The sequence below is a fragment of the Streptomyces sp. NPDC002324 genome (assembly GCF_053593335.1).
In genome coordinates this window covers 280653-337498 of sequence record NZ_JBSFCF010000002.1, presented here as the reverse complement: position 1 = coordinate 337498, position 56846 = coordinate 280653, and the positions used below count along the sequence as shown (strand labels likewise).

The 56846-nt window shown below is 69.7% G+C and carries 51 protein-coding genes and 1 pseudogene (2 of these 52 cut by a window edge); 21 read left to right on the top strand and 31 right to left on the bottom strand.

All coding sequences use genetic code 11. From position 1 onward, the window contains the following. The 3 genes in view from ACWCRJ_RS04515 to ACWCRJ_RS04505 are tightly spaced (at most 21 nt apart) and all read right to left on the bottom strand, a layout consistent with a single transcriptional unit that may run on beyond the window. Positions 1 to 149, bottom strand: the 5' end (the start) of a protein-coding gene (locus ACWCRJ_RS04515) for a Dabb family protein (protein WP_450937868.1). Its footprint begins 1063 nt before the window's first position; 149 of the gene's 1212 nt are visible here — the first part of the coding sequence; the start codon lies at positions 147 to 149; its stop codon lies off the left edge, out of view. Positions 150 to 170: 21 nt separating this feature from the next. Next, positions 171 to 698, bottom strand: a complete 528-nt coding sequence (locus ACWCRJ_RS04510) for an aromatic-ring-hydroxylating dioxygenase subunit beta (RefSeq protein WP_450937867.1) — start codon at positions 696 to 698, stop codon at positions 171 to 173. After that, a complete protein-coding gene (locus tag ACWCRJ_RS04505) occupies positions 695 to 2014 on the bottom strand; it encodes an aromatic ring-hydroxylating oxygenase subunit alpha (RefSeq protein WP_450937866.1) in 1320 nt (439 codons plus the stop codon). Before ACWCRJ_RS04505 ends, ACWCRJ_RS04510 begins: the two co-directional genes overlap by 4 nt. A 207-nt stretch (positions 2015 to 2221) precedes the next feature. Here ACWCRJ_RS04505 and fdxA point away from each other — a divergent pair, with 207 nt between their 5' ends. The 3 genes from fdxA (at position 2222) to ACWCRJ_RS04490 (ending at position 4561) form a co-directional block, all read left to right on the top strand. Next, a complete protein-coding gene (gene fdxA / locus ACWCRJ_RS04500) occupies positions 2222 to 2569 on the top strand; it encodes a ferredoxin (RefSeq protein WP_450937865.1) in 348 nt (115 codons plus the stop codon). Next, the gene (locus ACWCRJ_RS04495; protein ID WP_450937864.1) at positions 2566 to 3564 is read left to right on the top strand and encodes an NAD(P)/FAD-dependent oxidoreductase; all 999 of its coding nucleotides are present in this window, start codon (positions 2566 to 2568) and stop codon (positions 3562 to 3564) included. The genes fdxA and ACWCRJ_RS04495 overlap by 4 nt, the downstream gene beginning before the upstream one ends. 199 nt (positions 3565 to 3763) lie before the next feature. Then, a complete protein-coding gene (locus ACWCRJ_RS04490) occupies positions 3764 to 4561 on the top strand; it encodes an IclR family transcriptional regulator (RefSeq protein WP_450937863.1) in 798 nt (265 codons plus the stop codon). A 123-nt stretch (positions 4562 to 4684) separates the two neighbouring features. On the opposite strand, the gene ACWCRJ_RS04485 is transcribed toward ACWCRJ_RS04490, so the two are convergent. From ACWCRJ_RS04485 to ACWCRJ_RS04470, 4 genes are read right to left on the bottom strand one after another with little or no spacing between them, the layout of a single operon-like run. Next, positions 4685 to 5041, bottom strand: a complete 357-nt coding sequence (locus ACWCRJ_RS04485; protein ID WP_450937862.1) for a cupin domain-containing protein — start codon at positions 5039 to 5041, stop codon at positions 4685 to 4687. Further along, positions 5038 to 5811, bottom strand: coding sequence for an HpcH/HpaI aldolase family protein (locus tag ACWCRJ_RS04480; protein ID WP_450937861.1), 774 nt, complete (start codon positions 5809 to 5811; stop codon positions 5038 to 5040). Before ACWCRJ_RS04480 ends, ACWCRJ_RS04485 begins: the two co-directional genes overlap by 4 nt. A gap of 27 nt (positions 5812 to 5838) precedes the next feature. Next, positions 5839 to 7002: an amidohydrolase family protein gene (locus ACWCRJ_RS04475; protein WP_450937860.1), complete on the bottom strand. Its 1164-nt coding sequence runs from the start codon at positions 7000 to 7002 to the stop codon at positions 5839 to 5841. A gap of 27 nt (positions 7003 to 7029) precedes the next feature. Further along, a complete protein-coding gene (locus tag ACWCRJ_RS04470; protein ID WP_450937859.1) occupies positions 7030 to 7890 on the bottom strand; it encodes a fumarylacetoacetate hydrolase family protein in 861 nt (286 codons plus the stop codon). Between the two features lie 300 nt (positions 7891 to 8190). On the opposite strand from ACWCRJ_RS04470, the gene ACWCRJ_RS04465 reads away from it, so the two are divergent. The 3 genes from ACWCRJ_RS04465 (at position 8191) to ACWCRJ_RS04455 (ending at position 11339) form a co-directional block, all read left to right on the top strand. Then, positions 8191 to 9300: a sugar ABC transporter substrate-binding protein gene (locus ACWCRJ_RS04465; protein WP_450937858.1), complete on the top strand. Its 1110-nt coding sequence runs from the start codon at positions 8191 to 8193 to the stop codon at positions 9298 to 9300. Between the two features lie 540 nt (positions 9301 to 9840). After that, positions 9841 to 10506, top strand: a complete 666-nt coding sequence (locus ACWCRJ_RS04460) for a nicotinamide mononucleotide transporter family protein (protein WP_450937857.1) — start codon at positions 9841 to 9843, stop codon at positions 10504 to 10506. 287 nt (positions 10507 to 10793) lie between these two features. After that, the gene (locus tag ACWCRJ_RS04455; RefSeq protein WP_450937856.1) at positions 10794 to 11339 is read left to right on the top strand and encodes a flavin reductase family protein; all 546 of its coding nucleotides are present in this window, start codon (positions 10794 to 10796) and stop codon (positions 11337 to 11339) included. A gap of 248 nt (positions 11340 to 11587) precedes the next feature. Here the strand turns inward: ACWCRJ_RS04455 and ACWCRJ_RS04450 are convergent, their stop codons facing one another. Both ACWCRJ_RS04450 and ACWCRJ_RS04445 read right to left on the bottom strand, forming a co-directional pair. Beyond that, positions 11588 to 11983, bottom strand: a complete 396-nt coding sequence (locus ACWCRJ_RS04450; RefSeq protein ID WP_450937855.1) for a nuclear transport factor 2 family protein — start codon at positions 11981 to 11983, stop codon at positions 11588 to 11590. Beyond that, positions 11968 to 12420, bottom strand: a complete 453-nt coding sequence (locus ACWCRJ_RS04445; protein ID WP_220645032.1) for a VOC family protein — start codon at positions 12418 to 12420, stop codon at positions 11968 to 11970. The genes ACWCRJ_RS04450 and ACWCRJ_RS04445 overlap by 16 nt, the downstream gene beginning before the upstream one ends. Before the next feature lie 186 nt (positions 12421 to 12606). Here ACWCRJ_RS04445 and ACWCRJ_RS04440 point away from each other — a divergent pair, with 186 nt between their 5' ends. Then, on the top strand, positions 12607 to 13641 hold the full coding sequence (locus ACWCRJ_RS04440; RefSeq protein ID WP_450937854.1) for an aldo/keto reductase: 1035 nt from the start codon (positions 12607 to 12609) through the stop codon (positions 13639 to 13641). Between the two features lie 143 nt (positions 13642 to 13784). Here ACWCRJ_RS04440 and ACWCRJ_RS04435 read toward each other — a convergent pair whose 3' ends face one another. The 8 genes from ACWCRJ_RS04435 to ACWCRJ_RS04400 form a co-directional block, all read right to left on the bottom strand. Continuing rightward, complete coding sequence (locus ACWCRJ_RS04435) at positions 13785 to 14699, bottom strand: ABC transporter permease (protein WP_450937853.1); 915 nt, start codon at positions 14697 to 14699, stop codon at positions 13785 to 13787. Next, on the bottom strand, positions 14696 to 15877 hold the full coding sequence (locus tag ACWCRJ_RS04430; protein ID WP_450937852.1) for an ABC transporter permease: 1182 nt from the start codon (positions 15875 to 15877) through the stop codon (positions 14696 to 14698). The genes ACWCRJ_RS04435 and ACWCRJ_RS04430 overlap by 4 nt, the downstream gene beginning before the upstream one ends. Further along, positions 15874 to 17430 carry an ABC transporter ATP-binding protein gene (locus ACWCRJ_RS04425; protein WP_450937851.1) on the bottom strand — a complete coding sequence of 519 codons (1557 nt, stop codon included), beginning with the start codon at positions 17428 to 17430 and terminating at the stop codon, positions 15874 to 15876. Before ACWCRJ_RS04425 ends, ACWCRJ_RS04430 begins: the two co-directional genes overlap by 4 nt. Before the next feature lie 28 nt (positions 17431 to 17458). Beyond that, complete coding sequence (locus tag ACWCRJ_RS04420) at positions 17459 to 18547, bottom strand: BMP family ABC transporter substrate-binding protein (RefSeq protein ID WP_450937850.1); 1089 nt, start codon at positions 18545 to 18547, stop codon at positions 17459 to 17461. Between the two features lie 733 nt (positions 18548 to 19280). Beyond that, positions 19281 to 20660: an amidohydrolase family protein gene (locus ACWCRJ_RS04415; protein WP_450937849.1), complete on the bottom strand. Its 1380-nt coding sequence runs from the start codon at positions 20658 to 20660 to the stop codon at positions 19281 to 19283. After that, positions 20657 to 21679: a quinone oxidoreductase family protein gene (locus ACWCRJ_RS04410; RefSeq protein WP_450937848.1), complete on the bottom strand. Its 1023-nt coding sequence runs from the start codon at positions 21677 to 21679 to the stop codon at positions 20657 to 20659. The genes ACWCRJ_RS04415 and ACWCRJ_RS04410 overlap by 4 nt, the downstream gene beginning before the upstream one ends. Positions 21680 to 21932: 253 nt before the next feature. After that, positions 21933 to 23135: a PucR family transcriptional regulator gene (locus ACWCRJ_RS04405; protein ID WP_450937847.1), complete on the bottom strand. Its 1203-nt coding sequence runs from the start codon at positions 23133 to 23135 to the stop codon at positions 21933 to 21935. Positions 23136 to 23146: 11 nt separating this feature from the next. Continuing rightward, positions 23147 to 24595 carry an aldehyde dehydrogenase family protein gene (locus tag ACWCRJ_RS04400; protein WP_450937846.1) on the bottom strand — a complete coding sequence of 483 codons (1449 nt, stop codon included), beginning with the start codon at positions 24593 to 24595 and terminating at the stop codon, positions 23147 to 23149. A gap of 73 nt (positions 24596 to 24668) precedes the next feature. Here ACWCRJ_RS04400 and ACWCRJ_RS04395 point away from each other — a divergent pair, with 73 nt between their 5' ends. Both ACWCRJ_RS04395 and ACWCRJ_RS04390 read left to right on the top strand, forming a co-directional pair. Further along, positions 24669 to 25751 (top strand): NAD(P)-dependent alcohol dehydrogenase, encoded by a 1083-nt coding sequence (locus tag ACWCRJ_RS04395; protein ID WP_450937845.1) that lies wholly within the window; start codon positions 24669 to 24671, stop codon positions 25749 to 25751. A 132-nt stretch (positions 25752 to 25883) separates the two neighbouring features. Further along, positions 25884 to 28091, top strand: coding sequence for a cytochrome P450/oxidoreductase (locus ACWCRJ_RS04390; RefSeq protein ID WP_450937844.1), 2208 nt, complete (start codon positions 25884 to 25886; stop codon positions 28089 to 28091). Between the two features lie 187 nt (positions 28092 to 28278). On the opposite strand, the gene ACWCRJ_RS04385 is transcribed toward ACWCRJ_RS04390, so the two are convergent. Continuing rightward, positions 28279 to 29025, bottom strand: a complete 747-nt coding sequence (locus ACWCRJ_RS04385; RefSeq protein ID WP_450937843.1) for a sulfite exporter TauE/SafE family protein — start codon at positions 29023 to 29025, stop codon at positions 28279 to 28281. 139 nt (positions 29026 to 29164) lie between these two features. Between ACWCRJ_RS04385 and ACWCRJ_RS04380 the strand changes: the two genes are divergently transcribed. Further along, positions 29165 to 30307: an acetamidase/formamidase family protein gene (locus tag ACWCRJ_RS04380; protein WP_450937842.1), complete on the top strand. Its 1143-nt coding sequence runs from the start codon at positions 29165 to 29167 to the stop codon at positions 30305 to 30307. 56 nt (positions 30308 to 30363) lie between these two features. On the opposite strand, the gene ACWCRJ_RS04375 is transcribed toward ACWCRJ_RS04380, so the two are convergent. The 5 genes from ACWCRJ_RS04375 to ACWCRJ_RS04355 all read right to left on the bottom strand — a co-directional run bounded on the left by ACWCRJ_RS04375 (position 30364) and on the right by ACWCRJ_RS04355 (position 37418). Then, positions 30364 to 30987: a GOLPH3/VPS74 family protein gene (locus tag ACWCRJ_RS04375; RefSeq protein ID WP_450937841.1), complete on the bottom strand. Its 624-nt coding sequence runs from the start codon at positions 30985 to 30987 to the stop codon at positions 30364 to 30366. Positions 30988 to 31834: 847 nt separating this feature from the next. Beyond that, positions 31835 to 33103, bottom strand: coding sequence for an MFS transporter (locus ACWCRJ_RS04370; RefSeq protein WP_450937840.1), 1269 nt, complete (start codon positions 33101 to 33103; stop codon positions 31835 to 31837). Positions 33104 to 33651: 548 nt separating this feature from the next. Further along, positions 33652 to 34170 (bottom strand): DUF5825 family protein, encoded by a 519-nt coding sequence (locus ACWCRJ_RS04365; RefSeq protein ID WP_450937839.1) that lies wholly within the window; start codon positions 34168 to 34170, stop codon positions 33652 to 33654. A 50-nt stretch (positions 34171 to 34220) separates the two neighbouring features. Continuing rightward, positions 34221 to 36146: a RiPP maturation radical SAM C-methyltransferase gene (locus ACWCRJ_RS04360; protein ID WP_450937838.1), complete on the bottom strand. Its 1926-nt coding sequence runs from the start codon at positions 36144 to 36146 to the stop codon at positions 34221 to 34223. Between the two features lie 33 nt (positions 36147 to 36179). After that, complete coding sequence (locus ACWCRJ_RS04355; protein WP_450937837.1) at positions 36180 to 37418, bottom strand: cytochrome P450; 1239 nt, start codon at positions 37416 to 37418, stop codon at positions 36180 to 36182. A gap of 965 nt (positions 37419 to 38383) precedes the next feature. On the opposite strand from ACWCRJ_RS04355, the gene ACWCRJ_RS04350 reads away from it, so the two are divergent. The 5 genes from ACWCRJ_RS04350 (at position 38384) to ACWCRJ_RS04330 (ending at position 43378) form a co-directional block, all read left to right on the top strand. Next, positions 38384 to 38545, top strand: a complete 162-nt coding sequence (locus tag ACWCRJ_RS04350; protein ID WP_450937836.1) for a hypothetical protein — start codon at positions 38384 to 38386, stop codon at positions 38543 to 38545. Positions 38546 to 38635: 90 nt separating this feature from the next. Continuing rightward, on the top strand, positions 38636 to 40597 hold the full coding sequence (locus ACWCRJ_RS04345) for a B12-binding domain-containing radical SAM protein (RefSeq protein ID WP_450937835.1): 1962 nt from the start codon (positions 38636 to 38638) through the stop codon (positions 40595 to 40597). Continuing rightward, positions 40594 to 41838 (top strand): hypothetical protein, encoded by a 1245-nt coding sequence (locus ACWCRJ_RS04340; protein ID WP_450937834.1) that lies wholly within the window; start codon positions 40594 to 40596, stop codon positions 41836 to 41838. The genes ACWCRJ_RS04345 and ACWCRJ_RS04340 overlap by 4 nt, the downstream gene beginning before the upstream one ends. Positions 41839 to 41879: 41 nt before the next feature. After that, a complete protein-coding gene (locus ACWCRJ_RS04335; protein ID WP_450937833.1) occupies positions 41880 to 42830 on the top strand; it encodes a ThiF family adenylyltransferase in 951 nt (316 codons plus the stop codon). Positions 42831 to 43012: 182 nt separating this feature from the next. After that, a complete protein-coding gene (locus tag ACWCRJ_RS04330; protein ID WP_450938153.1) occupies positions 43013 to 43378 on the top strand; it encodes an IclR family transcriptional regulator domain-containing protein in 366 nt (121 codons plus the stop codon). 2 nt (positions 43379 to 43380) lie between these two features. On the opposite strand, the gene ACWCRJ_RS04325 is transcribed toward ACWCRJ_RS04330, so the two are convergent. Further along, positions 43381 to 44184, bottom strand: coding sequence for a GntR family transcriptional regulator (locus ACWCRJ_RS04325; protein WP_450937832.1), 804 nt, complete (start codon positions 44182 to 44184; stop codon positions 43381 to 43383). 595 nt (positions 44185 to 44779) lie between these two features. Here ACWCRJ_RS04325 and ACWCRJ_RS04320 point away from each other — a divergent pair. Next, positions 44780 to 44911: a hypothetical protein gene (locus ACWCRJ_RS04320; protein ID WP_450937831.1), complete on the top strand. Its 132-nt coding sequence runs from the start codon at positions 44780 to 44782 to the stop codon at positions 44909 to 44911. A gap of 70 nt (positions 44912 to 44981) precedes the next feature. Here the strand turns inward: ACWCRJ_RS04320 and ACWCRJ_RS04315 are convergent, their stop codons facing one another. Continuing rightward, positions 44982 to 45866, bottom strand: coding sequence for an ABC transporter substrate-binding protein (locus ACWCRJ_RS04315; RefSeq protein WP_450937830.1), 885 nt, complete (start codon positions 45864 to 45866; stop codon positions 44982 to 44984). Positions 45867 to 45938: 72 nt separating this feature from the next. Further along, a complete protein-coding gene (locus ACWCRJ_RS04310) occupies positions 45939 to 46856 on the bottom strand; it encodes a VOC family protein (RefSeq protein ID WP_450937829.1) in 918 nt (305 codons plus the stop codon). A 246-nt stretch (positions 46857 to 47102) separates the two neighbouring features. Between ACWCRJ_RS04310 and ACWCRJ_RS04305 the strand changes: the two genes are divergently transcribed. Next, positions 47103 to 47999, top strand: coding sequence for a fumarylacetoacetate hydrolase family protein (locus ACWCRJ_RS04305; RefSeq protein ID WP_450937828.1), 897 nt, complete (start codon positions 47103 to 47105; stop codon positions 47997 to 47999). Next, positions 47996 to 49111 (top strand): alcohol dehydrogenase catalytic domain-containing protein, encoded by a 1116-nt coding sequence (locus tag ACWCRJ_RS04300; protein WP_450937827.1) that lies wholly within the window; start codon positions 47996 to 47998, stop codon positions 49109 to 49111. The genes ACWCRJ_RS04305 and ACWCRJ_RS04300 overlap by 4 nt, the downstream gene beginning before the upstream one ends. A 91-nt stretch (positions 49112 to 49202) precedes the next feature. On the opposite strand, the gene ACWCRJ_RS04295 is transcribed toward ACWCRJ_RS04300, so the two are convergent. Further along, on the bottom strand, positions 49203 to 49820 hold the full coding sequence (locus tag ACWCRJ_RS04295; protein WP_450937826.1) for a nuclear transport factor 2 family protein: 618 nt from the start codon (positions 49818 to 49820) through the stop codon (positions 49203 to 49205). A 149-nt stretch (positions 49821 to 49969) separates the two neighbouring features. Between ACWCRJ_RS04295 and ACWCRJ_RS04290 the strand changes: the two genes are divergently transcribed. Beyond that, complete coding sequence (locus ACWCRJ_RS04290) at positions 49970 to 50893, top strand: LysR family transcriptional regulator (RefSeq protein WP_450937825.1); 924 nt, start codon at positions 49970 to 49972, stop codon at positions 50891 to 50893. 73 nt (positions 50894 to 50966) lie between these two features. Here the strand turns inward: ACWCRJ_RS04290 and ACWCRJ_RS04285 are convergent. From ACWCRJ_RS04285 to ACWCRJ_RS04270, 4 genes and pseudogenes are all read right to left on the bottom strand, one after another. After that, a pseudogene (locus tag ACWCRJ_RS04285) lies at positions 50967 to 51191 on the bottom strand (ATP-binding protein); the annotation flags it as partial. Positions 51192 to 51520: 329 nt separating this feature from the next. Beyond that, a complete protein-coding gene (locus tag ACWCRJ_RS04280) occupies positions 51521 to 52741 on the bottom strand; it encodes an FAD-dependent monooxygenase (RefSeq protein WP_450937824.1) in 1221 nt (406 codons plus the stop codon). Continuing rightward, on the bottom strand, positions 52741 to 53622 hold the full coding sequence (locus tag ACWCRJ_RS04275) for a dioxygenase family protein (RefSeq protein ID WP_450938152.1): 882 nt from the start codon (positions 53620 to 53622) through the stop codon (positions 52741 to 52743). Before ACWCRJ_RS04275 ends, ACWCRJ_RS04280 begins: the two co-directional genes overlap by 1 nt. Before the next feature lie 131 nt (positions 53623 to 53753). Then, the gene (locus ACWCRJ_RS04270) at positions 53754 to 54881 is read right to left on the bottom strand and encodes a maleylacetate reductase (RefSeq protein WP_450938151.1); all 1128 of its coding nucleotides are present in this window, start codon (positions 54879 to 54881) and stop codon (positions 53754 to 53756) included. Positions 54882 to 55131: 250 nt separating this feature from the next. Here ACWCRJ_RS04270 and ACWCRJ_RS04265 point away from each other — a divergent pair, with 250 nt between their 5' ends. Both ACWCRJ_RS04265 and ACWCRJ_RS04260 read left to right on the top strand, forming a co-directional pair. After that, positions 55132 to 55980 (top strand): IclR family transcriptional regulator, encoded by an 849-nt coding sequence (locus tag ACWCRJ_RS04265; protein ID WP_450938150.1) that lies wholly within the window; start codon positions 55132 to 55134, stop codon positions 55978 to 55980. A gap of 289 nt (positions 55981 to 56269) precedes the next feature. Next, a protein-coding gene (locus tag ACWCRJ_RS04260; protein ID WP_450937823.1) for an MFS transporter crosses the window boundary here: on the top strand, positions 56270 to 56846 show its start. It continues 809 nt past the right edge of the window; the window shows 577 of its 1386 coding nt (coding positions 1-577); the start codon lies at positions 56270 to 56272; its stop codon lies beyond the right edge, outside the window.

Genomic DNA, 56846 nt, shown 5'->3' with positions numbered 1-56846 from the left:
TGGTCGCGGGTGCTGATGTTCTCGCCGAGGACGAAGCCGCGCATGTCCGGGTACCGGTCCGGGAAGGTACGCAGCTCGGCCAGCACGGACTCCCGCGTGGCCTCGTCCACTCCGTCGGCGAAACGGAAGGACAGGGTGTGTCGGATCATCGGATCGCCTTCCGTCGCCGGCTAGAGGATGAAGCTGAGCCGGGCGCCCGCCGCCAGCGACTCGTGGCCGAGGATCGAGCGCCGCAACCGGAAACGCAGTCCGTCCTCGGTCGGCACCAGCAGATGGTCGTACCACCCGACGTAGGCGTCGAAGTGACCGTCACGGGCGCGGTGGACCACGAAGGACGCCGCCACCCGGAAGGAGTCGTCCGTGTCTCCCGCGGACAGCCGCACATTGGACACCAGCCGGTGCGTGCGCGAGTGCGGGTTCTCGGCGTGTGCCTTGCGGGACTTCAGGCGCTTGACCCTGGCCCGGAGCAGGTCGAAGTCGTCGTCGACGAACGATCCGGTCTCATGCGGCGACCAGCCGGGGCGGTAGTCGGTGGTCGGGATCTCGTAGCGGGCGCCGTCCTCGAAGAGGGTCAGCCAGCTGTCGTAGTCCCAGTGGTCGAGGATGTCCGCCTCGGCGTAGAGGAAGTCCTCGACCTCCTGGCGGGTGACGGTGCGCCCGGCGCACAGCACCAGGCCACGGTTGCTGATCGCGGTCATCGCACGTCCCTCCCGACCAGGAAGGACGCCGGCCGCTCTCCGTGGATCTCGAGGCCGTCGTCGAGCCCGACGGCTTCGACCCATTGCCGCCAGAAGCCGCGCATCGCGCCTTCGTCGATCGATCTGCCCTGCACACCCTTGACCTCGTCGGCCATGCCGCGCGACATGTCGCTGTAGTCCAGCTCGGGCTGGGCGGTGCCCGCCGTGGCCTGGATGCCGCGCTGGACCGCCTCGTACGCCTCGATGTCGTCCGGCGTGGCGAGCCCGCCCGGGCCGACGAAGCTGACGACCGTCTTCATGCGCAGGGCGCGTGTGTCCGGGTCCTCGTTGCGTGGGACCAGCTGCCAGGCACGTACGTCGGTCTGGTCGGGCGCCACCGGCTCCAGCTGGCGGATCGACAGACCCTCGATGTCGAAGAGCAGCAGGTTGGGGAACACGAACAGGATGTGGCTCTCGTCGGCCACGTGGTGCGCCCGCTTCTCCCCCAGCCGCTGTGTCATCTCGGCACGGTGGGCCTCGGTGCGGACCTTCTCGTCCTCACCGAAGCGCGGTTCCCACAGCATGCTGATCCGTCCACCGTGCCCGGTCAGGACCAGCAGCCCGTGGCCGTTGCCCAGGTTGTACGCGTACTGGTTGTCGTCGGTGACGGCGTAGCCGCTCTCGCGCAGGTAGCCCACGAAGGTGTTGTGCGTCGGCGCGAAGTGGTAGCCGTCCATGGCGTTCTCGACGGCGAGTTTCCAGTTGCCGCGCACGCTGTAGAGCTGTGTGCCGGGCAGCGTGGTCATGCCGCCGACGTGCTGCTGCTGGATCATGGTCATGTAGTCGGCCGCATCGCCGAGGTAGTCCAGCAGCGGCGGCACATCGGGGTCGAAGGAGACGAAGACGAATCCCTCGTGGATCTCCAGGCGCGGCACGCCGCGCAGCCCCATCGATGCCCCGAACGCGTCGCCCGACTCATAGGCGCCGACATCGGGGATCGCGGCGAGCTCACCGTTGTTGCGGAAGGTCCAGGCGTGGTAGAAGCACTGGAAGAGCCTGGTCGAGCCCTCGTTCTCACGGCACAGCACGGTGCCGCGGTGCGGACACGAGTTCAGGAACGCGTGGACCTCGCCGGCGCTGTCCCGGCAGAAGATCAGCGGCCGGCCGCCGAGGGCGCGGACCTTGAAGTCGTTGGGGTTGGGGATCTCGGTCTCGTGCCCGAGGTAGAGCCAGGTGTGCATCCACACCCAGCCGCGTTCCCGGGCAAAGATCTCCGCGTTGCGATAGGCCTCGCGGTTGACCCGGAAGGTGAGCTGGTCCCAGTCCTCAACGATCATCGGGGCTGGAACAGTCCGGGGATTGCTTCCCATGGGGAGTTTTGCCTCTCACAAGTCCCGACCCGAGCGGCGTTTTATGAGACGCCATCTCGTATGTCGCATTAGCGTCCCCTAGCACACCGCGCACTGTCAAGCATTCGCCGGACGGTTGACACCTTGACCCGACGCCGCCATCATCCTGTTCCACATTGAAATACACCGTCTCGCATGCTGTGCGACCGTGTGAAGGGCAACAAGCTCGTGCCGTACGTCATCACTCAGGCCTGCGTCGACATCATGGACAAGTCGTGCATGGAGGAGTGCCCGGCCGACTGCATCTACGAGGGCGACCGGATGCTCTACATCCAGCCCGACGAATGTGTCGAGTGCGGGCGCTGTGAACCCGTCTGTCCGCAGATCTCGATCTTCCACCACGAGGACCTGCCGGAGGAGAGCAAGCACTTCGAGCGCATCAACGCCGAGTTCTTCACCCTCGGCACCCCACCGCTGGGCTCGCCCGGCGGCGCCCGCAAGGTCGGCCAGGTCGGCCACGACCACCCGGAGGTGGGCGCGTGACCGGCCACGCGCCCACGGGCGCCGGCCCCGAGGTCTCCGTCGACCTGCTCATCATCGGAGCCGGCCCGACCGGGTTGTACGGCGCGTACTACGCCGGCTTCCGAGGCTTGAGCGTGGCGGTCGTCGACGCTCTGCCCGAGGTGGGCGGCCAGATCGCCGCGCTGTACCCCGAGAAGTTCATCTACGACGTGGCCGGCTTTCCCGCCGTCCGCGGTCAGGACCTGGTGGACCGCTTGGCCGAGCAGGCCTGGCGATGGAACCCCACCTACCTGCTCGGGCACGGGGTCACCCAGCTGGACGACACGGGCGAAGGCATCGTCGCCACCACCGACGCCGGCGCGCGGGTCACCGCGGGCGCGGTGCTCGTCTGCGGCGGCATCGGCAACTTCATCCCCCGCGAGCTGCCGGTGGGCTCCGAGTACCTGGGCCGGGGGCTGCGCTACTTCGTGCCGCGGTTGAACGAGCTCGCCGGACAGGACGTCGTGGTGGTCGGCGGCGGGGACTCCGCGCTGGACTGGGCGCTGTCGCTGGAGCCGATCGCCACGTCGGTGACGCTGGTGCACCGGCGTACGCGGTTCCGGGCCCACGAACGCAGTGTCGAGCAGGTGCGCGCGTCCTCGGTGCGGGTGCTGACGCCGTACGAGGTCGAGAAGGTCTCCGGCGAGGGGGCCGTGTCGGAGGTCGTGGTCGCGTGCTCCGACGGCGACCGGATCACCCTGCCCGCCCAGTCCGTCGTGGCCGCGCTCGGTTTCATCGCCGATCTCGGCCCGATCGAGCGGTGGGGACTCGATCTACGGCGTCGGCGTATCCTCGTCGACCGCACGATGCGCACGAACCGGGAGCGCGTCTTCGCGGCCGGCGACATCGCCGACCACGACGGTAAGGTCAGCCTCATCTCGATCGGCTTCGGTGAGGCGGCCTTGGCCGTCAACCACATCGCCGCCCTGCTCGACCCGGCACGCTCGATCACACCGGGGCACTCCTCGGACGCGTGAGGTGCCGTGCCGAGCGGCGCGGTGAACGGGAGCCTGACGCCGGACCGTCAGGCTCCCGTTCACCGCCGTGACTCACGTGGATGCGCGTCCCGGCGCTCTTTCACCCACCATGGCACGGCCCTTACCATTGCTTTATTCAAGACGGCGTTTCATTTGACGTCCCCATCATTGACTGTGCACGGACAGGAGCGAGAATTCCATGGCCACGAAGGCGCAGGGCGGCACCGGCGAGCAGGGCGGTCCGGACAGGACAGCGCCGACGATCCAGACGGTGCAGCGTGCGGCGCTGATCCTCGGCTCGTTCACGGTCGGCAAGCCGCACATGAGCCTCAACGAGATCACCGCGCGTCTCGGTGCGAGCAAAGCGACCGCGCACCGGTACACCAAGGCACTGCGGGCGGCGAACCTGCTGCGGTACGACGAGCGCACTTCGCTGTACTCCCTCGGGCCCCAGGTGCTCACGCTCGCCACGGCGGCGCGGGCCGGCCTGCCGATCGTCGCCGCCGCCGAGCCGTACATGGAGGAGCTGGTCCGGCGTATCGACGAGACGATCGTGTTGTCGGTCTGGGACGGTGAGTCGGCGACCGTGGTGCGCTCGGTGGACAACACCGACCACATGGTGCGCATCAGCGTCCGGGTCGGCTCGCGACTGAATCTCACGGCCTCGGCGCAGGGCCGCGTCTTCCTCGCGTTCCTGCCCCCGGAGCAGGTACCGGCGCTGCCGCGCTCGGTGCGCAAGTCGGCCGAGCTCACCGAGGAGCTCGATGCCATCCGGCAGCACGGACTGTCGGTCAACTCCCCCATCGTCAACGGGGTCCGCACCGTCGCGGCGCCGATCTTCGAGGGCGACAAGATCAGCGGAACGCTCGCCATCGTCGGCACGACGGCGACCGTTCCCGACGACGTCAAGTCGCCGATGGCCCAGGCACTGCTGGAGACCGCCCGCGCGCTGTCGCAGCGGCTGGGCACCTCCGAAGACGCGCCCAACGGCGGCTGACCTGACTGCGACGACACCGGAGGGCCCACCGCTGAGGCGGTGGGCCCTCTTTCGTTCCTGCACCTGATCGGCTTCTTCCACGTGAGTGGCGGACGCGCATGCCCCAGCGCGCCCGTGCGCCGCTCAGGGAAGCAGGTCGGCCCGCGGCGGGACGAAGAAGTCGATGTTCACGCAGGGCGCCTCTGTCGGCTCCACGTAGTGCTCGCTGCCACGGGGCACCAGCAGGAAGGATCCGGCACGCATGTCGTGTGCGACACCGTCCACGTAGTAGTTCGCGCGCCCCTCGGCGACATGGACCAACTGGTCGAAGTCCTCGTGCCGGTGCGGGTTCAAGGTCATGCCGATCTCGAGCTCGTGGTGGCAGATCATCACCTCGTCCGTCGCGTAGACGCGACGGCGAACCCCCGGCCGTACCTGGGTCACGGGCAGTTCGTCCCAGTTGACGACGGTGTGGAACAGGGCCGCGTTGCGTGTGCTCACTGGTTCTCCTCTCCGGCGGCCGCCCGCAGGCCGGCCGCCAACATCTGCAGGTCCGATCCGACGACCAGGTAGTCGGCGTCACCGAGTCCCAGGTCCGAAGCGGCGTTCCGGCTCGGCGCCCATCCGCCGAACGCCACCCCGGCGGAGCGGGCGGCCTCCCTCACCCGGCCCACCGCGGCGCCCAGCACCGCCGGGTCCGCCGGCAGGCCGAGGTCGACCGCGAGGTCGGTGCTGCCGACGAAGCACACGTCGAGGGCGGCGACCAGTTCCGGCAGCGGATCCGTCCGCGCCGTCTCGATCTGGCCCACCAGCACCGGCGGGTCGTCCCGCTCGGCGCGCAGGAACCCGGCCAGCGGGGCCGCGCCGAACCCGGCGGCCCTGTTGGCCAGGCTCACGGACCGCCTGCCGGTCGGAGCGAACCGGATCGCCGCCAGGAGTGCCTCGGCCTGGGCGAGGCGGGTGAGCATGGAGAGCTGGATTCCCGCCGCCCCGGCCTCCAGGAGCCGGTTGACCGCGGCGGCGTCCACCTCGGGCACGCGGACCAGGGCCGGCAGCCCGCATGCGTCGGCGTGGCGCACCAGGTCGACGGCGTCTCGCTCGGTGAGGGTGGAGTGTTCGAGGTCGACGACCACGAACGCGAACCCGGCCGCCTCGGCCAGTTCCACCACGTCGGGCGAGGCCAGTTTGACGAACGTGCCGACAGCGGGTCGCCCCGCCGTCAGCGCCATGCGCAGCCGGCGCCGCTGTAGATGGACGTCACCGACACTCATGGAGTCCTCCTGGGATGTGCGGGCGTGTCACGCCGACTTCAGACCCCGCCACGGCACGATGTCGACCTCCTTGCCGCCGTGCAGCACCACGGTCGGCTCCAGACGCGGCGCGACGATCGTGTTGCCGGCGGCGTCGGGCAGGGTGACCTCGTCGGTCCAGTCGACGACCGTGACGTCGGCCCGCCCGCCGACCTCCAGGCGCCCGTAGCCCTCGGTGTCGAGCCCGAGCAGCTGGGCCGGCGCCACGGTGGCCCGCCGGACGCACTCCTCCAGCGGCGCGCCGAGCGCGACCAGCTTGGAGATGCTGGTGAGCAGGTCGAACACCGGGCCGCGCCAGTTGCGGGCGCTGGTGTCGGAGCTGAGGATGTCGGGCAGGAATCCGTCGGCGATCGCCCTGCGTGCCACCTCGAAGCTGAGGTTGCTCTTGCCGTGGGCGGAGTCGAACAGCACGCCGCGCTCGCGGGCCGCCATGACCGCGGGGTGCACCTGGTCGCCGTCGAGGATGCCGTTCGGCTTGCCGGTGTAGCAGTGCGCCACGATGTCGCCGGGGCGCAGGTGGTCGAGGACGACGGGCACCGGCTCCTCGGTCTCGCCGATGTGCACCATCAGCGGGAGACGGGCCTGTTCGGCCAGCGCCACGGACTTCTTCAGCAGCGACTCCCAGTTCTCGCCGACGACGTCCTCGGAGAGACGGATCTTGAAGCCGCGGACGATGTCGGGGTGGGCTTCTGCAGTCGCGAGCGCGTCCTCGGGGACCAGAGTGTCGGGGTTCAGCAGCTCGCCGAACCTGAAGTCGATCAGGCCGAGCACCGAGACGTTGAGGAAGTTGACGATGCGCAGCGGGTTCGCCTCGACCACCAGCTTGCGGAAGGCCGCGAACGTCGAGGCGCCGGCCGTTCCGGCATCCGCCGCGGCGACCACGCCGCGACGCAGATGGGCTTCCTCGGCGGGGGCTCCGACGGCGGAGACGTACTGGAAGATGTGGGTGTGGCCCTCGACGAGGCCCGGCAGCACGGTGGAGCCGGTGACGTCGATCGTGCGGGCCGCGTTCTCTGACAGGCCCTCCCCGATGGCGGCGATGCGGTCACCGGTGACCGCCACGTCGAGCCGGGCGTGGGTGTCCGTCGCCGGGTCGATGACGGTGCCGCCGGCCAGGACGAGGTCGTACGACGACAGGGGGGAGATGGACATCGAAGTGTGCTCCAGGGTGGGGAACGGTCAGCTGACCGGTTCGGTCAGCCGGTGGTCGTGCTGTGCGGCGTCCGTGGGACGCACGATGTGGGTGACGAGGGGCAGCACGCCGTCCACCTCGACGCGTACCTCGTCGCCGTCGGCGAGAAAGCACGCGCGGTCCTGGCCGGTGCCGGCCGGGGTTCCGGTGAGGACGACGTCGCCGGGTTCGAGCGCGGTGAACCACGACAGCCTGCTGAGCAGATCGGGAACCGGAAAGATCATCCCGTCGCTCGTGTCGTCCTGCACGAGCTCGCCGTTGACCCGGGTCCGTAGGCGGATCGCGTCACGGTCGGTGAAATCCTCGGGAGTGCAGACCGACGGGCCGAGCGGCGTGAAGCCCGGGTGGCTCTTGGCGAGAGCGGGGGTGCCCGTGGCGCGCATGATGTCGCGCGCCGTCATGTCGTTGGCCGCGGTGACACCGGCGATCGCGGGCCAGACCTCGGACTCGGCCGCCCGGTACAGCCGGCGCCCGACGACCACCGCGATCTCGCCCTCGTAGTCGGGTTCGGTCGCGGACTGCGGGATCACCACCCGCGCGCCGGGTGCCGTCACACCGGACGAGGCGGCCAGGTAGAGGATCGGCTGCTCGGGCAGTCCGCGTCCGGTGCGGGCCGATTTCGACACGTAGTTGAGCCCGACGCCCCATACCGCGCGGGGGCGCCCCAGTGGGGCCACGAGCGTGGCCTCTTCGAGGGGTATGCGCCGGCGTACCGCGCACGACGCCAGGCACCGCAGCGAACCCTCCTGTTCGAGGACCGCGCCGACGTGCGGAAAAGCAGTGTCCAGCAGGGCGACAGCCCCGTCCTCGATCCGGCCCAGGCCGGCGTCCGTCGTCACTACTCGCATGGCGGGCATCTTTCAATGCGAGATGGCATCGTGTCAAGCGATACGGAGGTGAGGGTTACGGGCAGGTCGACACTCCTCCCGGACAGGAGCCGGCGGATGGCTGGACACGTCGAGACAGAGGCGCCTGCGGGTCGCCACCCCACCGACGCCGCGGCACAGTCATGCGCATATTGCGAGATGACATCTCTTATCCCGTAGAGTGACGCCGCTCGACGCCGAGCGTGCCTCCGTGTCGGCCGTCAGTCAGGTGGGCCGCGACGAAAGCGCCCACGCCCGGATCACACCTGAAGTGAGCTCCCGATGCGTCGTATCGCCCTGGCCATAGCCACCACCACGCTCACCGTTCCCCTCGCCGGCTGCGGCGGGCTCGACACGACGGGGAACAGCGGCGACGCGAGCCCGACGAGAGGCGACGACATCACGGTGGGGCTACTGCTGCCGGAGAAGTCGAACCCCCAGTACGAGCAGTTCCACTACCCGATCATCAAGGCGAAGGTCGAGTCCCTCACCGGCGGCAAGGGTCGGGTCGAGTACGCCAACGCCGAGGCCGACGCGGGCGAGCAGGCACGACAACTGCGACAGATGATCAACGACCGGGTCGACGTGATCCTGCTCGACCCCGTCGACACGCACGCCATCGCCGGCGGAGTGAAAGAAGCCAGGGAAGCCGGTATCGCGGTCATCGCGTACGACCGGCTGGCCGAGGGCCCGATCGACGCGTACATCACCTTCGACAACGGGCTCGTCGGCGAGGCGCAGGGCCGCTCCCTGCTGCAGGCCCTGGGCGAGGACGGAGACGTCTCCGACAAGATCGTCATGATGAACGGCTCGCCCACCGACCCGAACGCCCAGCAGTTCAAGGCGGGCGCGCTCCTCGTGCTCGACGGGAAGGTGACGATCGCCAGGTCGTTCGACACCAAGGACTGGAAGCCGCAGAACGCCGAGAAGAACATGACCGAGGCGATCGACGAACTCGGCCAGAACGACATCAAGGCCGTCTACGCCGCCAACGACGGTCTGGCGGGCGGCGTCGTCAAAGCGCTCAAGGCCGCGGGCGTCACCGACCTTCCGCCGATCACGGGCCAGGACGCCGAGCTCTCGGCGGTGCGGCGGATCGTCACCGGCGAGCAGTACATGAGCGTGTACAAGCCGTATGCGCAGGAAGCCGAGACCGCCGCGGAGATGGCCGTGGCGAAGGCCCTGAGCAGAGACATAGAGTTCGACGCCCTCACGGGCGACAGGGTCGACGGCCCCACCCGCAAGGGCATCCCCGCGCATCTCGTGCCGGTGGTCGCCCTGACGAAGGACAACATCGCGGAGACGGTCATCAGGGACGGCATGTACGAACCGTCCGACATATGCACGCCCCGACTCGCGGCCGAGTGCACGGCGGCAGGCCTGACGCAGTAGGTCCTGGGAGGGTGTCCGCGGCCGCCGGCCGACACTGGACACACGGTGCCGATCAGCACACGCGTGGGCACATGCCCGGATTCAGAACTTTCTGGCAGACAGTCGACGCACCGCCGGACTCGCGCCTCGTGCAGACCCGCTGGACCCCCGCGCCGGACGGCATCCGTCGGCGGCCCTGGTCCGGGAGATCAACACGGAGTTCCTGCCGGTCCAGCAGGGCGCGCTGCGCATGAGGGGCAGCGCCCCCGAGGCCGTGGAGCCGATGGGCCCCGAGGTCCTCGGCGCGCTCCCCGGACAGCATCGGACGGTGTACTGGGCCACCTGACCCGCCGACGCGCCGACGCGCCCGGCCGACCGCGTCACCGGCCTGCGGCACCACACCCGTTTCTTTGCTTTCGGTCTCATTGGGTTTGAGCCTAGACAATACGGGCACGCAGGCCCGAAGCTGTGCCGCATGGACCGCTACCGGAATCCCATATTCGACGACCTGCCGGACGGCGGGCTCGCGCGCCACTCGTCGCCCACCGGCCCGGTCGTCCGGTGAACGGGCTGAACTCCGAGGCGTTCGTCCTGTTCGGCCAGCACATTCTGTGGTCGGACATGATCGGCAACATCCTCGGCCTGGCCGCCCTCGCCCTCGGCTGGCGCCGCTCCCTGTGGACCTGGCCGGTCCAGTTCCTGTCCGGCCTCATCCTCTTCGGGGCTTTCTTCGGCCATCTGACCGGCAGCGCCGGCAAGCAGGCCGTCGTCATGACCGTGGCCCTGTACGGCTGGTGGCGGTGGAACAGCGACAAGGGCCGGTCCGAACACGGCCAGATCACCCCGCGGTTCGCCACCTGGCGCGAGCGGGCGGCGATGCTCGTCGCCGTCGCCGTAGGCACGGTCGCGGTGGCCCTGTTGTTCAAGGCCTATCCGACCCTGTCCTGGGACCCCTGGCCGGACGCCTACATCTTCGTCGGCACGGTGGTCGCGATGTACGCCCAGGCGCGCGGCATGGTCGAGTTCTGGATCGCCTGGCTGCTGGTCGACATGGTCGGCGTCCCGCTGACCTTCGCCAACGGCTACGCCTTCTCCGGCTTCGTCTACGTCATCTACGGGGCACTCGTCCTGTGGGGCATGCGCGACTGGTGGCTGCGCTCCCGCGGCGGACCGCGGCCCGCTCCGGAACTGCCCGGCGCGCACGCTTCCGAGGGGGCGTCGCGGTAGCCGAGCAGCGCACGTCTCCCACTGGTTCACCTCTCACGGCCCGCCACACAGGCGGGCCGTGCCGCGTTCCGGGACGACCGAGGGAAGACCCTGACCGTCGTCGACGGATCGCGGTGACGTCCGGGCCCAGCTATTGCGAGATGGCATATTGACATACGAGATGAGGCGTCTTAGCGTCGGAGGAACCCTCAACAAAAGGCAAGACATGATGAGATGCGCCATTTTCCCGTCGACCTCCCTGCTCGATCCGGCGACGGACGCGGCCCCCGAGACGGCGGAGGTCTGACATGACCGTCCCTACGAGGGATCAGGCCGGCACTCGAAGCCCTGGCACCGGCTACGACCCGCAGGCGTACCGCGACGGACTGTCCTCGATGGTCACGTCCGTGTGTGTGGTCACCACCGAAGTGGACGGGACGCGGTACGGCTTCACCGCCAACTCGGTGACCAGCGTGTCGATGGACCCGCCCCTGATGTCGGTCTGTCTGGCCGACACCGCCGACGTCCACTCCGCCTTCAGTCGAGCCGAGTCCGTGGCCGTCAACGTCCTGGCGGCCGACCAGCTCCAGGTGGCGCAGGCGTTCGCGACGCCCGGCGTCGACAGGTTCGCCACGGCGCCCTTCAGCCCGGGTGAACTCGGTGCGCCCCTGCTCGACGGCGCCACCCTGTCGCTCGAAGGGGCGGTGCACCGGCGCCTCACGGCCGGCGACCACACGATCATCCTGATCGAGGTGGCCGGTGTGGTGGTCGGCGGAGGGGAGCCGCTCACCTACCAGGGACGCCGGTTCCACACGCTGAACCCGCTGCAGCCGGCCGGGAACAACCCGGCATGACCACCCGGGACGGGTTCGACACCGTCGACCGTCCCGGGCCCGTCGACGACCTCACGACACGTTCGTCGACCTGACCCATGGGGCGACAGCCCCATGGGTCACCGTCCTGCCGCGCGGCCGGGGGCGTCCTGCTCACGGGCATCCCGGTACGGCAAGACGAGAACACCCCGTCCGCGCGAAGGCGGGCGGGGTGTCAGAGGTGCGGGCTTCCTGGTCAGGGCACCGGTTCGGGCGCTTCGGCCGGGGCGTCACGCGAGTTGCCGCTGCACCTCGCCGCTGTCCCAGTAGTCCGTTCGTCGTGTGATGAGACCGTCGGCGACGGTGAACACGAAGATCCCTCGGATGCGTACGGGGCGGTCGCCCGCCGAGCGCATGCCGAACGTCATGACGTACGGCACCGCGGCCGACTCGCCGTCGACGAGGAAGCCCTCAGGCACGTAGCGCAGGTCGACGAACTCCTCCAGGAACCCGGTCAGCGCGGCACGGTACTCGGCGCGGCCCCTGCGGCTCCGCCCCATCGACGAGGTGTGGTCGTTGACGAAGTCCTCGGCCACGCAGGCGGCCACGGCGTCGGCGTCATGTGCGTTCAACGCCGCGAGGTATCTCTCGATCGCGGCGCGGGTTTCCTTCAGGACGAACCCCACTTCTGCCGGACCGTGTCGAAGACACGCTGGTCGTGGGAGATCTCGACGACGTTGCCGTCGGGGTCCTTCAGAGCGCAGATGTAGCCGATGGGGTCGGGCATCTGCCGGGGCTCCCAGTGCAGGCAGCCCAGTTCGCGGGCCCTGTCCGCGAGCGCGTCGACGTCCCCGCGCTCCGGCACCTCGATGCCGATGTGCGCGAACGGGTGCAGCAGTCCCTGCTGGGTGCCCTTGTCCTTGTTGAACGACACCAGGACGAGCACGAACGGCGTCTCGGCCTGCTTGTCGTTCGAGAGCCAGACGCTCTCGCCGTCGGCGTCCTTGAACCGCTCGACGACGACCAGGGGAGTCAGCGAGGTGTAGAACTCGATCGCCTTGTCGAGATCGCCGGTCGGCAGCGCGACATGAGTCCAGCGGGCCGAGATGAGGCCGGTGGCCACGGTACCTCCAGTGAGTGGTGCGTTTTCCTCGAGCCTAGGTCTGCGCGCACCCGGAGGTCGATGTGCTGCGGACACAACGTTCGAGCCCGGAACGCTGACCCCGCGCGACATCGGTGCCGCGCCCGTCGCGGTGGGAGCCTGCGGCATGACGGCGCCGGATGTCGCCGGCGAGGACGAGGAGAAGACGTGCGCTACCGGATTCTGGGTGGGACGGGCATCGAGGTGAGCGAGCTCTGCCTCGGGTCGATGATGTTCGGGGCCTGGGGCAACACCGACGAGGCGCAGTGCCGTCGCATCGTTTCGACGGCGCTGGACGCCGGGGTCAACGTCGTCGACACGGCCGACGTGTACGCCTTCGGCCAGTCGGAGGAGATCCTCGGCCGCGCGCTGAAGGGACGCCGCGACGACGTCGTGGTCGTGTCGAAATTCCACAACGAGATGCCCGGAAGGCCACTCGACCGCAACCGGCACGGCAACTCCCGGCTCTGGATCAGGCGTGCCCTGGAGGACAGCCTGCGACGGCTGCGGACGGACCACATCGACGTGTACCTCGTCCACCGTCCCGATCCCCGGACCGACATCGAGGAGACGCTCGGCGCGCTCAGCGACCTGGTGCGGGCGGGCAAGGTGCGGGCGATCGGGACCTCCAGCTTCCCGGCCGAGGAGATCGTGGAGTCCCAGTGGGCGGCCCGACGCGCCGGCCGCGAGCGGTTCACCGTGGAACAGCTGTCGTACTCGGTGCTGGCCCGGCACGCTGAGGCCGCCGCGCTGCCCACGGCTCAGCGGCATCGTATGGGGGTCATGGTGTGGAGCCCGCTGAACGGCGGCTGGCTGACGGGCAAGTACCGGACCGGCGCCGAACCGGCGCGGGACGCACGCGCGCGGACCCACGGCGACCACTTCGACTACGCCGACGAGCGGATACGCGAGCGCAAGCTGGCGGTCGTCGAGGAACTCGTGCGCCTCGCCGCCGACGAGGGCTGCACTCTCGTCGAGCTGGCGCTGCGGTTCGTACTGGCCCACCCCGGCGTCACCTCGGCGCTCATGGGCCCGCGCACCCACGAGCAGCTCCTGACGCAGCTCACCGCGGTGGACCGGCCCCTGTCGGCAGAGGCGCTGGACCGGATCGACGAACTCGTCCCTCCGGGCAGCGTGCTCAACCCGCGTGACGTCGGCCATACGCCTCCGGCGCTGGAGACCGCGGCGCTGCGGCGCCGCTGACCCCGGTGCCCCACCGGTGCGCCATGGCGGATGCCGGCCCCGCGACAACGCGGGGCCGGCATCCGCCATCCGGTGTGTTCGAAGGGTCCGGGTGCATCCGAGGGATCGGGTGCGCCCGGAGGGAATCGGTTCGGAACCTGCCGTCAGGCCGACCCTCGCTCGAAGGGCCGGCCGAGCGCCCCCGGTTCTCGGTGCTGGGTGGTGAACAGCAGCATGGCGAGGAGCGCGAGCAGATACGGGGCCGCGACGAGCAGTTGTGCGTTGAGGGTGACACCGAGCGCGGGGAGCGCCAGACGCATCGCGTCGGAGAGGCCGAACACCAGGCAGCCCAGCATGGTCCGACCCAGCCGCCAGGCCCCGAAGATCACCGCGGCGATGACGAGGTAGCCGCGTCCGGCGGTCATGTTCTGGTTGAACGATCCGACCTCGCCGACCGCGAGGTACGCGCCGCCCAGGCCGGCCAGCGCGCCGCACCACAGCAGGGCCTGCCGGCGACGCGCGTTCACCTTGATGCCCGTGACGTCGGCGGCCTGCGGGTTCTCCCCCACCGCCCGGAGTTCCAGGCCCCAGCGGCTGCGCTCCACCAACCACCAGGTCAGCGGCACCAGCAGAATCAGCAGGTAAGCGGGCCAGCGTTCGGAGAACAGCGGCTTGCCGATGAGCGGGATGTCCTCGAGCAGTGGGATCGACAGCACCCCGACCTGGTGCGAGGCGAACTGCTCGGTCGTGATCAGGTAGCTCGTCAGCCCGAGCACCAGCGCGTTCAGCACGAGGCCGACGACGAAGGTGTTGATCTGGGCCCGGTGGGAGAGGTTGCCGTGCACGAAACCGACGACGAGGCCGGTCAGGACACCGACCGCGAGGCCGACGGTGGCGCTGCCGGTCGCACTGGCGGTGGCGACCGAGGTGAACGCGGCGCTCAGCATCATCGCCTCGACGGAGATGTTCATCGCGCCGGCGCGCTCGGCCAGGTACTCACCGCAGGCGGCGAAGGCCAACGGCATGGTCAGCCGGACACCGCTCGCGAGAATGGTCGTGGTGCTGTCCAGAACGCTCACGCGGCCACCTCCGTCTTGGTCGGGACAACGGAAACGGCGGACGCCGCCCGCAGTGTGGCACCGCGACGCCCGTGGAAGAGGTCGACGAGGACGGGCGGTGCGACGAAGGCGAGGACGAGCAACGCCTTGACGATGTCGACGAGGTACGACGGCACGCCGGTGGCCGAGAGGAAATCGCCGCCCGCGCGCAGTACGGCGAACACGAACGACACCGGGATCGCGGCCATGGGCCGGTTGCGGGCGACGAGCGCGACGAGCAGGCCGTCCCAGCCGACGTTGTCGGAGAGTCCGGCCTGCAGCCGGTTGGTGCTGACCGGGCTGGCCAGCAGCAGTCCTCCGGCCAGTCCGGCGAAGGCGCCCGACAGGGCCAGGGTGAATCCGCCGAGCGCACCCACCCGGACACCGGCGTGCTTGGCCGTCAGCGGGTTCAGTCCGACCATGCGGACCCTGAAGCCCCACCGACTGCGGGTCAGGACGAGGGCGACGCCGACCGCGGCGACGAGCGCGATGAACAGGCCCGTGTTCAGCTGGAGCGAAGGGTACTGCCCGAAGCTCGCGAGCTGGGCGTTCGCCGGCAGGGGGTTGGACTGGGCGTCGGCGATGCCCGAGGAGCCCTGCACACTCTCCTGCAGGCCCCAGGGTGCGCTGACCGCGAACGTGACGAGCTGGATGGCGAGGAACGTCATCAGCAGGGTGCTCACCGGAACGTTGACGCCGCGGAAGCGGAGCATCAGAGCGCTGAGCGCGGCCCAGACGCCACCGCCGACCGCAGCGGCGATCAGCACCACGACGATCAGCATGGGGCCGGGCATGGCCAGCCGCAGCCCGACCCAGGCTCCGGCCAGGCCGCCGATGAGCACCTGCCCCTCCTGGCCGATGTTGAACGTGCCGGCGGACGAGCAGATGCACGCGCCGACCGCGACCAGCAGCAGCGGCGCCATGTTGAGCAGCGTCATCGTCCATCCGGTGGCGTTGGCCACCGACCCGGTCCATATCGCGGACAGGGAGGCGCTCGGCGAGGCACCGGTCAGCATGAGCAGCAGCGCGGACGCGCCCAGGGCGACGGCGACGAATGCGACGGTGAGGCCGGCTGTCACCCCACCGTCGCGGCCTGGCCGGAGCCGGGCGAGGAAGCGCCGGGCGAGGTCTTCCGGCTTCATCAGTGAGGCGGCACTCATGCGGCCTCACCGCCGACCAGCATGCCGAGCCGCTCGGAGGTCGCCTCCGAGGCGGCGAGTACTCCGGTGATCCGCCCGGAGGAGATCACCGCGATCCGGGTCGCAAGGGCCATGACTTCCTCGAATTCGGTGGAGATGAGCAGCACTCCGACGCCTTCGGCGGCCGCCTTGCGCAGCCGGGAATACATGTCCTCGATGGCACCGACGTCCAGCCCGTGAGTGGGCTGCGCGGCCACCAGGACGCGGGTGTCACCGGACAGTTCCCGGGCGAGTACGACCCGCTGTTGGTTGCCGCCGGACAGGCTGCGTACCGGCGCGTCCAGCGACGGTGTGATGATGTTGAACTCGTCCGCGAGGCGACGGGCCTCGGCGAGCATCACGCCCCGCCGCAGCAGGAACCGGCCGCTGACCTTGTCGAGCGACTTCATCGTCAGGTTCTCGGCGACGCTCATGTCGAGGACGACGCCGCTTTGGTGCCGGTCCTCGGGCACGATGCCGAGACCGGCCCGGGTGAGCGCGCCGGGCCGGGTCACGTCGACCCTGCTCCCGGCGACCTCGACGGTGCCGGCGTTCGGCGCGACCAGCCCGGCGAGGACATCGCCCAGCGTCGCCTGGCCGTTGCCCTCGACGCCGTAGAGGGCAACGATCTCACCCGCGCCCACGGTCAGATCGACTCCTTCGAGAACCCTGACGCCACGTTGCTCGACGCTCAGGCCGGCGAGGCGCAGGAGGGGCTGCTGCCCGTCCTGCGCCCCGCTCCCGCCGGTGCGTGCCTTCCGCACCGGCAGCAGGCCGAGGGCCGCGCCCTCCTCGCCCAGCGACACCTCACGGCCCACCATCTGCTGGGCCAGGAGCTGCGGAGTGGTCTCGGAGGTGACCGCCCGGAAGGCGACACGGCCCTTGCGCAGGACCGTCACCCGGTCCGTGGCCTGGGCGATCTCGGAGAGCTTGTGACTGATGAGGATGACAGCGCGCCCCTCCTCCTGCACCACGCGGCCGAGCACGGCGAACAACTCCTCCGACTCGGCCTGGGTCAGCACCGAGGTGGGCTCGTCCAGGATCAGGATCTGAGGGTTGCGCCGCAGGCACTTGACCACCTCGACCCGCTGCCGCTCGCCGGCCGAGAGCGCGTCGACGCGGGCCTCGGGGTCGATCGGCAGCCCGTACCGCGCGGAGACCTCGGCGATGCCGGCGCAGATGGCGTGCTTGTTCACCTTGCCGGTGTCGCCGAGCGCCACGTTCTCCCACACGGTCAGCCCGTTGATGAGGCTGAAGTGCTGGTGCACCATGCCGATGCCCAGTTCGGCCGCTTCCTGCGGGCTGTCCAGCGCGACCTCCTCGCCGCGCACCAGGACGCTGCCGGCGTCACGCCGGACCAGCCCGAGCAGGACCTTCATGAGGCTGGACTTGCCCGCCCCGTTCTCACCAAGGAGTCCGTGGATCTCGCCGGCGTCGACCCTGAGGTCCACGGCGTCGCAGGCCGTGACCGATCCGTAGGACTTTGTGATGCCGCGCAGCTCGAGAAACGGAACCGCTGAGGCCGTCGATGTCATTGCTGATCTTCCTCGTCGGTCTCGGCAGTCAGCCGAGGCGCTTGACCTCGGCCGCCGTGTCGATCTTCTTGCTGCCGATCTTGTTCAGGAACTGCGCCAACTGCTTGCTCTCGTCCCCCTTGGGGTCGCAGATCTTGACGGTCGGGTAGGGGTCGACGCCCAACTGCCACACGCGCGTCGTGCCCATCTTCAGGTTGTCCTTGGCGAACTCCTCCAGCGCGGCGCGGAAGTAGTCACCCGGGTCGAAGATCACCGAGAAGTCGAACTTCGGGCTGGCCGAGTCACACCGGTCGGTGCCGGGGGTGAGGGTGAGCACGCCGTTGGCGTTCGCGAGCTTCGCCGACGCGTCGGTCGCGCCGCCGAGATAGGGGTAGATGACCTTGGCGCCCTGGCTGATCTGTGCCTGAGTGGCTTCCTTGGCCTTCGCCGAGTCGTTGAAGTCGCCGGTGTAGGTGCTCGTCAGCTTGGCCTTCGGGACGACCTCCCGGATCCCGGCCAGGAAGGCCTTGGCGGCGGCGACACTGAAGTCGGCCTTGGCGCCCGTGATGAATCCGGCCTTGGTGTAGCCGGCCGCCTTCATCTTCAGGCCCGCGGCGTAACCGGCGGCGAACATCCCCTGGTTGGGGTCGTCGGTGGACAGCAGGACCCGCGGGACCGGGGCGGAGCCCGCCTGCCCCGGCATGTACCAGGCGGTCTTGGCGCAGACCGGGTCCTGGGAGGCGGGTATGGCGGTCTTGAGCTCACTCGCGGCGAGCGCGACCATGTCGACGTGCTGCTGACACAGCGCGCGTGCCGCGTTGAGCGCGTCGTTCGCGGGCACGCTGCCACGCTTGACGACTGTCCAGCCCTTCTCCTTGGCGAAGGCGTCCGCCGAGTCGACGAAGCTCTGGTAGTAGCCGTGGTCGTTGATGTCGCCGGGGCTGAGGACGCCGATGACGACCTTGCCGTCGCCGTTGACATCGGGCTCCTTGAGCCCCGAGCCGCTGCCGCCGCTCGCCTGGGCGGTCGCCTTGGGCGCCGTCGCCGCGTTGCCGGCACAGCCGGAGAGCGCGAGGGCGCCTGCGAGGGCGAGGCCGACCGCGGCCCGAGGACGACGGAGCGTGCTTTTCGCAGTCATGTGCGTGGTTCCATTCGCTGAGTGGCACTGCCCCGTCGGGGCGGTGGCGTGGCGTCGGGGGGATCAGTGGGCGGGGCTGACGGCCCGGTCGAGTTCGGCGCGGGAGACACGGTCCTGGTGGGAGCGGGGCTCCTCACCCGCGGCGACGAACCACGGGAGACCGTCCGCCCGACCGCTCGGACCCGGGTGGGGTCGATGCGGCCAGGGGCGGACGTGGCCGAAGGTCGGTGGTGATGCTGACGGCCTCCGCGAGCGCGATGTGCGCGTCCGGGAAGCGGGGGCTGTGGTCGCCGCGGTCTTCGCGCCGTGCACGCGGCACTCCCCAGCGGGGATGTAGGCCGGCGACGGCGTGTCGGCGATCTGCGAGGGCGGTTCGCCGGTCGGCGATGGCCGTGCTGACGCAGGTGGGTGTGCGAGGGCGAGGGCCTCGATGTGCTCGGGAATCTCGCCGGTCGTGACGTTCGGTACGAACGCGGCGGTGTGCTCGGTGTCGACCAGGCGTCCTTCGGCTCCGGGTTGTCCGGCCGCCGGGCGCCGATGAAAGGACCGTGATCCACGGCGGCCCTCGCTGGCCTGTGTGCAGCGGCCGTACGGCATGGCGTCGGCCCCTGTGCAGGAGTTGCGTCGGACGGGTCGTGTCGGCCGGGCCGACGATCATCGGTCGCGACAGCGGGCCCTGCTTCTTCGCCGGCGGAAACCCGGACTTGTCGATGACGTTCAACAGCGGGTCTCCTTACCGGTCGGCCGCCCGCTCCGCGGGCCAGGTGGGGCGGGGCGTGATGCCGGCGCGCCTGAGGAGGGCGGCGGATCGTTCGGCGGCGGCCGCGGCGACGGTCGCGAGGTCGACGCCGGTGGGTCGCCGGTCTCGGACGACCACGCGGCCGTCGACCAGCACATCTCGGACGGTGCGCGACACATGGCCCCATACGAGCTGGCGGGCGAGGTCGCCCCGGGGCACCCAGGCGGGGTCGCGGGCGTCGAGCACGACGAGGTCGGCCGCCTTGCCCACTTCGAGGGAGCCGATGCGTTCGCCGAGACCGATCGCCCGGGCGCCGTCGATCGTCGCGAGGGCGAACGCCTGCTCGGCGCGGATGGGGTCGGGCAGATCACGGTCGCGTTCGAGAGCGGCGAACAGATAGGCGGCGAGGAGGACGTCCGGACCGTCTCCGGCGTTGTGCGCGTCGCAGCCCAGGGCGACCCGGCCGCCCCGCCGCACCAGTTCGGCGTGGCGGGAGGCACGTGTGTACCCCTGGGCAAGTCGCAGGTAGGCCCCCGGGCAGGCGGCGACCGCGGTTCCGGTCTCGACGATGGCGTCGACCTCGGCGTCGTCGAGCCACACGGCGTGTCCCAGCAGCAGGCGTGGGCCGAGTACTCCCAGTTCGCGGAAGTGGACCACCGGCCGGCGCGCACAGCGCTGGGCGTATGCCTCGATGTCGGCGGGTCCCGGCGAGATGTGCCAGGTGAGCCCGACGTCGAGCCTCTCGGCAAGGCTCGCCGCCCCGGCGAAGAGCTCGTCGCTCGCGAGGTCGTGGCCGACGAGCGTCACCCATCCGGTGACCGGCCCGGTGGCCGGCAGGGACCGGACGATGTCCTCCTGCCGGGCGAGCACCTCGGCGGCGGGCGCGCCGAACGGCACGCCCTCGGCGTCCCAGCCCCAGCCGCCGACCCGCGCGCGGACACCCGCGGTGCCGAGCCCGGCGGCGACTCGTTCCGGGTACGCCACCGTGCCCGGTTCCAGCACGGTGGTGATGCCCCGGGACAGGCAGTCGATCGCGGTGATGGTCGCGGCCAGTTCGTCGTCGTCGCCGTCGGCGTGGGCGTGCAGGGGGACGATCCAGTCGAATATCGACTCCTGCGAGCCGATGTGGTCCGGGATCGTGCTGCGCACGAGGGGGTCGACGGTGGTGTGCTGGTGGGCGTTGACCAGGCCCGGGATCACGACACAGCCTGACGCGTCGATCTCCCGCGCGCCCGGGAAGCGGGCGCGCAGATCCTCGGCCGTGCCGAGTGCGGCGATGGTGTCCCCGGACACGGCGACCGTCGCACCGGTGAGGACGCGTCGAGCGGGGTCCATGGTGACGACGTCGCCGCCCACGATCAGAAGGTCGGTCATGGCTCGATCACGACCTTGCCGATCGTCTCGCGATCAGCGAGCACGTCCCAGGCGTCGGCCAGGTCTTCGAGCGGGAACCGGGCGGCGGTGGGCAGGTGCAGGCCGTCGGCGAAGCAGGCTGAGGTGGCTGCGACGAAGTCGGACGAGGTGTAGCCGCCGGTGCCCAGCAGTTTCAGGCCGCGGTGGAAGACCTCCTGGAGCGAGAACGAGACCTGGTCGCCACTGGTGTTGCCCATCAGGAGCAGACGCCCGCGGATGCCCAGGCAGTCCAATGAGGTGCGCCAGGTGTGGGTGCCGACGTGGTCCAGGACCAGATCCGCTCCGGCGCCGCCGGTGAAGACCGACACCGTTTTCGCCGCGTCGGGGTCTTCGTTGGGCAGCACCAGGTCGGCACCGGCGGTGCGGGCCGCGTCCCGCTTCGCCTCGCTGCCGGCGAACGCGACGACCGAGGCGCCGGCCCGCTTGGCCAACGCGATGGCCGCCAGGCTCACGGCGCCGGCGCCGGCGTGCACGACGAGGGTCTCGCCCGCGGCGAGTGCCCCGACCGAGTGCACCGCGTGCCACGCCGTCGGGGCGGCGGTCGGCAGGGTGACGGCCGCCGTGAGCGGCAAGGACTCGGGAACCTGAACAATCGATTCCGCAGAGGCCAGTACGTAGTCGGCCAGAGCGCCGGGGGCGTTGCCTCCGAGGATCCGGGGGTTCGAGCAGTACGCACGATCGCCCACCGCGCACCGGGAGCAACTGCCGCACCCCTGGGTGGGGTCCGCGACGACCCGGTCACCGGGGACGACCGAGCTGACCGCGGATCCGGTCGCCACCACCGTCCCGGCGAAGTCCATGCCCGGCACGTGCGGAAGCCGGAAGCCGGGGATCAGGCCCGGCCCCTTGCGCTGCAGCAGGTCCAGGCGGTTCAGCCCGCAGTACGCGACCTTGACGAGAACGTCGCGCGGTCCGCAGACCGGCTCGGGGACATCCCGTAGGGACACGGCCTCGGGTCCGCCGAAATCTGTCTGCACCATGGCTCGCACCGCACTGCCTCCTTACCCTAGGCCGTCTCGCATTGCGAGGCGGTGGAACGTATTGCGAGGTACTCTGCCCCCGCCGACCGGTGCTGTCAACGCTCCCCGGGAACATCTTGGTTTCATTGGTGTATCGCCCATTCAGAGGGCTGACAGCCCAGGCTGCGGCAGGTGGGTGAGGGTGCGGAGGCAGGTGAGGGCGACCCCGTCGGAAGGCGTCACCGCGCCGCGCGACGGCGCGGCATGTGGCGGCTCAGCGCCAAGTCGACACCGGCTTGTCGTCGCCGTGCAGCCGCTGGTCGTCAGCGGCGAGCAGGTCCAGGGCCGCGAGCGCCAGGTGCAGCTGCGCCGAGGCGGAGGGAAGCAGGGGGTCGGTGCCCAGGAGGCTCTTGATCTGGCGCACCCGGTAGCCCACCGAGTTGCGGTGCAGATGGAGTTGTACGGAGACGCTCTGCCGGCTGCCTCTCTCTGCCAGCCAGGCACGCAGAGTCGCCATCAGCTCCGGACGCTGCCGGATCGGCCCGAGGTGCGCCTCGGCGTAGGCCTCGAGTTGCGGGCGCGGGAGGGGCAGGAGTACCTGGACCACCCCGCAACGGTCGAAGGTGAGCAGCGGGACCATCCGGGCCCGGGCCAGTCCGAGCAGCCTTTCGGCCTCGGTGAAGGACCGGGCCAGGCCCACGGTTGAGTCGGGACGGGAACCGCTCGCCGCAATGACGTGGTCGGCGGAGTCGTCGTCGGTCATGAGACACAGCCTGTTCCGCAGGCGGTCGAGCACGGCTTCGTCGGGCACCACCGTCCACGCGGTGCGCCCCTCCTGCCGTACCGGGTGCTCCAGCCAGGTGAGGGCGGTGGACCAGGCACGCAGGCGGGAGCCGCCGTAGTGCAGCACGGCACCGATCGACGGTCGCCGCAGATCGATCCCCAGTCCCGCGGCCGCCGCGCACACCGAAGGGCTCACCGTCCCTGACCGCAGCGCACCGATGACGTCGGCCGGTGTGTGCTGCGACGAGACCTCGGCGGAGTCGTCCCCCGCGCGTACGGCGTCGATGAGCAGCGCGGTGACGGCGGCACCGGCCAGTGCCCGCACGCGCGGATCACCGGGGCCGACGGTCAGCAGCACACCGGCCACAGTCGTCCCCGCACGCACGGGCAGGGCCGTGGCCCGCAGCCCGTCCAGCGTGTGGACCACCCGTCCGGTCGCTTCGGCGAGCACGCCGTCCGCCACCGCGGGCGGCACTCCCGCGCCGCCGTCGGTGGTCGCCAGTGGCTCGCCGTCGGCGGACAGCAGGCGCACGTGCCGACCGGTCGCCCGGCGAAGCGCGTGGAGTACGTCCGGGCGCGCGGCGCCGGCGAGCACCGCCTCGGTCAGCTCCCGCTCCAGCACGGCCGGTGTTGAGGCCTCCGGCCCCGGTCCCTCCCGGGCCGGCTCCGATCGTGCCCCGGCAATGATTTCCATGGTGTCGGCTCTCAGCGGGCCAGCAGCCGGATGGCCACGCCCTTCTCCTGGGTGTACTCGCGCAGCGCCGCGTATCCGCCGCCCCGACTGAAGCCGCTGTCCTTCTGCATGTTGAACGGGAAGCCGATCACTCCCGCGTCGTGGAACTGGTTGACCGCCACCTGCCCGGAGCGGACGTCCTTCGACAGCCGGAGCGCCCGGGAGACGTCGTTGGTCCAGATGCAGGCCAGCAGGCCGAAGTCCGTCGCGTTCATCAGCCCGGTCGCCTCGGCGGTGTCGCGGAACGACTGCACGGCGAGCACCGGGCCGAACACCTCCTCCCGGGCGACGCGCATGCCCGCGTCCACACGGTCGTACACGGTCGGCCGGACGAACCACCCGTCGCCGGTGGGCCCGCCACCGGTGACCAGCCGCGCCCCCTCGCGAGGCGTGTCCTCAAGGAAGCCGCTGACGCGGGCGAACTGCGCGGCACTGACCAGCGGCCCCATGTCCAGGTCGGCTTCCCAGGGCCCGGTCTTGACGTCGGCCATGCCGGCGGCGACCCGCTCCACGACCTCGTCGTGCACCGAGGCCTCCACGAGCAGCCGGGAACCGGCGTAGCAGTTCTGCCCCGCGTTCTCGGTGATCGAGGCGACGATCGCCGGGATCGCCGTGTCGAGATCGGCGTCGGCGAAGAGGACGTTCGGCGACTTGCCGCCGAGTTCCAGCTTCACCGGGACGAGGTTCTGTGCGGCGGCCGCCATGATCGCCCGCCCGGTGGCGGTGGAGCCGACGAAGCTGATGTGGTCGACGCCCGGGTGTGTGGTGAGTGCGACGCCCGCCTCGGGGCCGAGGCCCGCGACGACGTTGATCACTCCCGGCGGAAAGCCCGCGCGGCGGGCGAGTTCGACGAGGGCGAACGGTGCCAGCGGCGCGATCTCGGACGGCTTGAGCACGACCGTGTTGCCCGCGGCGAGCGCCGGCGCGACATTGGCGGCGGTGAGCACGGCGGGAACGTTCCACGGGATGACGACGGCGCACACGCCGTACGGCTCGGGAACCGTGTAGCCCAGGTAGTCGGGGCTGCGGGTCGGCAGCGTGACTCCGGTGAGCTTGTCGGCCGCGCCGGCGAAGTAGTCGATGATGCCGTGCGCGATGTAGATGTTCGTCCGCCCCCCGGACAGGGGCTTGCCCACGTCCTGGGCCTCGACGGCCGCGAGCGCCTCTACCTCGGCGATGATCAGGTCGGCCCAGCGCCGGATCAGAGCCCCGCGCTCGCTGGGGTTGGTCGCCGCCCAGGCAGGGAAGGCGCGGCGCGCCGCGGCCACCGCGTCCTGGACGTCGGCGCCGCCCGCCCGGGCCACCTTGGTGATCACCTGCCGGGTAGCCGGATCGAGGACGTCCAGCGTGCCGCCGTCGCGGGCCGGGACCCACTCGCCGTCGATGAAGTGCTGGGAAGAAGGGATGTCTACAGCCGCCATAGGGCGAACCTTGACCGACCTTGTCGCGCATGTCAATATGCGATCTCGCAATGTGAGGCAACAAGGAGGCCCTGTGCGCGCCACCGCCGCTCTGCTGGAGCAAGCCGGACAGCCATTCGTCCTGACAGAGGTGGACCTCGACGAGCCCCGCCCGGACGAGGTACTCGTCCGCGTCGCGGGCGTCGGCATCTGCGGTACCGACCTCGAGTTCGCCACCTTCTTCCCCACGCCCGCGCTGCTCGGGCACGAGGGGTCGGGCATCGTCGAGAAGGTCGGCGCCCACGTCACCTCCGTACGGCCGGGCGACCACGTCGCCATGTCCTTCACGTCGTGCGGCACGTGCGCGCTGTGCCGTACCGGCTCGCCCGCCTACTGCCGCAGCTTCGACGCGGTGAACTTCTCGGGCCGCCGGCCCGACGGCTCCACCGCGGTGACCCATGAGGGGCGGGAGGTCAACGCCCACTTCCTCGGCCAGTCGTCGTTCGCCAGCCACGTCGTCGCACCGGAGCGGGCGGTCGTCAGGATCGACCCGTCGCTGGACCTGCTGCGGGCCGGCCCCTTCGGCTGCGGCTTCCAGACCGGAGCCGGCGGCGTGCTCAACGTACTCCAGCCGCGTCCCGGCTCGTCGATCGCGGTCTTCGGGGCTGGGGCCGTCGGCGTGGCCGCCGTCATCGCCGCCTCGCTGAGCGGCTGCAAGGTCGTCGTCGCCGTCGATGTGAACCCCGCCAAGCTCGAGGCGGCCCGCGGCTACGGAGCCACCCACGCCGTCGACTCCTCGGCCGGGCCGGTCGCGGAGCAGCTGGCCGCGCTTGTCCCCGACGGGTTCGACTTCGTGATCGACACGACCGGGCGCGAGGACGTCCTGCGCACCGCCGTGGAGGCTCTCGGGCCGCTCGGTCGCGCCGGTGTCATCGGTGTCGGCCCGAGCGAGTCGATGAGCTTCGAGTGGCGCAGCATTCTCAACGGGCGCACGGTCACCGGCATCATCGGCGGGTCCAGCCTGCCGCAGCTGTTCCTGCCGCAGCTGCTCGAACTGAACGCCGAGGGCCGGTTCCCGGTCGAGAAGATGATCACCTACTTCCCGTTCGAGCAGATCAACGAAGCCGTCGCGGCGGTCCGGTCCGGCTCGGTCGGCAAGGCCGTGCTGACCTTCTGAGGGTCGCCCGCGAAACATTGTCAGGCCCGACGGCGACACCTTAGGGTGACCGACGCCGATGAGGCAGCTGACATCCGGTGGCGCGGCCGGACAACACCGCGCAGAAGCCCGAGCACGTGGAGCGTGCCCACCATGTCCGCCGACATCGACTTCGACTTCGACCACCACTCCGATGAGGCCAACGCCGATCCGGTCGCCTACTACGCGCGCTTCCGTGAGAGCTGTCCGGTAGGCCGCTCGGCCGCCCACGGCGGCTTCCACTACACGACGCGGTATGCCGACGTGGCCCGCATCGCCCGCGACGACGAGACGTTCTCCTCGGCCCGCAGCGACCACGGCGGGCAGGGCGTCGGCATCGTCATCCCCAAAGGACCGGGACTCGACCAGTATCCGATCGAACTCGACCCGCCGCGTTCGACCGAGTACCGGAAACTGATCAACCCGCTGCTGACCCCGGAGGCGGTCGAGCAACTCGCGCCCATGATCGAGCGCCACGCCGCCCGCGTCGTGGACGACTTCGTCGAGCTCGGCTCCTGCGACCTGGTCCGCGACCTCACCAACCCGCTGCCCGCCGCGGTGACCTTGGACTGGCTCGGTTTCCCCGAGGAGGACTGGGCGAAGCTGGCCGGGCCGATCCACGACATCTTCGCCGCACCGGCCGGCAGCGAGCGCGCCGTGCGCGGGGCCGCCGGACTGGCCTACATGGACCAGCGCATCCGCGAGCTGATCACCGAGCGCCGCTCGGCACCACGGGCCGACGCGGTCAGCACGCTGGTGGCCGGCCGGCGCGGCGACGGCAGCGAGTTCGGCGAGGACGAGCTGGTGTCGGTGATCGGCCTGCTCATCGCCGGCGGCGTCGACACCACCACCTCCCTCACCGGATCGACGCTCGTCCACCTCGCTCGCCACCCCGAGCAGCGCCAGAAGCTGATCGACTCCCCCGACCTGCTCGACAGCGCCACCGAGGAGTTCCTCCGCGCGTTCGCCCCGTCGCAGTCGATGGCCCGTACGGTCACCGGGGACGTCGAGGTCGGTGGCTGCCCGATGCACACGGGCGACCGGGTGCTGATCCCGTGGGTCGCCGCGAACCACGACCCCGCCGTGTTTCCCGACCCCGAGCAGGTACGACTCGACCGCGACGCCAGTCGGCACCTCAGCTTCGGGATCGGATCGCACCGGTGCGCGGGCGCGCACCTCGCCCGAGCCATGTTCCGCGCGATGATGACGCAGGTCCTGACCCGGCTGCCCGACTACCGGGTGATCGAGGAGGGTCTCGTTCCCTATCCCACGCGCGGCAACCAGTCCGGCTGGGACGCGGCCCCGGCGGTCTTCACGCCCGGCCCCCGGGCGACCGCGGCGGCAGGCACGGTCCGCGCGCTGAGCACACCCACCCCGCTGCGGGTGACCGCGGTGAGCACCGCGGCGCAGGACGTACTCGCCGTCGACCTCGGCCTGCCGGACGCGGGCGAACTCCCCGCGTGGCGGCCCGGCGCGCACGTCGAGCTGCGTCTGCCCTCGGGCCGGCTGCGTCAGTACTCGCTGTGCGGTGACCCCGCCGACACCACGACGTGGCGCATCGGCGTCCTGCGTGAGCCCCGGGGCCGGGGCGGCTCGGCCGAACTCCACGAACTCGCCCGCCCCGGCGCCACGTTCGCGGTACGCGGACCGCGCAACCACTTCCCGCTCGCCGAAGCACCGTCCTACCTGTTCCTCGCGGGCGGGATCGGCGTCACACCGATCCTCGCCATGGTCCGCGAGGCCGCCGGACGCGGCACGCCCTTCACCGTCGTCTACGGCGGCCGCACGCGCTCGACGATGGCGTTCGCCGAGGAACTCGCCGCCGTCGCCGGCGACGCGCTCACCCTGCTCCCGCAGGACGAGGCCGGGCTGCCGGACCTCCCCCGGCTGCTGGGCGACCTTGGCCCGGGCACCGCGGTCTACGCGTGCGGACCGGGACCGATGCTGGCCGCCGTCGAGCGTGAGTGCGCCCGTCTGGATCTCACCGGTCGGCTGCACCTGGAGCGCTTCGCCGCCGGCGACGACCTCGAGACGGCATTCGACGCCGCGGAGAACCGGCCCTTCGACGTCCAGCTCGCGCGCACGGGAGTCACGCTCCCCGTGCCGGCCGACCGCCGCCTCATCGAGGTCCTGCGCGATGCCGTCAGCGGCCTGTCCTACGACTGCGAGAAGGGATACTGCGGTGCCTGCGAGACCCGTGTGCTCGCCGGGACACCGGAGCACCGGGATTCCGTGCTCAGCGACGAGGAACGTCTCGCCGGGCGCACGATGATGGTCTGTGTCGGCCGCTGTCAGGGCGACCGGCTCGTCCTGGACCTCTGAGTCCCGGTCGGCCGGCGGACCATGTCCGCCGGCCGGCTTCCTGGCACCGGTCGGCTCCCGCCGGGGTTAGACAGTGGGAGCGAGGTTCAGTCGACCCGCACGGCGGCTGGACGCGTTCTCTCTCCGTCCGACGGCCGGGGGCTCACGGCTTGAGCCCCACCGGCCCTCCGCGCCTCGGCGTCGAGGGTCAGCCGAAGGCGCGGATGCCCAGCCAGACGCCGACGAGCACGCCGAAGCCGACCACGGGGGCACGCAGCACCGGCTCGCTCAGCCTCGTCGCCACCCGGCCGCCGATGACTCCGCCGGCCAGGGACGACGGCGCGACCACAAGTGCGACCACCCACTGCACGGGGCCGAACCACGCGAACACGACGAGCGACACCGTGGCCACGACCAGCTGCAAGGTCCCCTTGAGTACGTTCACTTCGGCCGTCGGTGCGGAAAGCGTCAGGCCGAGGACGGCCATCAGGACGACTCCGAGCCCACCTCCGAAGTAACCGCCGTAGACCGCGCCGGCGAACGTGCCGGCGTAGAGCATCCCGCGGTGGTCACGGTGAGCGGCGCCGAGCAGTGCCCGCAACCGGGGCTGGAGGGCGAGGAGGGCACTGGCGCCGAGGACGAGGAACGGCACCGCGACCGAGAAGACCCGCGTCGGGGTGAGCAGCAGCAGCGCGCATCCGGCGGCGGCACCCACGGCGGACACGACCGCCGGCGGCGTCGAGGAGGACGGACGGGAGGACCCCCGCAGTGCCGCGACATTGCCCAGGTAGCCCGGCCAGAGCGCCACGGAGTTGGTGACGTTGGCGGCCACCGTACCCAGCCCCCCGGCGACCAGAGCGGGGAAGAGCAGCAGTGACCCACCGCCGGCTATGGAGTTGACGAATCCGCCGACAAGGCCGGCACCGCTGATGAGAACGACCTCGCCGACATCCATCCGATCTCCTCTACACATATGCGAGATGCCATGTTGCCATACGAGACAGCTTTACAGAGCGGACCTCGACGGGAAACATCACCGCAACGGGACGTTCCTAGCGTCGGGCCATCCACTTCCGCTCCATGAAAGACGGGCCATGACAGCGATCGACTCGCCCCTCCTCGACGTTGCCGCGACAGGCTTCCCGATCCTCCAGCCCGGCCACGGAGGGATCGCATCGGCGACCTACGTCCCTGCCACGCCCGGGAACACTCTGTGGGGCCGCCTTCCGTGTGAGGCGGACTCGCCGTGCGCGGTCGTGCCACCGGGCTCCGTCGTCACGGTCGACACCCTCAGCCACGAGGGAGTCCTGGAGGACCAGGGCCGCAACCCGCGCGAGTTCTTCACCCGTTACGGCGTCAGCGGCGCCCATGTGCTCGACGACGCCCAGCAGGTGGCGGACTCCGGTATGCCGCACGACTTCGACGACGACGGTCCGCACATCGTCACAGGTCCGATCGCGGTGGCCGGCGCCCGGCCCGGTGACCTGCTCGCCGTGACCGTCCTCGACCTGACACCGCGGGTTCCGTACGGCATGGTCTCCGCACGGCACGGCTTCGGCGCACTCCCCGGCGAGATGCCGTCACTGTCCGGCCCCGTGTTCACCTTCGCCACGGCACACGCGGATCGCGACGGCGCCTGGGGCCGGATGGCGGTGGACCCGACGAACCCCTCCCGCGGCTCACTCCGCTTCCCCCTTCGCCCGTTCCTCGGTGTGATGGGCGTGGCGGTGTCGGGGGGCGAGCGGCCGCACTCGGTCCCGCCCGGGCGCCACGGGGGCAACATCGACGTCTCGCTGCTCGGCGAGGGCGCCACGCTCTTCCTTCCGGTGCAGGTCGACGACGCGCTGGTCTACTTCGGGGATCCCCACTTCGCGCAGGGCGACGGCGAGGTCGCCCTGACAGCGTTCGAGGCGTCGCTGCGCGCCACCGTGAAGCTCGAGGTGGTGCCGGGCGGCGCGGCTCTGCGACCCGGCCACGGACGCGTGGCGCCGTTCGCCGAAACGGACGACTACCTCGTGCCGATCGGCCTGGACGAGGACCTGGACGAAGCGATGCGCGACTGTGTGCGCTGCTCGCTGGACCTGCTCGCGACCGACTACGGCATCGACCGCCATCTGGCGATGGCCTACCTCAGCGCGGCCGGCGACTTCGCGGTCTCCCAGGTCGTCGACGGTGTGAAGGGCGTCCATGGAAAGATCCGCAAGTCCGACTTCCGCGAGGTCGGCCGACCGAGTTGACCGGTGGGTCGCGCCGATTTCCGCCCCGGCATGGGGACCCGACGGGGCGGGCGGGTTCAGGCCCAGGAGCAGAACGCCACGGGCCACACGCACTCGGCGACCGCGGCCAGGATCTGGGCGCAGGCCGGGCTCAGGGACTGCGCCATCGCCCCGTACTCGCTCCCATCCTGATCCCTGGATGTCACTCCACAGGCAGTCGCCAGCGCGGCCAGCGCGACGGAGCGATCATCGGCCCCACTGCGCAGGGACCGGACAGCAGCACCCCGTTGCTCCCCACACAGGACGTCGTAGCGACGGGCCGAATCGGTCGGCAAAGGCAACCGCCGCGGCGTGCGGACAAGGACGCCGTCAGTGACCAAACCGGCCGCGAGACGCTTGTGCGCACTGCCACTCAGGGTCCTGACCCACTGCGATGCCGTGCACAGCCTGCGCGACGACTGGATCCGCACGAGAACCTCGCCGAGTACGCGGTCGCGCGGCTGTACGGCGTCGACGGCTTGGACGGCGACAATGTGTCCGCCGGCAGTGTGGATGAGACCGTCCAGAGCCAGTTCCATCAGCATCGCACCGCTCAGGCCGAAGTCGAGACCGGTGCGGTAGCTGGGGACACGACCCTGTCCGTCCAAGTACACGGCCAGCATGAAGTCGCCCGCAAGGCTCGTCGTGGAACCGGCCTTCATTCCGTTCTCCCATTCGCGGCGCGTCGGCTCGGGCTTCCGGGCGCTTCCGGACCGGGCAGCCGAACCAGATCCCGAAGGGTCTGACACAGCACTATGGAGGGCGCGCAGCTCTTCGTCAATGCAAGACATCGTCCCGGAATGCAGAACGCGGTTGTCCCATGCCGGAAGACGGCTTCAGCACCTGATACAGGGTCGCTCGCAGGCGCCGCGGAGCGGCAGTGGACGAACGGCGCACTCTCCTCTGCTCCGGGCCGCCGCGTGGCGCCGAGGGCGACCCAGTCCGAGGACTTCATCGGTCAAGATCCGGACCATGCCCGGGCCGGCGAGCCGATCGCAGCCGAGAAGGACGACGTTTGCACTGGCCATAGCAGCGTCGGCCCCTGCACCACCAGCAGACGAAGAACATTCTTTGGTTCTTACAGCCCTCAGAAGCCTGGCTTCTTCCAGGCCCTCACATGGGTGGTCTGGATGCACTGAGCCCTGGGGCAGGTGGCCGACTTGGAGGCGGATCGACGTGCCTTCGATGACGGGGACTTCGCCGTTGTGGTCGAGCCGTGCGGAGCGGTGTCACAGGCGGGGAGGGATACGGTCCCAGGCCATGTCGCGGCCAGGCCACAGCGGTCAGTGGTCTGCTGCGTCGGGATCTGCCCAGGTTCCTGGCTCGGCCAGGCGGAACGCCGGTCCTTGCTTGGGAATCCGGCCCCCCTGCGTGGCACGGGTGGGCGGGCGGCGCGTCACCCGGTCCGAGCGCAGACGTCGGAGAACCTCTGCAGGCGGTGAACGCAAGTATCTCGCCCCGGGCGGCAACGCCCCCATGGGGCAGGTGCGTTGCTCGAGATGGTCTGTTTCAGGATGCCTTTTGGTCGGCGGGCTTCTCGATCTCGGTGGTCACGCGTGCCCCTCGGAAGAGCACCGGGAGCCACAGGAGGCATGCCAGCAGGGGGGCCGCGGCGTAGGTGGCCATGCCCACACTGGAGCCCAACCCGCCCATGAGCGCGCCGAGGACGAGATAGCCGATGCCGATGAGCGCCGACTCCACGAATGCGATCATCGACAGCAGGCTCGCCCGGTGGCGCGACGGCACTGCCTCGTTGAACACGTTGTCCACGAGCACGGCGGTGATCTCGGGAATTCCCCCCAGGACCAGGAACGCGGCGATGGTGACCCAGACAAGGCCGAGGCCGCTCAGGCCCAGCGCCGCTGCGAGCGTCAGGAGAGACACCGGGACGATGACCCGATACCCGATGCGCCGGTCCGCGCGGTCCGACAGCAGGGGAGTGAGCCCGCCGACGAAGAATCCCGCCGATATGACCAGGCTGACCAATGCCGTGCCCGCTCCCTGATCGGAGAGGGTCTTCTGCGTGAAAATGATGTACGGCGTCAAAGTCGCATGCATCAGTCCGGACACCACGACAAGCGTCACGAGCGCCGGCGTGGCGACCCGAAGCATCGCCCGCCATGCTGTGGCGTCACCGTGCTGCTCGGCTCCGTCCTGCTCGTCCACCGCGTCCATGCCGCGAATCTCGGGCACCCGTGACATCAGCACCACCACGGCCAGGACAAGGCACGCCGCCGAACCGGCGTAGACGACTCCCCAGGAAATCTGCTGCATTTGGCCGCCGAGTACGATGGCGACTCCCGAGGTGACCGTCCCGAGCATGGTGAACCGGGACTTGATCTTGACGTAGCCGGCCGTTGCACCGCCACGCACGAGCGTGTCGTACAGCAGGGCGGTGTCCGATCCGGATACACAGGCCATGCCCACACCCTGGCCGATGAACAGCGTCAGGAACACCCAGTAGTTGGAAGACGTCACCTGACCGAGCAGGCATCCGGCTATCAGCACCTGGCCGATCACGATGCTGGCACGCCTGCCGATTCGGTCGGCGATGACTCCGGTCGGCAACTCCGCGAGTCCGCTGACCACATAGAGCAGTGTCTGCAGTAGGGCCACTTGCCCGGCGGAGAAGCCCCGCTGATACAGGAAGAGGACGAATACGCCGCGCTGGAACAGCGAGTTGGCGAGCACGGCGTATACGTAGAACGGGCGCGCGACGCTTCGTGCCGCATCGTCGACTGCAGCCGACCCGCCAAGGGCCTTGGTGGTGCCGGTCATGCCGCGGTCTCCCCCTGGTGACTCCGGTGATCATTTGATGTTGGGCCTCCGCCGTCGACCGGAACTTCCAGTCCGTACTTCGCGCAGGCCATGGGGCCGGCCCTCCGGGAACCGTTGCCGACGCCGCGGCCATCCTCGGTGGAGATGGCAAGTGCTGGAACCGGTAGCGTGCACCTGGAAACGGTGCGCACGTCTTGGAGCCGGCCTGGGCGCACGCTCAGGGAATCCCGGATCTCGTCACTTGGTTCCCGGGAGCACGGCCATGGGCGGCGACCGCGCCCTGTGAGGGTACCGGAGCCTGGTCGGCTCGCACGCGAGTTCTGTGACCGCCCGGGATCAAGGTTTCCGCCGTCCCCGAGCGAGCGAAGCGCTCAGTGCGTCGTTGCGATCTGGCTTCGTCCGCCCGAATGGCGGGCCGAGCGAGACCTGGTGCGTGCGAGCGCAGGACGGAATGCCTTGTCTGTGCGGACAGTACGGGCGCGACGTTCCCACGTACTGGGGGCGCGTACCAGGCCCTGTTCGGCAGGAGGCAGATCTCGAACACCCTCTCAGACACACCTGATCCCCTGGCGTACGGGAAGCCCCACACAGTAGTCACCGGAAGAGAAAGCCAAGCCGTCCAGTGTGAGGCTGTGAATGCCGGCCCGCTCCATGGTCGTGATCTCGCGCCCCCAGTCGACAGCCTCAAGAACGTTCGCCGCTGGTGTGGAGCGGTCGATGACGATGCGTCGGCGGGGGCCTAGACGCGTATCGTCGACGGAGATGACCGTCGGACCGCGCCGTGCGAGGAGCTGCGCATCAGCTCGTGGCGACCATACGAAAGTGCCGTCAGGCCGACGCGGCGGATCGAGGTGCTGGAGGCATCGGACGTCGAGTTCGCCGCATTCGCCACTCCACAAGACCCGCAGGCCGACGCCGCGCGCGTCGCGCAGCAGCGCGATCAGGGCGACGAGAGCGCGATCGGGCATGGACGGCATGACGTGATGTCCGGACAACCGAACTCCGGCGTATCCCGTTCGCGCCAGGGAGACAAGGTCTGCCCGATTGTCGACGGAACCGAATTCCATCGTCGCGAACAGGTGCCGACGGCTCGTCCGCGGGCGTGCTGCCGATGGGGTCACCAGGTCAGTCCCGTCGCCAGCGCCAGGTACGTCGAACCCTCGCGGAACGTGAGCCCGAGCGTGGTCCACTCCTCGACGAGCGCTCCGAGTCGGCCGTCGATCACTGATATCCCGAGATCGTCCAATTGGCGCGCGAGTGCAGGGAGGGTCCGCCCTTTGGCGAGCGCACGGTAGGCCTCAGTCTCCAGACCCGGTGAGAGCACCAGTTCGCGTGAGGGCCAACCGTAGCGGTCGTCGACAACGACGAGGGAGTTCTCCGATGCCGGCAGGGCGACCAGCCGCGACGTCGATGAGTTCGCCATCCATACGCCAACCGCCTCGGACAACGTCTCGTACATACCCGCTGATATGCCGGCGGGCTCGGAGTCGAATACATAGACGAGGTCATCGAGAGCATCGACCACCCCTTCGTAGGCGCGGGTGAGCTCGCCCGACGGCCCCAGATTCTGCAGACCGAGCTCGGGGTCATCGAAGTAGGGGCTGAACCGCGTCAACAGGATGCGGTGGACACCGTCGGGTGCGGTGAGGTGGTGAAGGGCCGGAAGCGATTCGACCAATGCCGAGTACTCGTGGTCGTCCTCTCCCGGGAAACCAACGAGGACGTTCCACGACGGAAAGATTCTGCAGGTCGCGCAGTCTCGCAGGAATCGCACGTTCTGCCACCCGGTGACCCCCTTGCGCATGAGGCGCAGGACGGGTGTGGACAGGCTTTCCACGCCCGGCTGGAGTTGCGTGAAGCCGGCCCGAGCGAGCGCTTCGAGATGGTGGAACCCGAGGTTGGACTTCACCTCGGCGAACAGCCGGACGTCCCAGTCGGCCGGCAGCGCCATGTCAGTGGTGAGCTGGCGCACATGGTCAGGGCCCAGGATGTTGTCCGTGAACACGAGGTCGAGGACGTTGTGCCGCCGAATGGCCCGAGAAGCCTCGGCCTTGACTCGCTCCGGCGGCTTGGCGCGGTGAGCCATTGCTGATCCGTTCAAGCCACAGAACGTGCAGTGGTGCTTGGCCCCCCACCAGCACCCTCTGCTGGCCTCGAGCGGGATCTTGACATCGACGAGCTCGCTGAGCGCGGATCCTTTCAGTTCGTGGAAGTAGTGGTCGTAGACGGGCTCTGGGACGACGTCCATGAAGATGGGCCTGGTCCCCAGAGAATTGCTGACCGAGGCGCCGTCCGGACCGGATCGCCAGCAGAGTCCTGGAATCGCGCGTGCCGCGTCGTCCTGTGGATCGGTCCGACCACTCCGACGAGCCGCGATGTGCGCGATGAGCGGTGCGATCGAGTGCTCCGCCTCGCCCCGGACGACATAGTCGATCTCGGTGCGGGCCTGGTGGATCGCCGTGCCCTGGACGCCGTCACAGTTCGCCCCGCCGAGAACTGTGACGGTGGTCGGGGACAGCTCCTTCACTCGCCGCGCAAGCGCGAATGAGGCGATGTTCTGATCGAAGGTCGTCGTCAAGCCGACCACGTCCGTGCGGGATTCGACGATCTCCTCGCCCAACTCGTCGACGAAGCGGGGGGCGGCGCGGAACATCTCACAGTAGGCGTCGACCTGCTCGCGCCCTCGCAGCAATTCGAAGAAGCTCGTCCTGCGAGGGTCCGTATCAGGGCGGAAACAGCTGGAGAAAATCCATTCTCCGACCCCGAGAACCTCGGCGTCGACGACCAGTTCGTAGTGTTCTCGGGCGAGGCCGACCCTGTGGGTGAGGTAGTCGAGCCACCGGATGTTGGCGTAGAGGGCATCCAGCCGTCCGACTTCGCCACGCCCTGCGAAGAGCGGGGCGATCGTGCTGATGGCCAGAGACGGCATGTCAACCAGAGCCCAGGGCATGCACACCAGCGTGACCGAGAGCGCGCCCTCCTCCACCACTGGCAGACTCGGCTCCGGCTCCGGCCGGCTGTGCCCGATCTGCAACAACTCCACGCCGCCTCCAGTCACCGGCTCAACCGCATTCACTTACCAGCTCACGGGCATTCTCTTGACGCCATACCCGAGCCCGTCGTCCATGAACGGGAGGTCGCCAAGGTCGACGGCCAAGGCCAGTGTCGGAATGCGCCGGAACAGGGCGGCGAACACGACCTGGAGCTCCAAGCGGGCCAGCGGCTGCCCGGTGCACTTATGCACACCGGACCCGAAGGCGAGATGCCGGCTGGCATCGCGGCGCAGGTCCAGCGCCTCGGCACCGGGGAACGCTCTTTCGTCGCGGTTGCCGATCTCCTCCGGGAGGATCAGACCCTCGCCGGCGCGTATCAGCTGCCCGGAGATCTCGATGTCTTCCACAGCCACGCGGCGACGGCCGGGCTGGACGGTGGTCAGGTACCGGAGCAACTCGTCGACGGCCGCAGCGACCTCGGGGCCGTCGGCGTCCTTCAGCACAGCGATCTGGTCGGGATGGAGCAGCAAGGCCAGCGTGCCCAGCGCGATCATGCTGGCCGTGGTCTCGTGCCCCGAGACCAGCAGGAACAGGACCAGCATCACCAGCTCGTGCCGGTTCAGCTCGCCGGTGGCCAGCCGTTCGGTGGCCAGCTGGGACAACAGGTCGTCATCGGGGGCATCGAGCTTGCGGCCGATCAGACGGGCCAGGTAGCGATACAGCTCGCCCTGGGACTTGTTCACGACATCGTCCGGGACGCCGCTGCCGGTCACTGTCCTGATGGCGTGATGGAAAAAGTCGTGGTCCTCGTAAGGGACGCCGAGCACGTGACAGATGACGATGGACGGAATCGGCAGGGCGAACTCCGCCACGAAATCCGCCGGCTTCGGGCCGACCAGCAGAGCGTCGATGTGGTCGTCGACGACTTGCTGGACTGTGGGCCGCAGTCGCTCGACCATGCGGGGGGTGAACGGCCGGGCGATCATCCGACGCAGCCGGAGGTGCTCGGGGCCTTCCATGACGGTCAGGAACTGACCTTCTTCGTGGTGGTCCTGCAGAAACTGACTGTCGAACGGGTAGCCCGGCTGCATCCAGTCCGCGCTGACCCGACGGTCCGACAGTAGCGCGCACTGCTCCGCGTGCCGCGTCACCAGCCACGGAGTGCTGCCGTCCCAAAGCCGGACTCGGACCAGCGGCGCCCGTTCCTGCAGCTCGGCGAGCTCAGGTGCCGGATCCAGCGGACAGCCGGGCGCCCTGGGAATCGGAAAGAACGGGACCCCCGCGGATTCCAGATCAGGAACGTTGGCCTGCAAAGACGTCACAACCTAGCTCCGTCCCGGATGTCACATGACTGAAGACACATTGCAACTAGGGCAGATGGCACCTACACCCTCCAGGCTGATGCGGAAACCGTGGACCGAGTGTTCATCGGGAGATGATCTCTCAGCCTCGAGAAACCTCATGACCGCCGACAGGGACCCTGCCGAACGCCTTGAATGACTGGGCTCGCTGAATGAAGTGATCACCGAATCGGCTTCAGCGACCTGCTGATTCCAGCGCCTTGGCCTTTTGCGCCACATGGCGGGAAATCATCCATGTTCAGCCTCGGAAGGTGAACAGCGTCAAACGGCGACGTCTCCGCTAGGCACTGTTCCGGACCGGCCGCAGCCTACCCAGACTCGATCATGCCTTACAAGGGGCGGGAAACCCGGCGTCCGCCGGTCAGCGGAGATCGGGGCAAGTACTCCAGGCGGGAGTCCGTGCACGCGAGCCTCTGCCGGAACCGCACGCCGTCACCATTCCCTGCCCCACGAAACGCCCCCACCCGGAGCGGTGAAGTACTACTTCTCTCTCTGGCGCGACGAGAGACCTGACCAGGACGTTCACCACCTGCTGCGCCGACGACCGCGGGAGAAGCGGAATCGAATTGGCGTCGGTGGCTTCTCGATTCCTCCTCCATCAGGCAGACCCGGTGTCATTGCGTCCGCCACTCAGGGAGAGGCCCCCACCAGCAGCGCCGGCCCCCCGTACACGATCAGGTTCGGATTCAAGAAATGCGTCTGGAGAAGTGTCCTGGTGATCTTGCATGCCGGAAGCCTGAAGAACTCCCGTCATCGCAGGCCACAGGGCACTTCCTCATGCGCGGCAACATCATCGCCGCGCATCGACCGATGGGTCCGGGATCCGGTGTTGCACCGGGACGGCGCGCTGACTCCCTATTGACGGGGCGCCAAGGACTGTATGAGATGGGGCTGTTGGTGCCAGTCAAGGCGAAGAGGGGACAACGATGACGCAGGAAGTACAGGAACGTCCGGTGAAGGCGATGGACGAGGCGGAGCCGGAAATGGTGCTCTTCTCCGACGAGGAAGGCCCTGACTTCGCCGATGATGTCGAGCTGATCACCCTGTCATCGGCAACTTTGGGTGCCATCGTTTCTCGGCGCTGCTGATCGCACCTGATGCCGACTTCGAAACGACTGGCCCTCTCGTTTGCCGGAGAGGGCCAGGTGTCGGTTCGATCGTCCACGCAGAGTGCTCGCGTGACGCTCGGCCGGCCCTTGATCAATGCCGACGTCAATTCTCCGTTCTTCGTTCCTCTCGGACTGCTCTGCATCGCCTCACCGCTGATGACGCATGGTCATCCCACCGTCGTCGTCGACCTGGAGTACGAGCACCGGATCGGCGCCTTCGAGCCCAGTGACGCTGACTGGCTCGACCAGACCTGCGCTCGTCTGCTCGCCGCCGATCCCGACATTCTCGGCCTCACCTGTCTCGCGGACACCCTCCCGGCATGCCTTCTCATCGGGCGTCAGGTCAAGCGGCTCCGGTCCGATGTCACGGTGGTCCTCGGAGGACCCGGGACGTTCGGGGTCTTCCCCGACGCCCTCCCACGCTTCGCCGACTGCGTCGACTTCGTGTGCCGCGGCGAGGGAGAGCTCGCGATCACCGCTCTCGCGGACGCCATTGCCGACGGGGCCGATCCCGCCGAGGTACGCGGTTTCTGGTCGTGTGTGAACGGCCAGTCCGTGTCCAGCGGCCCTCAGCCGACCACGAACCTGAACCTTGTGCCGATGCCCGCGTACGAGGCCGTACCGATGGGCGACTACATCCGCCTGTCGACCCCGCACATCTTCGATGTGCACATCGGCTCCGGGTGTACCTATTCGTGTAAGTTCTGCATGACGTCGACGTTCTGGGATCGCGACTTCCGGATCAAGGATCCCGCGGTCATCCTCGATGAGCTTCGCTTCCTGCACCGCACGTATGGGGTGACCCAGTTCAACTTCCTGCACGACAACTTCGCCAACAAACGCACGTATCTCGACGAGTTCGTGTCCTATTTCTCCGAGCACAACGACATGTTCGAGTGGGGTTGCGCGGTCCGACCTGACAACGTCAACCCGTCCCTTCTGCGGCGCATGGCCGACGCGGGATGCTTCAACATCTTCTGTGGCACGGACGCAGGGTCGGAGAAGATTCTCAAGTCCATGTTGAAGATGCCTTCGACGAAGCGGACCTATGAGTTCTTCCGGTCAGCCCACGAAGTGGGCATCCAGTTCGAGACGAACACGATCGTAGGATACCCGGACGAGAGTCCCGAGGACCTTGAGAAGTCACTGGAGGTCGTCTTCGACGCGATCGCCTACGGTGCCGCCAACAGCGACCTCAGCGTGCTCCAGCCGCTTCCCGGCGCTGAGATCACAGATGAGTACCGAGCTGAACTCGAACCGCTCGAGAGCGAACTGGACGCCATGGGCACCTTCCTCCCGCCGGATGTCCGCGCGCTCATCAGGGACGATAGGAAGACCTTCACCGGATTCAGCTTCATACGCAGCGAAAACCGAAACTACGAATACTATCAGGACGTATTGCGCCTTTCAAGGTATTTCACACGCCGCTACTACCACCTGCTGCGATTCCTCAAGCAGGGCGCGGAGTTCACATACGTTGAAGTCATCGACGCACTGCTCGAACGGGCTGCGATGCCCATCGCGGAAGCGCTCGCTGAGATTCTGGCGCACATGGACGGCGTGCATGCGCAAGCCGCCAGGGCGCTGTTCGCATACGACTCGATGCTTGCGGAGTTCCGGGGAGACGAGGTCGAGGAAGAGCTCGTCAACGTGTACCGGCGGCCCGCCACCGTAGGGGACAAGCCACATTTCCTGATCGCGGACCTCGATGTCGACGTCGTCACGATGATTTCTGATCCGCGCGAAATCATCTGGAAGCCGGAGCTGAGCCGTCCGACCGCCGTGGTCGTGTATCGCGCAAGTGAGGCAGAGGTGTTGACTCTCCGCCTGACGCCTGTGCAGGCCAAGGTGTTCAAGGCTCTGATGCCGCGCGAGCGGGAAGAACGCGAAGCTCTCCTCGCGAACGTCGCCCCCGGTCGGCAGCGCGAGGTCGCGACGGCGGTGGCAAGGTTGTGTGCCCAGCTCGACACCTCGCCGGACGCCCCCGAACCGACTCCTCCTGCGTCCGACAGCCCCCTCCTGACCGCGTGAACGTGACGCGCCCCGTCGTTGTCGAGGTGGACGACGACCCGATCCGATGGCACGGGCCCACGGGGGGCGACTACCTGAGCCGTTGGTTCGCCGCGGCGAGCCAACGCAGCCGGCTCGATCTCGTCCGGGTCGCGGACGATGGGCTGAGCCAGCACTACCGCGTCCGGCAGGGCGCGTCCTTCTCCGACGGCAGCCCGGTGCGTGCGCGCGATCACGCCCGGGCGATCCGGACCGCGCTCACGGTTCCGTCGCTCCAGCGGTTCCTACTCGACATCCGCGCGGTCCGCACATCGAAGGACGCACTCGTCATCGAGCTCCGCCGCCAGGCGCCGCACCTTCCAAGCCTGCTCCGGAGCGTCGATCTCGCTCCGATCTCCTCGTGCGGGCAGCTGTCCTCCGGCGCGTACGAGCGTGCCGTGCGCACCGCCGATGACGAGTACTGGCTCGAACCCGTCAAGGCCGGCACGCCGCCTGTACGGATACTCGTCCGCCACGATCCGCACGACGCCCCGGCGAGGTTCCGGCGAGGCGAGGTAGATGTGACGTGCGCGACGGCGTTTCCGCTCGATCGGGTCCCGGACTTCGCGGGCAGCCAGGTGTTCCATACGGCACCGACCGCGATCGAGATGCGTCTGGAGATCACCCCCGACAGTCCGTCGGCGGTGGGCGACGCGGAGTTCCGTCGCCGACTCCTCGGCGCGATTCGCTATGACCGTCTTGTCGCACGGTGCTGGAACGGTGTGGAGGCGGCAACGCCCGACCATCACGTCGAGGCGCCGCCGAGCACCGTCGGCTCCGGCGAACGGCTGCGCTTGGGGTACTGGGACTACTACCCCAACCTGGTCGTGGCCGAAGAGGTCGCGGCTCAGCTGAGCGAGAATCTCGGTGTAGAGGTCGAGCTGGCACCCGCCGACTTCGTTTCGGGCTCGGCGCACTCCTTCGACCTGCTCCTCGCGTTGCGAGGCCCGCTCTTCGAAGATCCGATCTGTGCTCTGGACCTGCTCGACCCGGCGCGCCGTGACCCTGTCCTCGCGCCGCTGGTGCGTCGGCTGTCAGAAGTCCCGGACGACGATGAGGCGTGCGACGAGCTGCGTCGAGCGGTCCGCGAGCAGTGTCCGGTCCTGCCACTCTTGCGTCTCCGAGGCCACTGGCTGCAGCGCGAGGCACTGGCAGGTCGGCCCTGGCCATCGATGGACGCTGTGCGCTTCCCCCGGTTCGGCTGGAGCCCGGATTCTCCATGATCTGCGTCGAACGGTGATCTCGCTCTGAAGGAAGGCCAGGAATGGCTGACGGAATCGACCGCTACGTTCTCTCGCCTGCGGCGACCTGGTCCCGCGACGGCGACGAGTTGCGCGTTTTCTCCGACGAGGTACTGCTGGTCCGACGTTGCCCTGAATCGATGTTCGAATGGATCAAAGCGGTCTCCGATGATCCGGCCGGCCTCCCAGCGCCGAGCGGAAGCCGAGTGGACGCCATCGTGCGTACGCTTCTTCAGCTGCGCCTCGTAGTCGCGCCGTTCGACCGTTCGTGGCACTCGTCCGCTTGGCGGAACCAGGTCGAGTACTTCGCGGCCTTGGGCCTGGATGCCGGCATGGCACAGGATCGGTTGCGCGCGGCGCACGTGACCGTTCTCGGAGTCGGCGGCATCGGCGGCGCGGTGCTGGCTGAGATCGTGGGTGCGGGCGTGGGCGGGCTCACCCTCGTGGACGGCGACCGGGTCGCGCTGGAGAACTTGAACCGCCAGTATCTCTACAGGCGTTGTGACGTCGGACAGGCAAAGGTGGATGTGGCCCGCGAGTGGGTGCGTGAGCGCCTCCCTGAAGCGGAGCCGACCGCCGTCATGGAAACCATCACGACCAGCGAGGCGTTGATGCCGTACCTGCGCGAAGGTGGGTTCCTCGTTGTCGCGGCCGACCGTCCCGCATCGCTGCCGGAACTGTGCGCTCAAGCCTGCCTTGAGCGCGGAGCGTCGATGATCATGGGAGGCTGCGGCCTCCGAGTAGGGTCGAGCGGTCCGCTGATCCGGCCCGCCGATGTCCCGGCCTTCATCGCGTCGCGCCAAGATGCGAAGGTCACGGCCGGAGCCGCGACCACACCGATGGCGGCCTCGTTCGGCCCGGTGAATACGCTGGTGGGCGCAACGATGGGCCGTGATCTCATCTTCGGCATACTCGGTGTGAGCGCTCGAACGACTTCGCATCGCGTCGAGCTGCTGGGGACGGCTCTGACCTGAGCTTGATCTTTGACCTCAGGTCGTCGAACGAGTCTCGTACGCGGCGAGTCCCTCGGCAGGACGGCCGTCAGCCGCGAGCAGGTCCGCGCGCAGCTCGCCGGCCGGGTGACGGGCCGCTGTCTCGATCTCACTCGCCCGCTGGTCGGGGCTCGCGTACCTGGGAGTAGGAAGAGACCACCCACCTGATGGTGCTGGAGGGCAACCGCATCCGGTTCCTGGACGGGGTCGAAGGCGCGCAGGCGCTGCGCGTCAGCTTCCGCACCGGCCTCCTCCTGCCGGCCCACGCGACCTCGGGCGGAAAGGCTCTGCTCGCCGAGCTGCCACCGGAGCGCCTCCGGGCTCGCTACCGCAACAGCTCCCCGGGGGAGGGGGACCGTCCGCTGCCCCCGGGGCCGGGGCCGGCTGTCCGAACTGGCCCTGTCACTGCTCGCCGTGGCGCGGGACGTCGGCCGGGGATGGTGACCACCACGGGGGAAGATCCCGGGGCCCGACGGATCCCAGGGCCCGACGTGGACGTGACGAAATCCGTGGGGTTCCCGGGGCGTTGACGTCAGGACTGACCGTTGCCCGCCATCCCCAGGGCCGTCCGGGTGGCCGTGGGTTCGTACTCGGGGGCGATGTCCGCCAGGACGCTCAGCGCGGTGCGTGCCAGATGACGGGCGACCACGCGTGCGGCCTCGGCCGGGTCGCCCTTGCGCAGGGCCTCCAGGAGCGCTTCGTGTTCGGCGTACGCCTTGCCCCAGGTCGCGGGCGTGCCCAGCTGGGCAAGGCGGATGTAACGCTCGCTGTGCTCGCCGAGCGACGCGAGCATGCGCTGCAGGTGTGGCCCCACCGCCTGGGTGGCGATGCCGTGGAACTCGTGGTGCGCCGCGTGCCACTCGTCCGGGTGTTCGTCGACCGTCAGCCCCTGCATCCGCTTCAGGGCGTCACTCATGCCCTCGATGTCAGCGGTCGTGAACGACTTGGCCGTCATGCTGACGGCGAGCGTTTCGAGCATGATGCGGGCGCCGTAGACGGCGTCGAGGTCCTCGGGGTCCACCGCGCGCACCCGTGCTCGCTGATCGGGCCGTGCGTCGATGAGCCCCTCTTCCTGGAGCAGCCGGAACGCCTCGCGCATGGGCGTACGGCTGACACCCAGCTTCCGGGCCATCTCGGCCTGGAGCAGCACCGACCCCGGAGGCAACTCTCCGTTGAGGATCATCGCGCGCAGCCGGCCGTGGACGTCGAGAGCCAGGCGGCGCCCGCCCGCGGCACCCGCGGGGCTTCCGCCCGACGGCACGGACCGCGCCTGCCCGTCGCTCGCGCTGTCGGCCGGCTGCTGGTCCTCGGGGGACTCGTTTCTGCTCCTGCTCACGGAGGCAGTCTACCCAGGGTGTATGCAGACGATACGGTGGATCCACCCAACTCCGGTGTCTCGGTTCGCTCCGCCTGCTTCCGCCCGAGTAAGGACGACAGGTGACTGTATCCACCTGTGGGTTGCGGTCAGGACCTGGTCGCGCCGGCGGGGGCCTGATGACCGACCCCCGCTCCTGATCGCTCGCACACGACGGCAAGGCCCTGCCCCTCCGAGCCGACCGATGGCAAGGCCCCACGCCGCGGGTCGAGGATCTTGACGGGCTCGAGCCACTCGGCGAGGCACCCCGCCCGGGCGTCACGGCGGAGGCGCTGACGTGGGCCGGCCGGCGGTTCGCGGACGGTCGCCCTGAGTCCCTCCTCGTCCGCGAGGAAACACGGCGGCGGCACCCTCTTCGAGGGGGCGAGGCGTTGCCTGCATCGGCGGTACCGCCGGAGGGGCGGACGGACGGTGCGAGCCCGGCCATCGCCTCCCCGGGGGCGTTCTCGCGTCCGCACACGTCGCGGGGCGGAGAGCACCGGCTCGCCCTGGCGCCGCAGCGCCGGTACCGGTACAACCTCGAAGTCGTACAGCCCGATCCCTTGTCGTCTCCGACTTGTCGTCTCCGATGCAGGAACCGGTCAGCCGGGGCATCCGCCCTGCGGCGGGCGACACGGCCAGTCCCGAGTCCATGGCGCAGCCGCTGGTCGACAACGACCTTCGGGTCGGCGGTTCCGACATCCGGTAGTGCCGTGATCAGCGCGTCGGGCACGCGCTGAGGCCGAACCCGCCGGCGGCGACCGACGCGCCGCCGCGTCCTACGGGCCGATCAGGGACGTGAGAGGGCCTACGGGTCGCCGGTCGGGAGAGAAGCGGCGGCGCAGGTCGGCCACCGCCTCCATGCCGCGCGGGGTCACCTCGGGCGGCGTCGACAGGCCGGCGGGTCCCAGCAGGCCGGGGACCGCGGCCCGGACGGCGGCCTCGGGCAGGCCCTGCCGCAGCAGAGCGACCTCGATGCCCGGTCCGCCGGACGCCAGCAACTCCTCGGTGCTCCAGCGGCAGACCTCGGCATAGGCCCGGGTGTGCCACGCGGTGGCGGCCTCTCGTGGGGCGACCACGACGTTGGTGATGAGGTCGGGTGCGACCTGGAGGTGGCCGCCCACGCGCGGGAACCCCTGCTCGGCCGCCAGGACGTCGAACGGCGGGTGGAGTGTGGTCCCGTCCACGGCGTCCGTCGACAGGGCCTGGAACCGTTGCAACGTGCCCCCGACGGGGACGAGTTGGTCGTCGGTCACCGGAGAGTCGGCGACGTCGGCGAGCACGGCGCGCAGGACGAACGCGAAGGCACTGCGCGCGTTGTCGACCGCCCAGCGGTCCGTCGGCAGTGGTGCTCCGGGGCGCCGGTGCACGGCCAGTTCGCCCATGCCCTCGGCCCGCACGGCCACCGGATCCCGCTTCAGCAGCCCGCGCAGCAGGTGGTCGGGAGAGGTGTGCATGAGGTCGAAGTCGTCGTCGTTCCAGCCGGCCAGCTGCCGGTCGGAGGAGACGACCTGCACGAGGTTCACCTCCAGTCCTGCCTGCCGGAAGTACCCGGAGGCGAGGGCGTGATGGATGTGCACGGTGCCGGCGCCGGGGAAGACGCCCACGGTCAGGTGCCGGGTGGGCCCGCCGGGCGGGCGGAGCGCGCTCAGCAAGGGGGGCATGACGAACCTTCCTGCGGGGGATGGTCTATTTCTTCGTGCGGGAGATGGATCCGTCGCGTCGAGTGACGGCGGTCAGGAAGGCTTCTCCTCCTGGTTGGTGATGAAGTCGGCCGGCACTTCGGGGCTCCAGACGGCGGCCGGGAGGTCCTCCCAGTCGTTCGGCTGCCAGTTCTCGGTGATGCAGTCCATGTCACCGGAGTACTCGATCCAGCTGCCCCAGGGGTCCTGGATGTAGTGGAAGAGGTTCGAGCCGAGGGTGTGACGGCCCAGGCCCCAGCCCTTCGCATAGCCATCCGCGGCCATGTCCTGCGCGCCCCTGGCGATCTGGTCGATGTCGGACACCATCCAGCTGGAGTGGTGCAGGCCGGGGTGTTCCGCCGGGACGAAGCCGAAGACATGGTGGTCGCCGGGCCCCGAGTTCATGAACACGGGCCCGCCGACGATGCGGTCCGACAGGCGCAGCCCGAGTGTGCGGGTGTAGAAGGCCTCAGAGGCGCTCACATCCGTGCTGAAGATCAGCATGTGCCCGAGTCGCTGGGGTCGGGTCTTCTCGGTCGCGGTCAGCCAGCGGGCCCGGTCGATACGGCGGATTCGGTCGCCGACGTTGGCGTCCTGCGCGTCCGTGGTCCCGAACTCGCGCCAGGGGGCGATCCGCTCGTCACGGAGGTTGACCAGGTTGCCCTCGTGATCGCGGAACCAGAGCCCGCCGGGGACGTCGGCCGGGGGGTCCAGCAGTTTCAGGTCCAGGCCTTCCAGGTGGCGCTGCCACTCGGGCAGCGAGTCCGTGTCCACCGCGAACGCCACGTGGTGCAGCCGCTTGACCGGCCCCTCCGTCAGCACCGTCTGGTCCTGCTCCCGGCCGTCGCAGCGGATCACCACCGCGTTGCCGCGTTCCGCCGTCTGCAGCCCGAACGCGCTGTAGAAGTCCGCTCCCCTGTCGAGAGACGGGACCTGGAGTCCGTAGTGCAGGAGACCTTTGACACGCAACATGTGCACTCCTCATGGTTCTGGTGTACCGCGTCCCACACGGACACCGAGCTAAGTGTGTACACCTGACGAGCCTCACGTCCAGAGCTCCAGCCAGACTTTTCCCCCGATGCGCCCTACAGGTTCGCAATGTCCACGCCATGGACTCACTCCCGGACATCATTGCGCATCAGAGGGTGAACCCTTCCCCTTCCAATGTGTATGCACTATGGTGCTGCTGCTTCAGAGAGCCGCTTTGCCGGAGGAAACATGACACCGCCTGAATGGTCACTGGTGCAGTACCGGGTCGCCGACTCGGAGAAGGTCAGCGTCGGTGCGTACACCGACGAAACCGTGGTCCCGGGCCCGCCCGGGACGGAAGGCCTCACCCTGATGGAGGTGCTGGGCCGCTGGGACTCGCTCGCGCCGCTCTTGCGCCACTGGACACCGACGGCGTCCGACGCCGTCGTCGGCGCGCGACTCGCCCCGCCGCTGACGTATCCCGGCAAGGTGCTCTGCGCGGGCGCCAACTACTGGGACCACATCGCCGAGATGGGCTGCGAACGCCCCGATGAGCTGGGAGATCCGTTCTTCTTCCTCAAGCCGCCGACGACCACGGTGACGGGCCCGGGGGACGTGGTGCCGCTTCCCGCCTACCCGGGCGCACGCGTCGACTGGGAGGCCGAACTCGCCGTCGTCATCGGCCGCGGCGGCCGTGACCTCGCGCCCGGACAGGCCATGGAGCACGTGGCCGGCTACCTGGCGGCCAACGACATCTCCGCCCGGGACCGGATCAGATCCGACAAGCCGGTCGCCGAGCCGTTCACCTTCGACTGGGTCGGCCACAAGGGACAGGACGGCTTCTGCCCCCTCGGCCCCGGACTGGTGCCCTCCTGGCAGATCGCCGACCCCCAGAACCTGAGGATCCGGCTCAGCGTCAACGGCGTGCTGAAGCAGGACTCCTCCACCGCTCAGATGATGGTGAAGATCCCCGAGGTGATCGCGGCGGCCAGCCGTATCACCCGGCTGGAACCCGGAGACGTCATCCTCACCGGCACACCGGCGGGCTGTGGAGTACCGCGCGGGGAGTTCCTGGCCGCCGGAGACGACATAGTCATCGACATCGAACGGATCGGCCGCCTGGAGAACACGGTGGTGGCGTCATGAACGACACTCCTACGGCTTCCGAGCTCGGCTGGCCGCGAGTACTGCCCACACCCACCACCATGAAGGCGATGCTGTTCCGCCGGTTCGGAGGGCCCGACGTCCTGGAGCAGGCCATCGTGGACACACCACGCCCCGGTCCCGGAGAGGTCCTCGTCCAGGTCGCGGCCGTCGGTATCGGCCGACTGCTCGACCTCACCGCGCGTGCGGGCAACCACCCCTACGCCACGATCCACCCGCCCCACATCCTGGGCGCGGACCACGCGGGCACCGTCGCCGCCCTGGGCGAGGGCGTGGACTCCGTGCGGGTCGGCGATCGCGTGGCCGTCCTGCCCGGTGTCGCCTGCGGCACCTGCGCCTACTGCGCCGAAGGCCGTGAGGAGGTCTGCGACTCCCTGACCGTGATCGGCACCCATCGCCCCGGCGCCTACGCCCAGTACTGTGCGGTGCCGGCGCGCAACGTTCACCAGGTCCCGGACGGCATTCCGGCCGCGATGGCCGCCTCTCTCGCCCTCCTCGGCCCGGTCGCCGCCAACCAGATGACCCAGGCGGGACTGCGTCCCGGCCACTGGGTCCTCGTGCAGGGCGCCTCCTCCGCCCTCGGTTCCACCACGGCCGCCTACGCCCAGCACCTGGGCGCGAGAGTCATCTCGACCTCCCGGTCGCCGGAGAAACGCGCGGCCATGGCCGCGGCGGGCGCCGACCTCGTGCTCGACACCAACGCGCCGGACCTGGTGGAGCGGGTCAGGGAGGCGACGGGAGGTCGCGGCGTCGACATCGCCGTCGACAACCTCGGTGACCCGGCCGTCTGGGACGCCACCCTCGACTCGCTGACCCGCGGCGGTGCCGTGGTGACCTCGGGCGCCTTCCTCGGCGGCCAGGTCAAGATCGACCTGCGCAGGGTGTACTCCGACTGCCACCGCATCATCGGCGTCCGCACCGGCAATCCGGCCGCCGTGACGGAACTGTGGACCCAGGTGGAGAACGGCTTCCGTGCCGTCGTGGACCGTACGTTCCCCATCGCCCGCGTCGCCGACGCCCACCGTTACATGGAGGAGGACAACAGTCTCGGGCGCGTGGCGCTCGCCGTACGCCCCGAAGACTGGGACGCGTGACCTCTCGCAGCCGCACGACGCGGGGCGCCTGAACCGGACTCGCGCCCGGCAGGCGCCCTGCGGCACATCAGTGGGGCCTGCGCGGAGCGGTTCAGTGCGGATCGCCCGGGGCGCTGGACCCGGCCAGCCATGTGGCGCCCTCCTCGTAGAGGCGCCGCACGACCTCACCGGTCAGGCCCGGCAGCCCGGTCTTCACCGTGAACCCGGCCTTGGTCTGGAGGTAGCCGAGATGGCGGTAGCCGACGGGAAAGCGGTCCAGCAGCCGTCGGTCCAGGCTCAGTGTCGCGGACGGATCGACCACGTCGAGGCGGTCCTTCTCGTAGATCGGCTGCCGGCGCACGATCTTCCACGCGCCCTCGTGCCGCGCGCAGAAATCGTAGAACCGCCCGGTACAGACGACGTCGACCTCCACCCCGTCGACCTCGGCCCGCTGGTTGATGGTCATCTTGGTCTGGGCGACGGCGCGGTCACCGACCACGTCGGCGGTGTGACCGCCGAGGAAGTGCAGGATGCTGACGCCGTTCGCGAAGCCCTCCCTGCTGATCTCGATGAAGTCGGTCGCCGGGCCCTGGAACCACGTGGCCGTCATCCAGCCGTCGTCGGGGTGCCACACGGTGGCGAACCGCTCCCAGTCGCCGGCGTCGCGCCACAACGCCCAGTCCTCGGTGAGTCGACGCAACTCGCCCCTGTCCGACTCGATCGTCGGCATGCATTCCTCCGGTGTGCCGTAAGTCGATTTCCGTAAGAGAATCCGCAGCGATGAGTGCGAACTCCGGATTTCAGGGACGCTAGTACCACGCCGCCGATCAGTCGAATCACTGTTTCGCATGCGATACATGGACGAGGTGAATAACCGGAATGGAAAGCAGTCCTCGGCCGGCGAATACCGCGACCGGCCTGCATCGGATCGACCTCAATCTGCTCCCGCTGCTCGCCGCCCTCCTCGAACACCGCAGTGTCACCCGCGCCGCCCGGGCGGTCGGGCTGACGCAGCCGGCCATGAGCAACGCCCTGCAACGGCTGCGGCGCGCTCTCGGCGACGAACTCCTCGTCAGGGTCGGCCGCGAGTACGTCCTCACCGCGCGCGCCGGGGCGCTGGCCGGACCGGTGGGCCTGATCCTCGAGACCGCGAGCAGCCAGGTGCTGAGGCCCCCGACGTTCGATCCCGCGACCTCGGGCCGCGTCTTCCGCGTCGCCGCGACCGGTGCCACGGCCCTGCCCGTGCTCCCCGCCCTCGGCGCCAGGCTCGCCGCGAGCGCGCCGGGTGTCCGCCTGCACCTGGAACCGCCAGCCTCCCACCAGGCTCTCACCTGCGGCGATATGACGGCGGACGTGATGCTGCTACCGGACACCGTGCCGACCGCACTGCCGAGGGAGCGGCTCTACGACGAGAACTGGGTCCTGGTCGCGGACGCCGGCAACGACCGCATCGGCGCGACGCTCACCGTCGACGACCTCGCCCGGCTGCCACACGTGGTGTTCGAGTGGGAGGGAGAACGAGTCGGCGCGCAGCAGGTTCTCGCCCGGCTGATTCCCGATCTCCACGTCCGGTGCGTCGTCTGCGAGTTCCTGGTGATCCCCTCGATGGTGAGCGGCACCTCCATGATCGCGCTGCTGCCGCGACGACTGGCACGGCGACTGGCGGCCCAGCGCGGGCTCAGGGTGATGGAGCCACCGACCCCCCTGCCCTCGCTCGGCATCGACCTGGTGTGGAATCCGCGCACCACCGGTGACCCCGCGCGTACATGGCTTCGGGAACAGCTGATGCGGGCGGCGCATTAGCGAAGCGGTCGCCCGGCTTTCCGGAATTCTTGGTGTCGTCGCCCATCGCCGGAATTCGTCGCGCCGCCGCCGATCAGCTGGACGAATTCCTCCTGGAATCCGATGCGGGCGGCAGGTCCTGCTCCGTCCAGATGCACTTGCCGTCGCGGAGGTAACGGGCGCCCCAGCGTCGTGACATCGCGGCGACGAGTTGCAGACCGCGACCGCCCTCGTCGGTGTGGCCGGCGTGGCAGATACGGGGTGTGGTGAGGCTGCCGTCGTAGACCTCGCAGGTCAGGGAACGGCTGCGCAGCAGGCGGCCGACCCGTGGCACGATCGTGCCGGTGCACGACCGTGGCCAGGCCGGCCAGGCACGTCGTCGCCAGGGGGAGCATGAGCGCCAGCGCCTCCGAGCCGCGCGCTCCGCCCTCCCGGAGCTCTTCGCCCGTGGCCACCGGGGCGCCGGAGGACGACGACTCGGGCTGCTGCGTGCGGCTCATGGGCCGACCTTCTCAGCCGTCACCGCGCCTCCTGTCCCCCCGAGTCGGTCCGGCGAGGGCTGCGGTGGAGCCGACCTCACCGAACAATCTGACATATCAGAAGATTGACGGCAAGATTACCATTGCTGTTCGGATCAGCCGCACCGGATCAGCTGCCCGCGAGCACCTCCCGCACCGCTCGCTCTGCGTCGTGTCCGTAGATCCATCCGTTGTGGGCGAACGGATCCGCCGTCGAGAACGAGGCGTCCCTGGCCCGCTGTGCGGGACCGTCGGCGAGGTGGTTGCTCTCCGCCCGGCTCCGACTCATCCGCTGCACGCGGCTCGCGCGCGGGCGGCGTATGTCCTCGTAGCGGCGCAGCGCGGTGGTGGGATCGTCGGGGCGCTCGGCAAGGCAGCCTGCCAGGACGGCGGCGTCCTCCATCGCCTGCGCGGCCCCCTGGGCGAAGAACGGGAACATCGGGTGTGCGGCGTCGCCGAGCAGGGCGACCGGACCGTTCGTCCAGCGGGGCAGCGGATCGCGGTCGAGCAGCGCCCACCGCCCGGTGCGCTCCGCCGCCGCGAGCAGTGCCCGCAGTTCGCCGGACCAGCCGGCGAACTCGGCGCGCAGGTCCTCGATACGCCCCTCGGCCGACCAGGACTCCGTCGTCCAGTCGTGGGCCGGTCCGAACGCGACGATGTTGATCTGCGTGTTCGCCGAGATCGGATAGTGCACCAGGTGCCGGTCCGGGCCGAGCCACAGGGTCTGGACCGGGTGACGCGCGAACTCCGGCGCACTTTCGGCCGGCACGAGGCACCGCCAGGCACAGATGTTCGAGAACCGCGGCGCGCCCGCCTCGGTCACGTACTGTCCCACGGTGGTGTGGACGCCGTCGGCGCCCACGACCACGTCGGCGACCGTGCGTGTGCCGTCGGTGAACGTCAGCTCCACGCCCTCGTCCAGTCGGCGGAGGCTCGCGAGACGGGTGCCGAGCCGCAGCGCCGCTCCGGGGACCGCGGCCCGCACCGCGGCGAGGAGGTCGGCGCGGTGCGCGACGTAGCTGTGCTCGCCGAAGCGGCGTTCGCACTCGTCGCCGAGGTTCTGGGAGAACAGCACACGGCTGTCCTCCCAGCGCCGGAACTCCCAGCCGACCCGCAGCGGCACGGCGCGTTCACGGAAGCGGTCCAGCTGACCGAGGCTGCGCAGCAGCCGCACCGCGTTCGGGGAGACGACGAGGCCCGCGCCGACCTCGGTGAGGGCGGGCGCCTGTTCGTACACGGTCGCCTCGATGCCGGCCCGGTGGAGGAACGCCGCGGTGGCGAGGCCGCCGATTCCTGCGCCGACGACGGCCACGCGCGGGCCCGGGGTTCCTCTGTTGTCCTCGCTGCTCATCAGCGGCTCCTGCCGTGCGAAGGGACGCCTCGCTCCGCGGTGTCCGCGGGCGCGAGGACGATGTCGAAGCGGACACTCGACCAGGGCCGGCCCCCGACATCGCGGCCGTCGGGGGTGGGTGTGCCCGCGGGGTGCTCCACGAAGTCGTGGACGAGGGAGTCCTTGACGCCGAACACGGCGTCCGTGGCGAGGAGTTCGTCGCCCCGTACGAAGATGTGGGTGATCAGGGTGCGCATGCCCTCGGCGCGGACGTCGAAGTGCAGGTGCGAGGCGCGCATGGGGGAACGGCCCACGGCGGCGAGGAGCGCGCCGACCGGCCCGTCGTGCGGGATGGGATACGGGGTCGGGGTGATCGCCCAGAACCGGTAGGCGCCCGCCGCGTCGCTGAACAGGTGGCCCCGTGCCGCGGTGCGGTCGTCGTCGTACTGCACGTCGTAGAAGCCGTCCTCGTCGGCCTCCCACACCTCCATCCGGGCCCCTCGCACCGGTCTGCCGTCGGTGTCGGTGACGGTGCCCTCGACCCAGCACGGCTGTCCGGCGGCGCCGAAGGACATGTCTCCGCCCAGCGGGATCTCGGGCGAACCCTCGACGAAGAACGGTCCGAGCACGGTCGCCTCGGTCGCGTTCGCGTAGGCCTCGTTGTTGATCGCGATCGTCTGCATGGAAGCCCCGAGCACGTCCGACAGCAGGATGAACTCCTGCCGCTTGTCGTCGGTGATGTGACCGGCCGCGGTGAGGAACCCGATCGCGGCACCCCACTCGTCCTCGGTCACCCGCACCTCGCACAGGAAGGCGTGCAGGTGCCGGGTCAGGGCCTGCGTCACCTGCCGCAGCCGGGGGTCCTCGGCCGCCTCGAACGAGGCCACGACCTTGTCCACCAGAGCCTGTTCGCGTGCCCGCTGCTCGGCCGCCGTCCTGCTCCGCTCGGCCGCCGTCTTGTTCCGCTCGGCCGCTGTCTTGCTCCGCTCGGCCGCTGTCTTGTTCCGCTCGGCCGCTGTCTTGTTCCGCTCGTTCACCGTCGGCTCTCCTCGTACGACTCTGAAGGTTCGTCGGACTCTTCGGGCCCGTCGGACTCGGCGTTCGTCAGCCGTGGGTCCGCGCCCCGCCACGCCGCACGCAGCAGGCGCCGGACGTCCGCCGCCGTCACCGGCCGCGGATTGCCGTCCGGCACCGCGTCCAGGACGGCCCGCACGGCGTCGTCGACCGCGGCCTCCGTCACCCCGTAGTCGCGCAGCGCCCTCGGCGCGTCCACCTCGCGCCGGAGGCGCTCCAACCCATCGAGCGCCGATCCCGTACCGAACGCGGCGGCGATGCGCCGCTCGGCCTCCGGGGCGGCGGGTGCGTTGAACGCCAGGACGTGGGGCAGCACCACCGCGTGGGTCTGGGCGTGCGGCAGGTCGTGCATGCCGCCCAGCACATGGCAGATCTTGTGGTGCAGCCCCGAACCCGCCGACGAGAACGCCACCGCGGACAGGTACGTCCCGTACAGCGTCCGCTCGCGGCCCGGAAGGCCGGCCGGGTCGGCGACCACGGCGGGCAGGCCCGTCGCGAGCGCGCGGATCCCCTCCCCCGCCAGCGCCCGGTCGATCGGGTCGGCGCGGGGGCCCCACATCGCGTCGACGCAGTGCGCCAGCGCGTTCAGACCCGACGCGACGCTCAACGGCACCGGCAGGGACACGGTGAGGGCCGCGTCGTACACGACGGCGCGCGGCAGCACCCGTGCGTCGACGCCGGTGCGCTTGTGCGCCCGCTCGGTCAGACCCCACACGCTGGTGGCCTCCGAACCGGCGTACGTGGTGGGAACCGCGACGATCGGCAGTGCGCTGGTCAGCGCGATCGCCTTCGCCAAGCCCGTGGTGGAACCACCGCCGACACTGAGCAGCAGATCCGCCCCGTGGAGGGCGGCCGCGGCGCGAGCCCGTTCCGCCACGTCGACGGGTACGTGCATCACGACCTCGTCCCAGCGCAGCACGACCGGCAGACCGGCGGTGACCGTCCGCGCGAGCTCCGCCTCGGCGGTCGCCGCGATCACCATGATCCGCGAGGCGCCGAGCCGCTCCACCTCGGCCCGCACCGACGTCGCCGCCGTCCCCGAGCCGAAACGAACGCGCTGCGTCAGGTTCTCGTGCTCGAAGCGCAGCGACGATCCGTCCCGCGCCTCGGCTCGCGGCTCCGCACCCATCCCCGCCTCCGGCACCATGCCCGGCGCCGCCCGTGCATCGGCTCGGGTCTCGGCAGGTGTGCGGGACGGCGGCCCGGCGCCACGGCCGCCGTCGCCGCCCCGCGGCGTCTCGGTCTTGCGCATTGCTTGGACTCCCTTCGGCTGGAGGACTGGGAGGAGAGTCCGGGGCGGGGCCCACGGCGGTCAGTACGATGTCCGCTGAACGGACATCTTCCTGCCCGCGACCGGTTGCCGAACCGGAGAATGCCGCCGGAGCACGGCGCGGGGAAGGCCCGCCGTCACGGCGAAAGGACCTGCCACGGCCAACAGCAGCGACCGCGGCCGCACCGTCACCTCCAGGGCCCTGGCCATCCTGGACGCTTTCACCCCGGGCCGCCCCGAGCTGACGCTCGCCCAGCTCTGCCGTCTCACCGGCCTGCGCCATGCCACCGCGCATCGGCTGGTCGGCGAACTGGCGGCCTGGGGAGCGCTGGAACGCCTGCCCGGCGGCGCCTACGTCATCGGCCTGCGCCTGTGGGAGCTGGGCACACTGAACCCCCGGGGGCTCCCGTTGCGCGTCCGGGCGATGCCGATCATGGAGGACCTCCACGCCGCCACACGGCAGCACGTGCAACTGGCCGTCCTCGACGGGACCGACGCCCTGGTCGTCGAGCGGATCTCCGCGACGGGAGCGGTGCCGGTGGTGTCCAACGTCGGCGGCCGGCTGCCCCTGCACGCGTCCGCCGTCGGCCAGATGCTGCTGGCGCACGCGGGCGAGGAGTACTTCACCGCGGTCGTACGGGACGGCCTGCCCCGCCTCACACCGAGGACCGTCACCGATCCGGCCGTGCTGCGTCAGACGCTGGCGGAGTGCCGGAGGACCGGTGTCGCTGTCGTCCACGAGGAGATGAGCCCGGACGCCCATTCGGTGGCGGTGCCCGTCACCGACGCGAAGGGCCGCGTGGTGGCGGCCCTGTCCGTCGTGTGCGCCGACACCCGCACTCACCTGCTGGTCCCCGCTGTCGTGCTGGCCGGCCGCGGGATCTCACGCGGCCTCGGTGGGAGCGCCGCTCACTGAGCGGCGCCACCCCACCCGCCAATGTGCATACACAAGTAAACGTCAAGTCGCGCATAATGGGACTAAGTTTACGATTCTTCACACCATCGCACTCCAGACCTCTTTACAGCCCTGAAATAGTGTGCACACTTAGCGGTCAAGGCCGGCCGCAGGCGATGCAGCCGGGCCGGCGCCTCCAGAGCATCCGCGCATCAGCGCCGCGTGTTCCCGCGCCCCGAACGGACCCGCGGCCGCCGCGTTCCCGTGCCAGAGAGCCGCCCCCCGACACAGCCCAGTGAGAGGAACTGTCATGCAGGAAGAGAGCCGCGGAGGAAGTGGCGGCAATGCCACCTGGCCTCCAGTCACCTTGCTGGTCCTCGCGATCTGTGGATTCGCCATCGTCGCCGACGGATACGACGTGGTCATCTACGGCGCCGTCATCCCGTCCCTGCTTCATGAACACGGATGGGGTCTGACTCCCGCCGGTGCCGGTCTGATCGGTTCCTTCGCCCTGACCGGGATGCTCATCGGGGCCACGACCGTCGGTACGCTCACCGACATCCTGGGCCGACGCAGGATGCTGATCGGCTGTCTGACCTGGTTCTCGGTGATGACGGGCCTGTGCGCGACCGCGACCTCCCCCGAGGTGTTCGGCGCCTTCCGGTTCCTCGCGGGCCTCGGGCTCGGCGGCGTCCTGCCGACCGCCTCGGCCCTCAGCGGCGAATACTCACACCCGAGGGCCCGCAACCTGGTCTTCGCCATCATCTTCAGCGGCTTTCCCGTGGGCGGCATCATCGCGGCCTTCACCGGGATGTTCGTGATACCCCGCTACGGCTGGCAGGCGATGTTCCTGCTCGGCCTGCTCCCCCTCGTCCTGATCGTGCCCG

Bases quoted from the DNA above. Each gene is read 5' to 3' on its own strand.
- ACWCRJ_RS04510 (WP_450937867.1), bottom strand. From the start codon at position 698: ATGACCGCGATCAGCAACCGTGGCCTGGTGCTGTGCGCCGGGCGCACC.
- ACWCRJ_RS04505 (WP_450937866.1), bottom strand. From the start codon at position 2,014: ATGATCGTTGAGGACTGGGACCAGCTCACCTTCCGGGTCAACCGCGAG.
- fdxA (WP_450937865.1), top strand. From the start codon at position 2,222: ATGCTGTGCGACCGTGTGAAGGGCAACAAGCTCGTGCCGTACGTCATC.
- ACWCRJ_RS04490 (WP_450937863.1), top strand. From the start codon at position 3,764: ATGGCCACGAAGGCGCAGGGCGGCACCGGCGAGCAGGGCGGTCCGGAC.
- ACWCRJ_RS04480 (WP_450937861.1), bottom strand. From the start codon at position 5,811: ATGAGTGTCGGTGACGTCCATCTACAGCGGCGCCGGCTGCGCATGGCG.
- ACWCRJ_RS04475 (WP_450937860.1), bottom strand. From the start codon at position 7,002: ATGTCCATCTCCCCCCTGTCGTCGTACGACCTCGTCCTGGCCGGCGGC.
- ACWCRJ_RS04470 (WP_450937859.1), bottom strand. From the start codon at position 7,890: ATGCGAGTAGTGACGACGGACGCCGGCCTGGGCCGGATCGAGGACGGG.
- ACWCRJ_RS04465 (WP_450937858.1), top strand. From the start codon at position 8,191: ATGCGTCGTATCGCCCTGGCCATAGCCACCACCACGCTCACCGTTCCC.
- ACWCRJ_RS04455 (WP_450937856.1), top strand. From the start codon at position 10,794: ATGACCGTCCCTACGAGGGATCAGGCCGGCACTCGAAGCCCTGGCACC.
- ACWCRJ_RS04430 (WP_450937852.1), bottom strand. From the start codon at position 15,877: ATGAGTGCCGCCTCACTGATGAAGCCGGAAGACCTCGCCCGGCGCTTC.
- ACWCRJ_RS04425 (WP_450937851.1), bottom strand. From the start codon at position 17,430: ATGACATCGACGGCCTCAGCGGTTCCGTTTCTCGAGCTGCGCGGCATC.
- ACWCRJ_RS04420 (WP_450937850.1), bottom strand. From the start codon at position 18,547: ATGACTGCGAAAAGCACGCTCCGTCGTCCTCGGGCCGCGGTCGGCCTC.
- ACWCRJ_RS04415 (WP_450937849.1), bottom strand. From the start codon at position 20,660: ATGACCGACCTTCTGATCGTGGGCGGCGACGTCGTCACCATGGACCCC.
- ACWCRJ_RS04410 (WP_450937848.1), bottom strand. From the start codon at position 21,679: ATGGTGCAGACAGATTTCGGCGGACCCGAGGCCGTGTCCCTACGGGAT.
- ACWCRJ_RS04405 (WP_450937847.1), bottom strand. From the start codon at position 23,135: ATGGAAATCATTGCCGGGGCACGATCGGAGCCGGCCCGGGAGGGACCG.
- ACWCRJ_RS04400 (WP_450937846.1), bottom strand. From the start codon at position 24,595: ATGGCGGCTGTAGACATCCCTTCTTCCCAGCACTTCATCGACGGCGAG.
- ACWCRJ_RS04390 (WP_450937844.1), top strand. From the start codon at position 25,884: ATGTCCGCCGACATCGACTTCGACTTCGACCACCACTCCGATGAGGCC.
- ACWCRJ_RS04385 (WP_450937843.1), bottom strand. From the start codon at position 29,025: ATGGATGTCGGCGAGGTCGTTCTCATCAGCGGTGCCGGCCTTGTCGGC.
- ACWCRJ_RS04380 (WP_450937842.1), top strand. From the start codon at position 29,165: ATGACAGCGATCGACTCGCCCCTCCTCGACGTTGCCGCGACAGGCTTC.
- ACWCRJ_RS04375 (WP_450937841.1), bottom strand. From the start codon at position 30,987: ATGAAGGCCGGTTCCACGACGAGCCTTGCGGGCGACTTCATGCTGGCC.
- ACWCRJ_RS04370 (WP_450937840.1), bottom strand. From the start codon at position 33,103: ATGACCGGCACCACCAAGGCCCTTGGCGGGTCGGCTGCAGTCGACGAT.
- ACWCRJ_RS04365 (WP_450937839.1), bottom strand. From the start codon at position 34,170: ATGGAATTCGGTTCCGTCGACAATCGGGCAGACCTTGTCTCCCTGGCG.
- ACWCRJ_RS04350 (WP_450937836.1), top strand. From the start codon at position 38,384: ATGACGCAGGAAGTACAGGAACGTCCGGTGAAGGCGATGGACGAGGCG.
- ACWCRJ_RS04335 (WP_450937833.1), top strand. From the start codon at position 41,880: ATGGCTGACGGAATCGACCGCTACGTTCTCTCGCCTGCGGCGACCTGG.
- ACWCRJ_RS04315 (WP_450937830.1), bottom strand. From the start codon at position 45,866: ATGCCCCCCTTGCTGAGCGCGCTCCGCCCGCCCGGCGGGCCCACCCGG.
- ACWCRJ_RS04310 (WP_450937829.1), bottom strand. From the start codon at position 46,856: ATGTTGCGTGTCAAAGGTCTCCTGCACTACGGACTCCAGGTCCCGTCT.
- ACWCRJ_RS04305 (WP_450937828.1), top strand. From the start codon at position 47,103: ATGACACCGCCTGAATGGTCACTGGTGCAGTACCGGGTCGCCGACTCG.
- ACWCRJ_RS04300 (WP_450937827.1), top strand. From the start codon at position 47,996: ATGAACGACACTCCTACGGCTTCCGAGCTCGGCTGGCCGCGAGTACTG.
- ACWCRJ_RS04295 (WP_450937826.1), bottom strand. From the start codon at position 49,820: ATGCCGACGATCGAGTCGGACAGGGGCGAGTTGCGTCGACTCACCGAG.
- ACWCRJ_RS04290 (WP_450937825.1), top strand. From the start codon at position 49,970: ATGGAAAGCAGTCCTCGGCCGGCGAATACCGCGACCGGCCTGCATCGG.
- ACWCRJ_RS04280 (WP_450937824.1), bottom strand. From the start codon at position 52,741: ATGAGCAGCGAGGACAACAGAGGAACCCCGGGCCCGCGCGTGGCCGTC.